Origin of the sequence: Haloarcula sp. CBA1122, assembly GCF_009741785.1 — an archaeon.
Lineage (GTDB): Archaea > Halobacteriota > Halobacteria > Halobacteriales > Haloarculaceae > Haloarcula > Haloarcula hispanica.
Genome location: NZ_WPCB01000021.1, coordinates 1 through 54783 on the forward strand (window position 1 = coordinate 1; position 54783 = coordinate 54783).

Annotated in this window: 60 protein-coding genes, 2 tRNA genes and 3 pseudogenes (1 of these 65 only partly in view); 37 read left to right on the forward strand and 28 right to left on the reverse strand. The window is 62.9% G+C overall.

What is annotated here, in order from left to right; genetic code table 11:
* The first annotated feature begins 569 nt into the window (after positions 1–569).
* Positions 570–887 carry a hypothetical protein gene (locus GJ630_RS10090; protein ID WP_050007978.1) on the forward strand — a complete coding sequence of 106 codons (318 nt, stop codon included), beginning with the start codon at positions 570–572 and terminating at the stop codon, positions 885–887.
* A 37-nt stretch (positions 888–924) separates the two neighbouring features.
* On the opposite strand, the gene GJ630_RS10095 is transcribed toward GJ630_RS10090, so the two are convergent.
* Entirely contained in the window at positions 925–1734 is an 810-nt protein-coding gene (locus tag GJ630_RS10095) for a TrmB family transcriptional regulator (protein WP_191449838.1), read from the reverse strand.
* A gap of 622 nt (positions 1735–2356) precedes the next feature.
* On the opposite strand from GJ630_RS10095, the gene GJ630_RS10100 reads away from it, so the two are divergent.
* Positions 2357–2665, forward strand: a complete 309-nt coding sequence (locus GJ630_RS10100) for a HalOD1 output domain-containing protein (protein WP_014039543.1) — start codon at positions 2357–2359, stop codon at positions 2663–2665.
* Between the two features lie 86 nt (positions 2666–2751).
* Here the strand turns inward: GJ630_RS10100 and GJ630_RS10105 are convergent, their stop codons facing one another.
* The gene (locus GJ630_RS10105) at positions 2752–3270 is read right to left on the reverse strand and encodes a hypothetical protein (protein WP_014039542.1); all 519 of its coding nucleotides are present in this window, start codon (positions 3268–3270) and stop codon (positions 2752–2754) included.
* 246 nt (positions 3271–3516) lie between these two features.
* On the opposite strand from GJ630_RS10105, the gene dnaJ reads away from it, so the two are divergent.
* On the forward strand, positions 3517–4671 hold the full coding sequence (gene dnaJ / locus GJ630_RS10110; protein WP_050037554.1) for a molecular chaperone DnaJ: 1155 nt from the start codon (positions 3517–3519) through the stop codon (positions 4669–4671).
* Here the strand turns inward: dnaJ and GJ630_RS10115 are convergent, their stop codons facing one another.
* A complete protein-coding gene (locus GJ630_RS10115) occupies positions 4672–5055 on the reverse strand; it encodes a MazG-like family protein (RefSeq protein ID WP_371727352.1) in 384 nt (127 codons plus the stop codon). It abuts the gene before it with no gap.
* On the opposite strand from GJ630_RS10115, the gene GJ630_RS10120 reads away from it, so the two are divergent.
* The gene (locus GJ630_RS10120; protein WP_191449849.1) at positions 5056–5805 is read left to right on the forward strand and encodes a hypothetical protein; all 750 of its coding nucleotides are present in this window, start codon (positions 5056–5058) and stop codon (positions 5803–5805) included.
* Positions 5806–5834: 29 nt separating this feature from the next.
* Here the strand turns inward: GJ630_RS10120 and GJ630_RS10125 are convergent, their stop codons facing one another.
* Both GJ630_RS10125 and GJ630_RS10130 read right to left on the reverse strand, forming a co-directional pair.
* Positions 5835–6017, reverse strand: coding sequence for a hypothetical protein (locus GJ630_RS10125; RefSeq protein ID WP_014039538.1), 183 nt, complete (start codon positions 6015–6017; stop codon positions 5835–5837).
* A 47-nt stretch (positions 6018–6064) separates the two neighbouring features.
* Entirely contained in the window at positions 6065–6814 is a 750-nt protein-coding gene (locus GJ630_RS10130) for a hypothetical protein (protein ID WP_014039537.1), read from the reverse strand.
* 127 nt (positions 6815–6941) lie between these two features.
* On the opposite strand from GJ630_RS10130, the gene GJ630_RS10135 reads away from it, so the two are divergent.
* A complete protein-coding gene (locus GJ630_RS10135) occupies positions 6942–7610 on the forward strand; it encodes a halocyanin domain-containing protein (RefSeq protein ID WP_014039536.1) in 669 nt (222 codons plus the stop codon).
* Positions 7611–7625: 15 nt separating this feature from the next.
* Here the strand turns inward: GJ630_RS10135 and GJ630_RS10140 are convergent.
* Positions 7626–8155: pseudogene (locus GJ630_RS10140) on the reverse strand (type II toxin-antitoxin system RatA family toxin).
* Positions 8156–8297: 142 nt separating this feature from the next.
* On the opposite strand from GJ630_RS10140, the gene GJ630_RS10145 reads away from it, so the two are divergent.
* Positions 8298–8573, forward strand: coding sequence for a helix-turn-helix domain-containing protein (locus GJ630_RS10145; protein ID WP_014039534.1), 276 nt, complete (start codon positions 8298–8300; stop codon positions 8571–8573).
* Positions 8574–8701: 128 nt separating this feature from the next.
* Positions 8702–9775: a tubulin/FtsZ family protein gene (locus GJ630_RS10150; protein WP_014039533.1), complete on the forward strand. Its 1074-nt coding sequence runs from the start codon at positions 8702–8704 to the stop codon at positions 9773–9775.
* A gap of 47 nt (positions 9776–9822) precedes the next feature.
* Here GJ630_RS10150 and GJ630_RS10155 read toward each other — a convergent pair whose 3' ends face one another.
* From GJ630_RS10155 to GJ630_RS10160, 3 genes are all read right to left on the reverse strand, one after another.
* Positions 9823–11166 carry an alkaline phosphatase family protein gene (locus GJ630_RS10155; RefSeq protein WP_014039532.1) on the reverse strand — a complete coding sequence of 448 codons (1344 nt, stop codon included), beginning with the start codon at positions 11164–11166 and terminating at the stop codon, positions 9823–9825.
* 86 nt (positions 11167–11252) lie between these two features.
* Positions 11253–11378, reverse strand: coding sequence for a hypothetical protein (locus GJ630_RS20330; RefSeq protein ID WP_004593838.1), 126 nt, complete (start codon positions 11376–11378; stop codon positions 11253–11255).
* A 131-nt stretch (positions 11379–11509) separates the two neighbouring features.
* Positions 11510–12043, reverse strand: coding sequence for an inorganic diphosphatase (locus GJ630_RS10160; protein ID WP_004593839.1), 534 nt, complete (start codon positions 12041–12043; stop codon positions 11510–11512).
* 297 nt (positions 12044–12340) lie between these two features.
* Here GJ630_RS10160 and GJ630_RS10165 point away from each other — a divergent pair, with 297 nt between their 5' ends.
* Positions 12341–12700, forward strand: coding sequence for a PadR family transcriptional regulator (locus GJ630_RS10165; protein WP_004518536.1), 360 nt, complete (start codon positions 12341–12343; stop codon positions 12698–12700).
* 84 nt (positions 12701–12784) lie between these two features.
* On the opposite strand, the gene GJ630_RS10170 is transcribed toward GJ630_RS10165, so the two are convergent.
* From GJ630_RS10170 to GJ630_RS10180, 3 genes are read right to left on the reverse strand one after another with little or no spacing between them, the layout of a single operon-like run.
* Entirely contained in the window at positions 12785–13339 is a 555-nt protein-coding gene (locus GJ630_RS10170) for a hypothetical protein (protein WP_014039530.1), read from the reverse strand.
* Complete coding sequence (gene rnhA / locus GJ630_RS10175) at positions 13332–13928, reverse strand: ribonuclease HI (protein ID WP_014039529.1); 597 nt, start codon at positions 13926–13928, stop codon at positions 13332–13334. Before rnhA ends, GJ630_RS10170 begins: the two co-directional genes overlap by 8 nt.
* Before the next feature lie 47 nt (positions 13929–13975).
* A complete protein-coding gene (locus tag GJ630_RS10180) occupies positions 13976–14371 on the reverse strand; it encodes a hypothetical protein (protein ID WP_008310867.1) in 396 nt (131 codons plus the stop codon).
* 100 nt (positions 14372–14471) lie between these two features.
* On the opposite strand from GJ630_RS10180, the gene nreA reads away from it, so the two are divergent.
* Positions 14472–15761, forward strand: coding sequence for a DNA repair protein NreA (gene nreA / locus GJ630_RS10185; RefSeq protein WP_146417944.1), 1290 nt, complete (start codon positions 14472–14474; stop codon positions 15759–15761).
* Positions 15762–15803: 42 nt separating this feature from the next.
* Here the strand turns inward: nreA and GJ630_RS10190 are convergent, their stop codons facing one another.
* Positions 15804–16670: a DUF4013 domain-containing protein gene (locus tag GJ630_RS10190; protein WP_191449840.1), complete on the reverse strand. Its 867-nt coding sequence runs from the start codon at positions 16668–16670 to the stop codon at positions 15804–15806.
* 457 nt (positions 16671–17127) lie between these two features.
* Between GJ630_RS10190 and GJ630_RS10195 the strand changes: the two genes are divergently transcribed.
* On the forward strand, positions 17128–17544 hold the full coding sequence (locus tag GJ630_RS10195; protein ID WP_129756027.1) for a low molecular weight phosphatase family protein: 417 nt from the start codon (positions 17128–17130) through the stop codon (positions 17542–17544).
* Here GJ630_RS10195 and GJ630_RS10200 read toward each other — a convergent pair whose 3' ends face one another.
* The 4 genes and pseudogenes from GJ630_RS10200 to GJ630_RS10215 all read right to left on the reverse strand — a co-directional run bounded on the left by GJ630_RS10200 (position 17545) and on the right by GJ630_RS10215 (position 20712).
* Positions 17545–18402, reverse strand: coding sequence for a hypothetical protein (locus tag GJ630_RS10200; RefSeq protein WP_191449841.1), 858 nt, complete (start codon positions 18400–18402; stop codon positions 17545–17547).
* Between the two features lie 250 nt (positions 18403–18652).
* Positions 18653–18726 (reverse strand) — tRNA-Ile (locus GJ630_RS10205).
* A gap of 81 nt (positions 18727–18807) precedes the next feature.
* On the reverse strand, positions 18808–19365 hold the full coding sequence (locus GJ630_RS10210) for an FxsA family protein (RefSeq protein WP_007189126.1): 558 nt from the start codon (positions 19363–19365) through the stop codon (positions 18808–18810).
* A 73-nt stretch (positions 19366–19438) separates the two neighbouring features.
* A pseudogene (locus GJ630_RS10215) lies at positions 19439–20712 on the reverse strand (cytochrome P450).
* Positions 20713–20895: 183 nt separating this feature from the next.
* On the opposite strand from GJ630_RS10215, the gene GJ630_RS10220 reads away from it, so the two are divergent.
* A complete protein-coding gene (locus GJ630_RS10220; RefSeq protein ID WP_146417953.1) occupies positions 20896–22509 on the forward strand; it encodes a DUF255 domain-containing protein in 1614 nt (537 codons plus the stop codon).
* A gap of 76 nt (positions 22510–22585) precedes the next feature.
* On the forward strand, positions 22586–23392 hold the full coding sequence (locus GJ630_RS10225; protein ID WP_008310877.1) for a TrmB family transcriptional regulator: 807 nt from the start codon (positions 22586–22588) through the stop codon (positions 23390–23392).
* A gap of 210 nt (positions 23393–23602) precedes the next feature.
* Here the strand turns inward: GJ630_RS10225 and mptA are convergent, their stop codons facing one another.
* The 3 genes from mptA to GJ630_RS10240 form a co-directional block, all read right to left on the reverse strand.
* Positions 23603–24541: a GTP cyclohydrolase MptA gene (gene mptA / locus GJ630_RS10230; protein ID WP_151147101.1), complete on the reverse strand. Its 939-nt coding sequence runs from the start codon at positions 24539–24541 to the stop codon at positions 23603–23605.
* 97 nt (positions 24542–24638) lie between these two features.
* Positions 24639–25238 carry a response regulator gene (locus GJ630_RS10235; protein WP_023843125.1) on the reverse strand — a complete coding sequence of 200 codons (600 nt, stop codon included), beginning with the start codon at positions 25236–25238 and terminating at the stop codon, positions 24639–24641.
* A 72-nt stretch (positions 25239–25310) separates the two neighbouring features.
* A complete protein-coding gene (locus tag GJ630_RS10240; RefSeq protein WP_014039519.1) occupies positions 25311–26348 on the reverse strand; it encodes an AsnC family transcriptional regulator in 1038 nt (345 codons plus the stop codon).
* Between the two features lie 109 nt (positions 26349–26457).
* On the opposite strand from GJ630_RS10240, the gene GJ630_RS10245 reads away from it, so the two are divergent.
* The 14 genes and pseudogenes from GJ630_RS10245 (at position 26458) to GJ630_RS10310 (ending at position 39950) form a co-directional block, all read left to right on the forward strand.
* Positions 26458–27543 (forward strand): anthranilate phosphoribosyltransferase, encoded by a 1086-nt coding sequence (locus GJ630_RS10245; protein WP_014039518.1) that lies wholly within the window; start codon positions 26458–26460, stop codon positions 27541–27543.
* Between the two features lie 57 nt (positions 27544–27600).
* On the forward strand, positions 27601–28533 hold the full coding sequence (locus GJ630_RS10250) for an alpha/beta fold hydrolase (protein WP_191449842.1): 933 nt from the start codon (positions 27601–27603) through the stop codon (positions 28531–28533).
* Between the two features lie 166 nt (positions 28534–28699).
* Positions 28700–29247, forward strand: a pseudogene (locus GJ630_RS10255) (peptidylprolyl isomerase).
* 39 nt (positions 29248–29286) lie between these two features.
* Entirely contained in the window at positions 29287–30072 is a 786-nt protein-coding gene (locus GJ630_RS10260; protein WP_014039515.1) for an MOSC domain-containing protein, read from the forward strand.
* Between the two features lie 57 nt (positions 30073–30129).
* Positions 30130–30471: a hypothetical protein gene (locus GJ630_RS10265; protein WP_014039514.1), complete on the forward strand. Its 342-nt coding sequence runs from the start codon at positions 30130–30132 to the stop codon at positions 30469–30471.
* Positions 30472–30739: 268 nt separating this feature from the next.
* Entirely contained in the window at positions 30740–32590 is a 1851-nt protein-coding gene (locus GJ630_RS10270) for an ABC transporter substrate-binding protein (protein WP_191449850.1), read from the forward strand.
* Positions 32591–32701: 111 nt separating this feature from the next.
* On the forward strand, positions 32702–33742 hold the full coding sequence (locus GJ630_RS10275; RefSeq protein ID WP_014039512.1) for an ABC transporter permease: 1041 nt from the start codon (positions 32702–32704) through the stop codon (positions 33740–33742).
* Positions 33742–35199, forward strand: a complete 1458-nt coding sequence (locus GJ630_RS10280) for an ABC transporter permease (protein ID WP_079891631.1) — start codon at positions 33742–33744, stop codon at positions 35197–35199. Before GJ630_RS10275 ends, GJ630_RS10280 begins: the two co-directional genes overlap by 1 nt.
* Positions 35196–36416 carry an ABC transporter ATP-binding protein gene (locus GJ630_RS10285; RefSeq protein WP_050037544.1) on the forward strand — a complete coding sequence of 407 codons (1221 nt, stop codon included), beginning with the start codon at positions 35196–35198 and terminating at the stop codon, positions 36414–36416. The genes GJ630_RS10280 and GJ630_RS10285 overlap by 4 nt, the downstream gene beginning before the upstream one ends.
* Positions 36409–37746, forward strand: coding sequence for an ABC transporter ATP-binding protein (locus GJ630_RS10290; protein ID WP_044951665.1), 1338 nt, complete (start codon positions 36409–36411; stop codon positions 37744–37746). Before GJ630_RS10285 ends, GJ630_RS10290 begins: the two co-directional genes overlap by 8 nt.
* Positions 37739–38146: a hypothetical protein gene (locus GJ630_RS10295; protein ID WP_014039508.1), complete on the forward strand. Its 408-nt coding sequence runs from the start codon at positions 37739–37741 to the stop codon at positions 38144–38146. The genes GJ630_RS10290 and GJ630_RS10295 overlap by 8 nt, the downstream gene beginning before the upstream one ends.
* 37 nt (positions 38147–38183) lie before the next feature.
* Positions 38184–38708: a hypothetical protein gene (locus GJ630_RS10300; RefSeq protein WP_050037542.1), complete on the forward strand. Its 525-nt coding sequence runs from the start codon at positions 38184–38186 to the stop codon at positions 38706–38708.
* Between the two features lie 148 nt (positions 38709–38856).
* Positions 38857–38941 (forward strand) — tRNA-Leu (locus GJ630_RS10305).
* A 496-nt stretch (positions 38942–39437) separates the two neighbouring features.
* Positions 39438–39950: a DUF5813 family protein gene (locus GJ630_RS10310; protein ID WP_191449843.1), complete on the forward strand. Its 513-nt coding sequence runs from the start codon at positions 39438–39440 to the stop codon at positions 39948–39950.
* A gap of 39 nt (positions 39951–39989) precedes the next feature.
* Here GJ630_RS10310 and GJ630_RS10315 read toward each other — a convergent pair whose 3' ends face one another.
* Both GJ630_RS10315 and GJ630_RS10320 read right to left on the reverse strand, forming a co-directional pair.
* Positions 39990–40220: an Lrp/AsnC family transcriptional regulator gene (locus GJ630_RS10315; protein WP_014039505.1), complete on the reverse strand. Its 231-nt coding sequence runs from the start codon at positions 40218–40220 to the stop codon at positions 39990–39992.
* Positions 40221–40222: 2 nt separating this feature from the next.
* The gene (locus GJ630_RS10320) at positions 40223–40909 is read right to left on the reverse strand and encodes a TrkA family potassium uptake protein (RefSeq protein WP_191449844.1); all 687 of its coding nucleotides are present in this window, start codon (positions 40907–40909) and stop codon (positions 40223–40225) included.
* Between the two features lie 140 nt (positions 40910–41049).
* Here GJ630_RS10320 and GJ630_RS10325 point away from each other — a divergent pair, with 140 nt between their 5' ends.
* The gene (locus GJ630_RS10325) at positions 41050–41280 is read left to right on the forward strand and encodes an Lrp/AsnC family transcriptional regulator (RefSeq protein WP_008310913.1); all 231 of its coding nucleotides are present in this window, start codon (positions 41050–41052) and stop codon (positions 41278–41280) included.
* Between the two features lie 52 nt (positions 41281–41332).
* Complete coding sequence (locus tag GJ630_RS10330) at positions 41333–41653, forward strand: hypothetical protein (RefSeq protein ID WP_014039503.1); 321 nt, start codon at positions 41333–41335, stop codon at positions 41651–41653.
* Here GJ630_RS10330 and tmk read toward each other — a convergent pair.
* Positions 41650–42237, reverse strand: coding sequence for a dTMP kinase (tmk, locus tag GJ630_RS10335; RefSeq protein ID WP_050037539.1), 588 nt, complete (start codon positions 42235–42237; stop codon positions 41650–41652). The genes GJ630_RS10330 and tmk overlap by 4 nt on opposite strands.
* Positions 42238–42376: 139 nt before the next feature.
* Here tmk and GJ630_RS10340 point away from each other — a divergent pair, with 139 nt between their 5' ends.
* The 5 genes from GJ630_RS10340 (at position 42377) to cofG (ending at position 47112) form a co-directional block, all read left to right on the forward strand.
* Positions 42377–43276 (forward strand): complex I NDUFA9 subunit family protein, encoded by a 900-nt coding sequence (locus GJ630_RS10340; RefSeq protein ID WP_050007445.1) that lies wholly within the window; start codon positions 42377–42379, stop codon positions 43274–43276.
* 137 nt (positions 43277–43413) lie between these two features.
* A complete protein-coding gene (locus GJ630_RS10345) occupies positions 43414–44595 on the forward strand; it encodes a tubulin/FtsZ family protein (RefSeq protein ID WP_005536054.1) in 1182 nt (393 codons plus the stop codon).
* Positions 44573–45349, forward strand: a complete 777-nt coding sequence (locus tag GJ630_RS10350) for a hypothetical protein (protein WP_050007444.1) — start codon at positions 44573–44575, stop codon at positions 45347–45349. Before GJ630_RS10345 ends, GJ630_RS10350 begins: the two co-directional genes overlap by 23 nt.
* Positions 45349–45972 (forward strand): 2-phospho-L-lactate guanylyltransferase, encoded by a 624-nt coding sequence (gene cofC, locus GJ630_RS10355; RefSeq protein WP_014039499.1) that lies wholly within the window; start codon positions 45349–45351, stop codon positions 45970–45972. Before GJ630_RS10350 ends, cofC begins: the two co-directional genes overlap by 1 nt.
* 33 nt (positions 45973–46005) lie before the next feature.
* Positions 46006–47112 carry a 7,8-didemethyl-8-hydroxy-5-deazariboflavin synthase subunit CofG gene (cofG, locus tag GJ630_RS10360; RefSeq protein ID WP_014039498.1) on the forward strand — a complete coding sequence of 369 codons (1107 nt, stop codon included), beginning with the start codon at positions 46006–46008 and terminating at the stop codon, positions 47110–47112.
* A 197-nt stretch (positions 47113–47309) separates the two neighbouring features.
* Here the strand turns inward: cofG and cofH are convergent, their stop codons facing one another.
* On the reverse strand, positions 47310–48662 hold the full coding sequence (cofH, locus tag GJ630_RS10365) for a 7,8-didemethyl-8-hydroxy-5-deazariboflavin synthase subunit CofH (protein ID WP_014039497.1): 1353 nt from the start codon (positions 48660–48662) through the stop codon (positions 47310–47312).
* Positions 48663–48774: 112 nt separating this feature from the next.
* The gene (locus GJ630_RS10370) at positions 48775–49791 is read right to left on the reverse strand and encodes a sodium:calcium antiporter (protein ID WP_050038269.1); all 1017 of its coding nucleotides are present in this window, start codon (positions 49789–49791) and stop codon (positions 48775–48777) included.
* Positions 49792–49942: 151 nt separating this feature from the next.
* Here GJ630_RS10370 and GJ630_RS10375 point away from each other — a divergent pair, with 151 nt between their 5' ends.
* Positions 49943–50977, forward strand: coding sequence for a phosphoribosylaminoimidazolesuccinocarboxamide synthase (locus tag GJ630_RS10375; protein ID WP_191449846.1), 1035 nt, complete (start codon positions 49943–49945; stop codon positions 50975–50977).
* Between the two features lie 24 nt (positions 50978–51001).
* Here GJ630_RS10375 and GJ630_RS10380 read toward each other — a convergent pair whose 3' ends face one another.
* The gene (locus tag GJ630_RS10380) at positions 51002–51985 is read right to left on the reverse strand and encodes a formyltetrahydrofolate deformylase (protein WP_014039494.1); all 984 of its coding nucleotides are present in this window, start codon (positions 51983–51985) and stop codon (positions 51002–51004) included.
* Positions 51986–52154: 169 nt separating this feature from the next.
* On the opposite strand from GJ630_RS10380, the gene GJ630_RS10385 reads away from it, so the two are divergent.
* The 3 genes from GJ630_RS10385 to purQ are packed head-to-tail and all read left to right on the forward strand — an operon-like array spanning position 52155 to position 53562.
* Positions 52155–52523, forward strand: coding sequence for a GAF domain-containing protein (locus GJ630_RS10385; protein WP_371727368.1), 369 nt, complete (start codon positions 52155–52157; stop codon positions 52521–52523).
* 51 nt (positions 52524–52574) lie between these two features.
* Positions 52575–52829, forward strand: a complete 255-nt coding sequence (gene purS / locus GJ630_RS10390) for a phosphoribosylformylglycinamidine synthase subunit PurS (RefSeq protein ID WP_014039492.1) — start codon at positions 52575–52577, stop codon at positions 52827–52829.
* 55 nt (positions 52830–52884) lie between these two features.
* On the forward strand, positions 52885–53562 hold the full coding sequence (purQ, locus tag GJ630_RS10395) for a phosphoribosylformylglycinamidine synthase I (RefSeq protein ID WP_064287552.1): 678 nt from the start codon (positions 52885–52887) through the stop codon (positions 53560–53562).
* 195 nt (positions 53563–53757) lie between these two features.
* Here the strand turns inward: purQ and GJ630_RS10400 are convergent, their stop codons facing one another.
* Positions 53758–54573, reverse strand: a complete 816-nt coding sequence (locus tag GJ630_RS10400; RefSeq protein WP_014039490.1) for a phosphate ABC transporter ATP-binding protein — start codon at positions 54571–54573, stop codon at positions 53758–53760.
* Positions 54570–54783, reverse strand: the 3' portion of a protein-coding gene (locus GJ630_RS10405; RefSeq protein WP_014039489.1) for an ABC transporter permease. The gene runs 491 nt beyond the window's last position; 214 of the gene's 705 nt are visible here — the last part of the coding sequence; its start codon lies beyond the right edge, outside the window — the gene reads right to left on this strand; its stop codon occupies positions 54570–54572. Before GJ630_RS10405 ends, GJ630_RS10400 begins: the two co-directional genes overlap by 4 nt.

Here is a 54783-nt window from a genome sequence, read left to right on the forward strand (position 1 = left end):
GGGCCGCCCGGCGGTGCTGCCGGTCCGGGCGGCGCAGCGGGCGGCGCGGCCGAGCAGGGCGAGGAGTACGTCGACGCCGACTTCGAAGACGTCGACGACGAGGACGAGGACTAACAGGACGGGGCCGAGTCGTCGGCTCGGAAGATGAGCGAAGCGATATCTTCCGGTGTTTCGAGACGTGAGCAGAGCGAACGTCTCGAAGACGATGACGAAGAATAAGTCGTTTTCACCAGCTCGTTAGACGTGTCTGGCGGGCTCGCAACGGTGAACGGCACATATTTTTTGAGTGCCGGAAGTGCTGAAGCTGAATCCACGGGTCTGGGGAGCGTTGTCGGATTCACGAAGCGGTCGGATTGGGTCAGTAGGAGTATCTGTTCAGTACATGGCTGCGTTCCATCATGTTGAGTTGACAATCGCTGTGAGCGGGCACATCGCTGTTCCGATCCTCCTAACCAAGGAATCGGAGTATTAGTAGGGATCGCCTAGCGCAGGTAACCCTGATAATCAAAACAGTATAAGATAATGAAAATAGTGCATATATATCAGATAGACGGGCGTATAGCCGCGCAGTGAGCAATCAGGAGCGAATCCAGCCACAGTGTCTGAGCGCCCAACTCGACGCGGTGCGACACGAGGACCGCCGTCAGATACTATTCGCGTTACGTGACGCGGAGCGGTGGCGGCCATCCGTCTCGGAGTTTGATGGCGGTCGGACACCAGTGGGCGAGCCAGCAATCCCGGCAGACTTCTATCATCGGCATCTCCCGAAGTTGGCGGAGATAGGGCTCATCGAATGGGACCGGGAGACCCACTGGGTAACACGCGGCCCGGAGTACGAGCAGGTCCGGCCGCTCCTTGCGTTCCTCTCCGAGAACTACGACGAGTGAGAGATAGGGAGCGCAAAATCCCGAACTGCGTTGTTCGCTAATCCTGTTCGAGTGGCGTCATTTCCACGACGCCCTGCGAGAGGAGGCGGCGCGCGATGACGATGAGTCCGTTTCTGAGTCCGGTCGCGAAGATGGCTTGTTCGTTGCCGGTCTGCGGGTCGATTGAGCTGACGAGCATCGCTGACCGGTCGACGAGCAGGAGCCGCCCGACAGCAGCATCCTCCTGCGGGGTTATCTCGCCGCGGAGCCAGTCCAGTTCCGACAGGAACGCGGTGGCGCGTGGGATCTCCCGTTCCACGCGGTCCCGTATCGATGCGGACCCGCTACCGACGATAAGATCGATATCCGAGTCGATGGAATTGAGTTGCTCGATCAGTGGCTCGGTGAGGACCGCGTCGGAACCGATGACGAGGACCACTTCGTCAGTGGTCTCCTCGATGATTGCCGCGGCACGGTTCTCGATAGCGTCGGGCCCGGAAAGCGACCAGACCTCCTGTAGCTCGGCCTCGTCGTCGTCGGACTCGATGCTTCCCATCTCGCGCAGCGCGGACTGGAGGCGTTCGACGCGCTCTTCGTACTGATCGCGGAGCGTTTCGGTGGCCTCGGAGAGCGGGACAGCCCGGAACTGCTGGGGGCTCGAATGCTGGACCTCGACCAGCCCCTTCGCTTCGAGAATCCGAACGGCGTCGTAGACGCGCGTTCTCGGAACCTCCGTTACCTCGCTCAATCCCTTCGCTGTACCGCTGGACATCCGAGAGAGTCCGACAAAACATTTCGCCTCGTACTCTTTCAGGCCCAACTCCTGGAGTAAACTTACTGCTTCTTCGTGTGTTGCATCAGATGTCATGTGTCCCAACCTTCATCTCGGTGGAAGCCGAGGATGTGTAGAGAGATGACGCCCACAGGTAAAAGACGTTGTTACTGTAACACTGTCGGCTCTCGTCCCAGTGAGCGGTGGTCGACGAACGATCCACGGTGTATCGTAACTGAATGGGCCTCTAGCCGTTGTAATCGGTGATGTGTGTCGACGTTGTTTCTACGCGACAGTTATATTTACTCAATTAATCACACAACTGTTATACATGGGTCCTGACTATGAGTAGTTGGCACGCAGCAATCTATGTGTCCCAACCACATCTGCTGCGTGCTACTTTCAAAAAGTCGGTCCGACAGGCTTTGAGCGATGTGTCCGGAACGTGATTCGGCCGAAGCGGATCGCTGTCAGATAGAACTCAGCAGTCATCTCGCTGCCCGTAACTTCACCGCCCGATGGAAACAGTTCACTCCGAAAAGCAAGTTCATCAGATAGCTATTGTATCAGCCTACGGTTATAAACTGTAACCAGTACTGTACATTCGCGGACACGTAACCGGTGTTCACTCGGGTATTAGGTAGACGTATTATACATCACATATCCAACTGATGAATTGACAGTAGAATTAATATGATAGATAGACATATTTCCAGTAATGAGTGGGTCCGACAGGCGGCCCGACCGGACATCTGACGACCCGGACACCCTCCACGCGGAGTTCGACTGGGACGTTGTCTCACCGTCAGTCGCGGTGATGCAAACGGTCGCGATCGCGGCTGACCGAGAGGCCATAGAGCTATCGCCCCTCATCGAAACGCTCGATCCGGACGCGCTTGACGAGCTATTTGTCCATGCATCAGGTCCGGACAGAGCCGTCTCGCTCTCGTTTCAGCTGGACGACTACGCAGTGACCGTGACCGGAGCCGGGGACGTGTATGTCCGCACCGGGCCCGTCCGTTCGTGACCGTTTGCAGGACAGGCACACCACCGATGGCGGCCGGTGACGCTTCCCGGAGACGCTATACGGACCCGCCCGTGAGGTGCAAACAGTCAGCCAGTCTCGTTACCGAGCGTCACTGTGTCGAGCGTCGTCGTCCGCTCGCCCGGCGCACCGAGTGGGCGGCCGGTCCAGCGAACCGCAATCGTATCGCCGCTGTCGAGGAAGAAGCCGACGGAGACGTCGCCGTCAAGGTAGTTACCGTCACCGTCTGAGTCCACGCGCGGGTCGTCAAGAACGATTGTATCGTCAGATTCGACGGGTAGCTGGTCCGCCTCAGCCCACGTCAGCGTGGTCGAGCGGTTCCGGTCGGCATCAGTGACGACGAGCGCCAGCGCGTGCGTGCTGGTGTCCGTGAGTCTGTCCCCGCCAGCGTGGGTAAGCGTGACCGCCCCTGCCTCGGCGTCGAACTGGCCGTCGATGGTGACCGACGGGGACGCCGTCCGCAGGTCCGCGCCGGGGCCGACGACGAGTGCGGCCAGCCCGACGACGGCCAGCGCCGCGAGCCCCCAGACTGCGACTCGCTCGACCGTGACGAGACCCCGGTGACCACGCGACGACTCAGGATTCATTGCCCGAATCCTCCCCCGGCACGGAAATAAGCGCCCCGGTACGGTCCGAACGCTGGAGTCGTTAGTTGAATGTTCGAGGACCCGTTCAATTGGACCACGGTAAAGAGCTATAGTAGCCATTGAACAGCAATGCACACCTGATCGCACGACAGCAGTGTGATCAGTGTGTAAGCAGTACAGTCAAACACTACTAGTCGGCAACCCGTTCTTTTGAAGTAGCTCAATCGTCTAAGCCTCGTACAACGAATGAGTCAGGATTTCTACGAGATACTCGGTGTCTCTCGGGACGCCTCCGAAGACGAGATCAAGGAGGCCTATCGAGAGAAAGCCCGGGAATACCACCCGGACGTGAGCGACGACCCCGACGCCGAGGAGAAGTTCAAGAAAGCCAAGAAAGCCAAGGAGGTCCTTACCGACGAGGAGAAGCGCCAGATGTACGACCAGATGGGCCACGAGCGCTTCGAGCAGGCCGAGAAGCGCGGCGGCGCTGGCGGTGGCGGCGGCCGCGGCGGCATGGGCGGGGACCCGTTCGGCGGCGGCGCTGGCGGCTTCGATATGCAGGATATCTTCGACCAGTTCTTCGGCGGCGGTGGCCGCGGTGGGCGCGGTGGCAGCCGACGGCGGCAGGGCCAGGACCTCCAGACGCGACTGGAAATCGACCTCGAAGAGGCGTACAACGGCGCGACAAAGCAGCTGAACGTCACCCGGCCGGAAGCCTGCGACGACTGTGACGGGGCCGGGCATCCGCCGGGGGCCGACTCGGAGACCTGCCCGGAGTGTAACGGGCAGGGCCAGACGACGCAGGTCCAGCAGACGCCGATGGGCCGGGTTCAGCAGCGGACGACTTGCCGCCGGTGTGACGGCGAGGGAACGCTGTACGACGAGACGTGTTCGACCTGTCGGGGCAACGGCGTCGTCCAGAACGACGCGAGCCTCGAAGTCGAGATCCCGGCCGGCATCGCCAACGGGCAGACGCTCCGGATGGAGCGCGAGGGCGCGCCCGGCGAGAACGGCGGCCCGAACGGCGACCTGCTCATCGAGGTGAGCGTGCGCGACCACCCGGACTTCGAGCGCGACGGCGACGACCTGCAACACCAGCAGGCCATCTCGTTCCCGCAGGCCGTCTTCGGCGACACCATCACTGTCCCGACGCTGGACGGCGAAGTCGAAGTCGACGTGCCCAGCGGGACCCAGAGCGGCGAGGTGTTCCGACTGGAGGGCAAAGGAATGCCGCGACTCCGCCGACGCGGCAAGGGTGACCTCTACGTACAGGTGCAGGTCGTCACGCCCGACAGCCTCAACGCCGAACAGAAGGAGGCCCTCGAACAGTTCGCGGAGGCCGGTGGCGAGGAGGTCGACGTCGAGGAAGGCTTCTTCGAGAAACTGAAGAACTCGCTGTAGTCAGTCGCCGCTCGCCGGCGTCCCGTCTGAGCCGGACTGACCCTCGTACTTCGCAAGCGCCGCCGAGAGCGCGGCATCGGCGTCGACATCGAGTTGTTCACATAGCGCGAGTAGTGCAAATAGAGCGTCGCCGAGTTCGTCTTCCCGTATCGATAGTGCCGTCAAATCGGTGCCGTAGCCGGTCGTTTCGTTGACCTGTGCCGCGATGTCGCCGAGTTCGGATACCACATCGAGCAGCCGGTAGGCTGGCGGCGTGTCGATGTCGTTGTGCCTGAGCACGTCGGCGACTTGTTGTTGCCTTTTCATTTCTAGAGCGTGGAGGGGGCCACTTATATCGGCTTTGTGGCCGCGCTGTTTTTCATCGGCGGGGCCGAACGACGACACATGCAGGTACTCGGTGACCTTGTCGCGCAGGCCCGCGACCGCGACGGCGTTCTCTTTCGCTCGCCGGAGCGGTCGACACCGTACAGCTACTCCGATTTCGCCACGAACGCCTGGAAAGGCGGGAATCTGCTGCGGCACTACGGCGTCCGGCACGGGACGCGGGTCGCCGTCGTCGTCGGCCCGAAAGAGCCGACTGACGAGGACCAGCTGGGCTACCTTCGGGACGGGCCGGACGCGCTGCTTGCCTTCCTCGCGGCCGCGCTCGATGGCGCGGTCGTCGATATGGACCCGCCGAATGCGGTCGATGCGACAGCACTGGTCGCACCAGCGGCGTGGCTCGACCGCTACACGCAGGGGCCGGGAACGAAAGGATTAGCATACGGCGGCCCAGTCGATGATCCCACCATCGCCCAGTTCGAGCGGGAGCTGTGGAGCGAGAACCCGCTCCAGCCGCCGGGCGAAGTCGCGCCCGAGGACGACGTGTTGGCGGCCGACAGAACGTACACGCACGGCGAGCTCATGGCCGAAAGCGGTCGTGTCGTCGCAGACTACGATATCGGCGCGGAGACGACTGTCGCGCTCCGGGCACCGATGACGACGGCGGGGGCAATCGTCGCCGGACTGCTTGCGCCGATGCGGGCCGGCGCGACGGTGGTGTTCGGTGGCGACGAGACTGGGGATATCGCTGTTGCTGACGGGGATGCGCCGGAAGAAACCGTTGTTCGGCCAGACGACACGACGCCGTCGTAGCTCCTTTTAATCGTCCGCTACGGGGCCGTTTAGCGAGTCGCGCGGTACTCGCCGTGTTTGACGCCGAGCGCTAGAATTAGCGCGAAGACGACTATCTGCCCGACACTGACGGGAAGTGCGATACTCGAAGGCATTCCCATGAACGAGCCACTCACCATTACCCCGACAAGGACGAGAAAGGCGATTGCAGTCTTTGTCGTATCGAATTCCATAACAGCCGATCATTGGAGCCCGGGTCGTCTAAACGTTGGCTTTGCGGTTACTCTGTCGGGCGGACGAAGTCCGCAAGCGTCACCAGTAGGCCGAGCACCCACCCCAGCGGGATAGAGATGCCGAGCCAGATGATGACGTAGGCGATACCTTCCCGGTCGAAGTTCTCGATAAAGAACTCAGCGACGCCGACGGAGGCCAGCACCTCGTAGAGGAACCACCGCGACAGCGAGTCGCTCGCTGGAATGACGACCGAGGCGACGGTCGTCGAGTACAGCGCTGCGACGACCGGCGGCAGGAAAATGGCCGTCATAGCGAACGGATATGCCAGCGCGACCGTCGTCCCACGGCCGCCGACCCGCCGGAACGTGACCGCGAGCGCGCTCGATAGCGTCGCAACGCCGCCGGCGACAACCACGGCGGTGAACCCACCCGACACGAGGTCGATACTCCCCGGTTCGAGTCGCGCGAGAGCCGCCAGGCCACCCCAGGCGACGACGGAGAGTAGAACGACGCCGACGACGCCCAGGCGGGTCGCCGTGCCGTCGATGCGACGGGTCTGGTAGCGCAGGACGACGCCACACAGTACCAGCGGATACACCAGCGCGATGACTGGGACCCCGAGCGCAGACCAGAGGCGATAGAGGGCCAACCCGACCGAGGAGTCCGGCGTCCACGTCCCGAGGACGGTGTCGTTAGCGTTTCGCTGACGTGGATACACGAGTTCCATCCACGTTTCGTGTAATCTATTGAGGTCGATACGGATCCCGCCGACGACCCCGTGGCTTCCGGTAGACATACCGGTGGTTTCGTTCTACCGGCGTTAAATGTTTCACGGCAGCCGTGGCAGTTGTGATATGCTGTGAAGAGTACTGCCCCGATTCGAAACCGACATATTCAGGACGGGGAGTCACAAACGGTCAGGTATGACAGACGGTAGAGCGGACGTGTCCCGTCGGGGCTTCCTGCGGACGGCGGCAGGGGCCACGGCTGCGTCGGCCGCAGCAGGCACCGCGACCGCACAGGAAGGCACCGAGGGCGGCGACGGCGGTGGAGGCGGCGGCGAGCCGGACTACGGCGGTTTCCTGGACCAGGTAGGGAACTTCGACGGGTCGACCGTCGACGCAACCGGACAGGACACAGCGACGGTGGAGGTCGGCGTGCAGGCCAACGGCGGAGCCTTCGGCTTCGGCCCGCCCGCAATTCACGTCGACAACGGCGCGACCGTCCAGTTCGAGTGGACAGGTAACGGCGGCGGCCACAACGTCGTCTCGGACGGCGACGGGCCGCTGGACTCCGGTAGCGCTGTCTCAAGCGCCGGCGTCAACTACGAGCACACCTTCGAGGAGGACGGCATCTACCCCTACGTCTGCGTGCCACACGAGAGCCTCGGCATGAAGGGGGCCGTCGTCGTCGGGACGGACTACCCAGCGAAGTCCTCCGGCGGCGGTGGTGGTAGTGGGAGCTCCGGCCCGCCGGAAGTGCCAAACAGCGCGAAAACGCTCGGCGTCGCAACCTCGTTCGTGATGGTCGCGACGCTCGGACTCGCGTACTTCTTCATCCGGTACGGCGGCGACTACGAGACGCCCGAGTAACGCTCCGTCGCCGCGTTACACCGAATCCGGACCGGCGTGAATCTCCAGATCGACGTCCCGTTCCTGCCCTTCGAGGTCCTCGACGACACGTTCGACGATTTTGGTCGCCTCTTTGCGGATGAGCGGCTTGACTTTCTCGATGACCCAGTCCATCGAAACGAGTCTGGGGAGGTCGACGGCATTGTCCGAGGCCGACCCGGGGTCGAACGCAACGTGAAACCGCACCCGTGACGCCGTCTCCACGTCCGCCGGGACGCCGTCCGGGTCAGGCTCGACTGCCCAGTACCCTTCGGCGTCGATGTCCTTGACGATCCGCCAGTCGATGCGCGTCGCGGTGAAACGTCAGTCACCGCCGACCGAGCGGTGTAGGAGAGCTTCCACCACGAGAACACGAGGTCGTAGTTCGTCCCCGGCGAGCCGTCGCCGTCCTGTACCACGCGATCGAGATACTCCGAGTATCGCGCGTAGCCCGGAAAGTCCAACAGAAACTCGTAGACCTCTTCGGGTGGGACGTACACGACCGTGCTGACCTCGACTTCGTCCACGTCTGTGACACCGGATGTACTGAAGGTAAACTTTCGGGCATCGAACCCCGGCCGTGGCCGCGCTTTTTGCCGAAACATTTCCACAGAGCATAATTACGAACAGAAAATATTATCACTCTGTATTGGATATGGTGACAGTACCATGAGTGCATCCGATATCCAGTCCGCTGATACCGACAGCGAGCACGAGACCAGCGGGTGGGACGCCGTCCGCGATCTCCCGCCGAGCGCGAAACTCGTCGCGAAAGTCCTGGAGTACAACGAGACTCTGACTCAGAGCCAACTCGCCGAGGAGACGCTGCTGCCACCGCGGACGGTCCGGTACGCACTCTCCCGCCTCGAAGATGTCGGCGTTATCGACTCCCGGTTTTCCTTCGCCGACGCGCGAAAACGGATCTACACGCTGCAGGTCGAGTAGCCACCCGACACGACTCACGTCGAGTAATCGAACCCTGTATTCCGCGCCAAGAACCGTTTTACCGCTCCTTGTCGCCCGTTGACAGTGTGAGGACAACGTTGATTAGTCAGCCTCACAAGACATCTGGTATGAAAGTCGTCCTGATTGGTGTCGGGCAGGCTGGCGGGAAAGTAACCCAGTCGCTTGCCCAGTTCGATTACGACATGGGGTTCGACGCTGTCCGGGGGGCCCTCGCCGTTAATACGGCGCGAGCCGACCTCCAGGACCTCGATATCGACACGGCCCTCATCGGACAGGACCGCGTGAAAGGTCACGGCGTCGGCGGTGACAACGAACTCGGGGCCCAGATTATGCAGGAGAACGCCACCGAGGTGCTCGACGAACTCGACGGGCGCATCACGACCGAGGCCGAGGCCATCGTCGTCGTCGCCGGACTCGGCGGTGGCACTGGCTCCGGCGGCGCACCGATGCTCGCCCGCGAACTCAAGCGCATCTACGAGAAGCCGGTGTACGTCCTCGGCATCCTCCCCGGCCGGGACGAAGGCGGTCTGTACCAGGCAAACGCCGGTCGCTCGCTCAAGACCGCCGCCCGCGAGGCCGATTCCCTCCTCCTCGTCGACAACGACGCCTGGCGGGGCAGCGGCGACAGCGTCGCTGCCGGGTTCGAACGCGTCAACGACGCTATCTCCCAGCGGGTCGGCCTGCTGTTTGCCTCCGGCGAGGCTGTCGAGGGAGTCGGTGAGAGCGTCGTCGACTCCTCAGAGATCATCAACACGCTCAGGGGCGGCGGCATCGCCTCCATCGGCTACGCCAGCGCCGAGGCCAGCGAGGACGCCGGCGAGAACGTCAACACCATCACCAGCGTCACCCGGAAAGCCCTCCTCACGAGCATGAGCCTGCCCAACGCGGTCAAGGCCGACTCGGCCCTCCTCGTCGTCGCGGGCGACCCCGAACGCCTCTCGCGGAAGGGCGTCGAACGAGCGCGCCGCTGGGTGGAAGACCAGACCGGGAGCATGGAGGTCCGGGGCGGGGACTTCCCGCTCGGCTCCGACAAAATCGCGTCACTCATCGTCCTTTCGGGCGTCGAACGGTCCGAACGGGTCGACGAGTTCATGAAGCGCGCCCGCGAGGCGGCTGACTCCCAGGGCGGGACGACCGACCCGGACGAGTTCACAAACGACAAACTGGACGGACTGTTCTAAGCTGTTTTCGGCGCAGATACCGGAATCACTCGACTGAGACGGCAGCCTCAGGCGAGGCTGCTACCGTCGAACTTCGCGCGGTCGAAGTCGTGGTCGAGCAGGTCGAGAACGGTCGGCGCGATGTCGTAGAGGTCGGCGTCTTCGATGCGAACGTCCGGGTCATCAACCAGGAGCGTCGCGTTGTCGAAGCTGTGCATGCCGTTTCGCGGCCCGACACCGAAGACGTCATCGGAGCCCTTGAATCCGGCCTTCAGGTCGAACCCGTGGTTCGGGACGACGGTGAGATCCGGCGCGATGTCGTCGTGGTCGCCGCGGAAGGCGTCTTCCTTGGTCACGACACGGTCGGCGACCTTCTTGCCGTCCGGGCCTTCCAGCGATTCGAGTTTCTCCTTGAGGTCCGCACGGACGGACTCGTACTCGGATTCGGGAACGCTGCCGTTCGGTTCGCGGCCCTCCAGATTAATGTAGAAGCGACCGGGGATGAGCGAGTAGGCTTTCGTGTCCTCGCTGATGTCGCCGAGTTCGGAATGGTCGTCGGTCGCATAGTCGAGCCACCCCTCCTGCTGGAGCCACTCGTTGAAGTGAACCTCGTAGTCGAGGGAGGTGAAGCCGTGGTCCGAGGCGACGACCATCGTCACGTCGTCGGGGAGTCGGTCGCGTAGGTCACCGAGATAGGCATCGACCTGCTTGTAGAACTCGAAGAACGCCTCCTGGTTCTCGCCGTCGCGCTCGTAGTCTTTGAACAGGAAGTGGTTGACCCGGTCAGTGGTCATGAACACCCCGAAAAACAGGTCCCAGTCGTCCTGCTCGACGTAGTGTTTGAACGCTTCGTAGCGTTTTTCTAGCGTCTTGTGGGCGTCCTCGACGAAATCGCTCTTGTCGTCGTCGTGGCCGAGTTTGGCGTTGACGTCGATCCGGTAGTCGCTGTCCTGAAGGTGATCTCGGAGTTCGTCCGGGTAGGCGGCCTTGTCCACGCCCGGTGAGAGGAAGCCCGACACCATCCGCTGGACGTTCCGCTGTGGCGGGAAGGTAACCGGCACGTTCAGAACCGTGGCATTGCGGCCATCGTCGGTGACGCGGTCCCAGAGGCGCGTCGCCTGCACGTCACGCCCCATCGGGACGTAGGTGTCGTATGACCCGACCTCGCGGTCCTGAAAGCCGTAGACACCCGTTTGTCCGGGGTTAACGCCAGTCGTCAGAGCCGGCCAGCAGGCGCTAGACTCGGGCGGGACGATGCTGTCAATGGGGCCGGCGCTTCCGTCCGATGCCATCTCCGTGAGGTTCGGGAACACGTCGGGGTGTTCGTCGATGAGGCTGAACGGTACGCCGTCAATGCCGAAGAAGGCAACACGCGGTGCGTCGTCTCCCTTCAATCGGTCGAATAATCCCATACGACCCGTTAGTCAGGTCAGGAACAAGAAACTTCTTTTCGGAGCCGCGTCACCGAAAGCGGCAAAACCATCGATACAGCCCACGCTCAGGACGACTGGTCCGCGTTCTCCGGAACCACGGTCAGATGTGCGATTCCGGGTGTCGACCGCCGCTCGACTCGCGGAACGACAGTCGTGTGGTCCAGCGCCGCGTCGGTGTCATCAGTAGCCATACACATATCGATAGTAGTTACACGGACAAAAAATTACCCATGCTCATACATAATCGGAGACACCTGCCGGTATTACTTCTGGAAATACGGCGGCGGTGGAACAAAACCGCAAAAATGTGGTCCCGGAAGCGTCAGTTGAACTCTTCGTCGTACAGTTCCTGGGCGTGGACAATAGCGTCCTTTGCGGCTTCTTTGTCCTCCCAGCCCAGCGTTTCGACTTCTTTGCCTTCTTCGAGGTTCTTGTAGGTCGAGAAGAACTCGTCGATCTCGTCGAGGGTCTGCTGCGGGATGTCGTCGAGGTCCTCAATGTGATCGTAGCGCGGGTCCTCGATCGGAACTGCGATGACCTTATCGTCTTGCTCGCCGTCGTCGTCCATCTTCATCAGGGCCACGGGACGGGCCTCGATGACACAGCCGGGGAACGTCTGGTCTTCGACGAGGACTAACACGTCGAACGGGTCCTCGTCGTCGTAGTACGACTGCGGGATGAAACCGTAGTCAGACGGGTAGTGAACGTTCGAGTGGAGAACACGGTCGAGGACGACACCAGGGATGTCCTTCTCGTATTCGTACTTGTTACGCTCGCCTTTCAGGCACTCGACGACAGCGTAGATCTCTTCGGGCGGGTTCGGTCCAGTTTCCAGGTCTTCCCAGAGGTTCGTCATCACCGGCGACTGCGCGACGCCGTCAAAAAATCCTTTCGTAATAGCCACAGCTATTCGGTATTATGCGCTATATAACCCAATAATATCTAACTATAGATATATTCTTAGATTACACTTACTACCTGTAAACGACAATCTGAAAGCAGATTAATCGGAAACTCAATTTAACTGAACCCATATAATATAATTTTCTCGATATTATTGTACCTGCTAGTTGTGTGGTGGTTAATGCCCCACAGCAGGCGTTGTGCGCCAGAGTTAACAAGTGTTAAATAGCTTGCTGACATTTACTCAACTATGTCAGAGGCACAAACAGTTACTGACAGTCCGGGCATCGCAAAAGAGCTTACCGCTTTTCAGCAGAATATCCTGGTAATACTCGCTGAAGAGCCACGGTATGGTCTCGCTATCAAGCGCGAACTGGAAGAATACTACGACGACGAAGTCAACCACGGTCGCCTGTACCCGAACCTCGACGACCTCGTCGAGATGGGGCTCGTCGAGAAGAGCGAACTCGACAAGCGAACGAACCAGTACTCCCTGACCGAGTCGGGCAAGGACGCAGTCCTCGACCAGCTCGGATGGGTGTTCGGGAAGTTCATCTCCGATGACGGTCGAGCCGACGAACTCCGTGACCTGATCGCGGCGCAGCAGTAGACTCGCATCTGGGCACCTGCGAACTACTGTTAATCAATTCTTAATGCGAACCAAACGCTGACTACCGGCGGGTATACCGAACGGTTACGCGTCGGGGACGCGGCCACCGGCTTCTTCCACAGTGAGACGGATCGACTGGTCGAGGGCCGACTGTTGTTCCGCAGTTGGCCACGCGTTCCGCCGGACGTAGTCGTCCCGAAACTCCTGGATTTCGTCCGGTGTCGCCTCCGAGATGGGCTTCGCGTAGTGGTTACCCATGAAATCGGCGAGCAGCTCCGCGTTGGCGCCGTGTGTCTCACCGTGTGTTTCGGTCACAGCTTCGACGACGGCTCGGTTTGCAGCGTCGATTTCCGCCCACTCGTCCGGGTCGCCGGGGCCCGAAAGCCGTATCTCGACGCCACGGTCGATGTCGTCGACCCGCTCCGGACGGATGACGCCGTCATCGACCCATTCGACGGGATGGCAGACGAGTACGTCACCCGTCTCGTCGTTTCTGATACGGGCAGTGTAGTCGTACTCCGCGAGGATTTCGTCGCGTTCAGTCCTGTAGGCGTCGGCCTCGGCATCATCAACTACTTCGCGAGCGAGCCTGGTCAGCCGTTCGGCCTGTTCGGTCACATCTGTCGGCAGGTCAGTCATCGTCGAGTGCGTCGTTAGCTAGTTCGTCTGCACGGTCGTTTATTTCCCGCGGAACATGCTCGATCTGCCAGTCGTCGAAGTCGGTCAGCAGTTCGCGCACGCGGACACGGCTTTCGCGCAGGTCTGGGTCGTTCGTATCCCACTCGCCACGAACCTGTTTGACGATAAGCTCTGAGTCACCCCGGATATGGACATCGTCGAATCCGTAATCGCGTGCGACTTCAACCGCGCGGATGAGCGCCTTGTACTCCGCCTGGTTGTTTGTCGCCGTTCCTATCGTTTCTCCACCCTCCGTGACAATCCCGCTGTCGTCAACCAGCACGTAGCCGACTGAGGCCGGTCCCGGGTTTCCCCGCGATGCGCCATCAAAATATGCATGGACGCGCCCGCCGTCAGTGCCGCGCAGCAGGGCCTCAAGTCGTGCAGTCCCCTCACCCTGTACGACGACTTTTCCGTCGTAGGCGACCGCCGTCGCGCCGCCGTATTCGACGCGCCAGCGCTCGTGGTCGGTGTTTCCCGCGTCAATGTCGAGTCCCGCATCCGCCAGACGCTCGCGGGCCGTCGTCTCGTCGCATTCGATGACCGGCATTGTCCGAGGGTGGCTGACCCGTCGGTATAGACGTTGTGGTCGGCCCGTCAGTTTCCGGCGTTTCTGCTGATTCGCTCGGCACCGGTCTGTCGACCCTCTTCACCGCCGAGTACCCGACCGAGAACACCGACCAGCCCGCCGACGGTGACAACGGCTCCGGCGGCGAACATTATCGACAGGATTGGGTCGACAGGCTCGATGAGGATGGGTGAGAGAAACAGGACAATCCCGGACAGAATGGCTATCGCCGCTGCAACGGGGCTTACCTGTTTCCCCGACGAGACGCGGTAGGTGGAGTGTGCGAGCGTGAGGGCCGCGAGTTCTCCGACGAGAAGGTTGACCAGCGCCTGCTGGTACGCGACGGGAATGACGGCAGAGACGAATACGACGACCATGCTGACCAGCGTCGCGCCGAGGAGGAACCACTTCGTTGTATCTACCATGATTTATATCACCTGTTGTTACTCAATCCAACCCTGTAAGAGTTGCTCTCCCACGGACCGCCGGAAAGGTTCTTATCGGGGAGGACCGAAGGCGTGACAGATGCAACTCGACGAGTTCATCGAGGGGTTCGAGGAGGACGAAGCCGCACAGCGGCGCCGCCTCGCGGCGGAGAAGTCCTACGCCATCACGGACCACCTCGAAGACGTCGAGCGGCAGTTCGAGGCCGCAGTGCAGGGCGATTCGCTGTTCGGATCGACAGCCCCGGAGATATTCGTCGGCCGGTCGGGGTATCCCAATGTCTCGACGGGCCTGCTCTCCCCGGTCGATACCGACGCCGCCGCTGCCGGGTTCGCGACCAGCGGCGACTGGTACCAGGAGGGACTTGGTATCGAGGACGTCCTCCAGCGCCGGACCGGCATGGTGAACTCCACCCAGACGACATCAGTCGATTCCGTCAGCGCCGGCGGCGGGCGGGGCGGTGGCGGGGTTCACGACGTCTGGAACGGCTTCGTCGGCGTCCAGCGAGAAGTCGCTATCGCGGACCATCCCGTCGATGTGGAGGTGGGTCTCGACGGCACTCCCGAGATGGATGTGAACTTCGACGACGTCGGGACGCCGACGGGGCCGCGCGCCCACGCGACTGGTGCCGATCTGGCGGAGAACCCCCACGTTCCCCGACCCGTCGAAAAGACGCTGTCGGACGACGACTGGCGCGCGGAGGGTGCGATGGCGTATCTGTACCGCCGTGGGTTCGACGTGTACGACATCAACACCATCCTCTCGGCGGGTGCGCTCGGGCAGGCCAGCGAGCGGTCGCTAGTGCCGACGCGGTGGTCGATCACCGCCGTCGACGACACGGTCGGGCAGTACGTCCGCGGGACGCTCCGCAACGCCGACACCATCGATAAGCCGGAGTTGTGGTACAACGAGTACATGGGAAACCGCTACTGGGTGGTGCTTGCGCCCGGCCGCTGGGAGTTCGAACTCGTCGAGATGAAAGCCCCCCAGAGCGTCTGGAACCCCCGTCCCGAGACGGGCTACTACATGTCTAGCGCTCACGAGGGCTACGAGGGACGGACCGCCTATGTCGAGGAGACTGCGGGAGCGTACTACGCGGCACGCCTCGGTGTCCTCGAACACCTGCAGGAGCGCGACAAACAGGCGAAGTGTCTGGTGCTGCGGGAGATCACCGACGACTACTGGGCCCCGGTCGGCGTCTGGCAGGTACGCGAGGGTGTCCGCAACGCGTTCGACGGCGAACCCGGGACCGCCCAGTCCTTCAAGGAGACGCTGACGGCCATCGCCGACCAACTCCCCGTCACCCTCGGGCAATTACGGCGCAAGTCCGAACTGGTCGCCGGGCTCCAGTCGCAGTTAAGCGATTTCTAACAGCGCTTCGCGTTGCGGTAAACGACCCGTATCCAGCAACCGTTATCGGCGTCGCCCGCTGTCACCGTCACCGGCGTCGTCCCAGGCTGAAGTGCCGAATCCGCTCTCGTCGGTGTCGTCGCTCCAACTCGGTTGGTCAGTATCGCTGTCTCCTATCGGTTCATCCACGCTCGGAGTGGTCCCTGTCGTGGCTGGCCCGGACCCGTGTGTCCCGCCGGTCGCAGTCGTGGGTGCGAGCGGCGGTTCGCCGTACTCCTCCTCGTATGCGTCCGCGAAGCCACGCCCCCAGACGTACATGATGGCCGACTGGCCAACGAACGCGAGGAACGGAACCGCGAGGTAGCCGACGATGGTGAATCCCAGAATGGTCGCTCCAACGGAGACGATGACGTTGACCGCAAACGCCATCACCACAGCCATCAGCATTGTTCGGCTCGTCCCGACAGACGAGAGAACATCCCGGTCAAAACCCGCAGCGATACTATCAGCCCGGACGAAGTTCCCTGTCGCGACGGGCAGTATCACTGCCATTGCGAGAACGCCAATAAAGTAGAGCAAGGCAGCAATGAGAAAGCCAAGGAGCAGCAGCCCCCCTGAGTCGCCGATTCCACCGCCGATAATCAGCAGGACCGGGAGAGCGAGCACGAGGGTGAGCAAGAGACCGTACCCCATAACGATGACCGCGTGCCGGACTCCGTCGACAGTTATGTCGACCAGATCCAGTTCGTCCCAGGCGGGTGGAGCGTCAGTCTCGTCCCTGAGGACCCGGCGCATCACTTCGAGCATATATCCCTGGAACGTGAACAGCGGAACGAGCAAAAAGCCGAAAAACAGTACGACGCCACCGAGGGCGACGCGTTTGACCCAGTCATCGCCCTGTGTCTGGTAGCGAAGTGCGTCTTCTATCATGTTCAGTCAGTCTTAAGATAGGTTCAAATAAGTTGTGTAATCAGTGAAAGCTGCGATCCAGACCTCGCAGCTCTCGGACCAATTCAGTGCGGGCAACGGCGTGGCTCAGGTACGATCGGTGCTGTGTGGCGAAACCTCGACGAACGCCGGGGTATCGACTGGCCCGGCACAGACTGGGCATCCAACAACCAACAGGCGCTCTCGAACGCCACCGTCGACCGTTGCACACGCATCACAGTTCGGGCACGTGAAGCGGTACTCCGGCATGTACTCAGGCACGGACTGGGATAGCCGAAGGAACTGCCCCCTCAATGTGGAGGGACTATACGTACGTGGGGGCGTTCCACCCACGGTCGGCCCGCCAGCCGCTGCTACCGGCCGGTGGAGAGTCTCGGATATATAGACCACAATAGCGGTCTTAGGAAGGGTTATTCCGCTCGCTCGGAACTATTACGCGATGACTGATACGCCCCTGAAGTTCGGATTCGTCTGTGTCCAGAACGCGGGCCGAAGTCAGATGTCCACAGCGTTTGCCAAGCGAGAACGCACCCGACGCGGACTCGAAGACGAGGTCGAAATCCTGACCGGCGGCACAGACCCCGCGGACGAAGTGCATCCGGAAGTCGTCGAAGCCATGCAAGAACTGGGCATCGATCTGTCTGACCGGGCCCCACGACCGGTCTCGGACGACGAACTCAACAGTTGCACCGTCGTTGCGACGATGGGGTGTTCGACGCTCGAACTCGACGCCGACGTCGCAGTGCGTGATTGGGCGCTAGAGGACCCGCACGGGCAGTCGGTCGAGCGGGTGCGGGAAATCCGCGACGAGATAGAGAAGCGTGTCGCCGACCTGTTCGACGAGTACACCGGATAGCTACCACTCGACGTACGTGAGATACTCGCCCTGTTCGTAGGCCAGAAGCCACGTCCCGTAGCTATCCGTGACCTCGATTCCCTCGTGCTCCCGAATGCGGTCAGTGACCGATTGGAAGGCTTCGTTGTCCTCGAAGTATCCGCCGTCGATGGCCTCCTCGACGACCTCTCGTTCGGCGTCGGAAAGGCCTGAGAGGGTGAACAAGTACTGGTCTCGAATCTGGTCAGCAAACGAGGCGACACCCGACGCGACTTCCGTCGCCTCGTACCGGTATTCGGTCTCTGTTGTCGTTCGTGTACTGACCGTAACCCGATAGCGGTCGCCGTCGTGGACGATAATATCGTACTGGCGCTCCGGAACGAACACCGACCCGTCGCCGACTTCCTCGGCGGTTCCGTACCCGACACCCACGTCGTACCCGTCCCCGGTGGGTGGGTTGTCATCCGAGATGATCGGGTCAAGGCGCTGGCGGTCCGCCGTCGGCAGCTCTTCGTAGGCGATTTCGCCGATTTCAGCCGTCGAATTAGCCGGATCGAAGTCGATCCGTACCTCGTACACCGTCACGTCGCTGCTTTCGAGTGCCGTCTCCGAAACTTCGTAGAAGGCATCGTCGATCCGGACGGTATCGGTCTGGTCGAACAGTTCGTATCGCCCCCGGCGCGTCGCAGAGCCGTTTTCGATGGCCTCCGAGGCGACCGTGTACTCCGCCGACTCGGGACCGGGCGACATCGAAACTTCGTCGGCGATGTCGGCCGCTGTCGCGTCGTCCATGTCAAGCACGACAGAGGGATGACCGCAGCCGGCGACAGCGACCGAGAGGAGGGCTGTTCCGCTCGCGAGGAACTGACGTCGTCGCATGCGCTTACTGACAGGCAGTCAAAAGGAAAGTTTTCCGGGTGTTTTTTTCCGGTCGGAATCGTGCAGACACGCCTCACTCGTGAGAACAGCCTGAGCCGTAGTAAACGCCAGACGGCGGCAGGGTCCGCAAGGTTCCCTTGCGAGTTGACAGAGAATTCCTTCAACGGCACTTTTCAATTCCGCCGAAATCAGCGAACTACAGCGCTGTAGCTCCGGTTTCGGTAAAGCCAACAACGGGAAGAACTCGGTATGGGCCAACGCGGATTTGAACCGCGAACCTCCCGGTTATCAGCCGAGCGCTCAACCTGATTGAGCTATTGGCCCAACGCATTCTTTTGTACCCGAGGGGTATTGAAAAGGGTAACGTTTCGCGGCCGGTTAGGGATGTGAAACCGCGTCAGGGCTTCAGTTTTCGTCGCTATCGTCGAAGTCGACGTCAGTGGCTTCGGTGGGGTCGAAGGAGGTGCCGGAGCCGGAACCGGACCCCGAACTGGGGCCGCCATCTGGACCGGTCGCACCGGGGCCGGCCGGGCCGTTCTCGTCGTTAGGGAACCCGCCGACGTACACCTGGCCGCTGGCGAAACCGCTGGTCTTGGCGTCGATGTAGGGCCGGACGACCCAGCGGCGCGTGGCAGCGCGGACGGGGTACCGGGTGAACGGCACCGCGAGCAGGAGGCCAACGAAGTCCGTCACTAGGCCGGGGGTGAGGAAGAACGCGCCAGCGGCGATAAGGAGGCCGCCGTCGATGAGTTCGTCGGTCGGGAGTTCGCCGACCGCGAGCCGCTGCTGGATCTTCCGAAGCGTCGCACGGCCTTCGGCGCGGACCAGCAGCATGCCAACCAGCGCCGTCAGAACGACGAGGGCGACCGTCACGAGCGAGCCGAGGAACGGTATCGCAACCGTCACCAGCAACACGATGTCGAACAGCGGGATGAGCAGCAACAGCCCGATGACCCGGAGCATACCACTGCTTGCAGGCCCGCCCCCAAACGCCTTTCGAGAGCGGGACCGGGCTGTCGGCCGCCGCGGTAGCGGGTCAGCGGTCTCGCAGTCGGACTTCGACTGGCTCTGTGGGGCTCAGCGTAATCTGCATCGCCAGCGACAGCGGGGGTTCGGTGACCGCCTCGACAGCGTACTGCTGGGCAATGGTCGCCAGCGCGAGTTTGGCCTCCATCCGGGCGAAGCGCATGCCGATACAATGGCGCGGGCCGCCACCGAAGGGGTAGTAGGCATAGTCCGGGAGCGACGCTTCGAGGTCGTCGTCCCACCGCTCGGGACGGAACGCGTCGGGCGCGTCGTACCAGCGCTCGTCCCTGTGGACGAGCACTGCGGGAGGGTGAGCTGTGCGTCCGTCGAGAGTTCGTACCCGCCGAGCGTCACCGGCTCCGTCGGCTGGCGAAACACCGTGAACGCGGGCGGATACAGCCGCAGAGCCTCGTTCAGCACGGCATCGAGATACGGCAGTTCGAACAGGTCTTCGGGCGTCGGCTGGCTGTTCCCCAGCGTCGCGTCGAGTTCCTCGTGCAGGCGCTGCTGGCACTCGGGGTTGTTCGCCAGCAGGAACCAGGCGTACGTGAGCGTCAGCGCCGTCGTGTCGTGGCCGGCGACGAGGAAGGTCAAGAGCTGGTGACCCAGTCGCTCGCGGTCCATCGTCTCGTCGTCGAGCGAGAGCAGCAGGGAGAGCACGTCGTCGCGCGCCTCGCGGGCGTGCTCGGCCTCGCGTTGGCGGGCGGCGATAACGTCGTCGAGCGTGGCCTGAAACTCGGCCAGCGAGCGATTGACGGCGCGGTTCGTTCCCGTCGGGACCCACAGCGGGAGGTACGCCGACAGCGACCGCGGGTCCAGCCGCTTGCGTAGCGCGTCGAGTAGGGGTTCCAGCGCGTCAGCGGTGGTCTCGATGTCTACGTCTAACAGCGTCTTGCCGAGAATGTTCAGCGTCAGCGACTGCATGTGCGGGAGTACATCGATGCGCTGGCCGTCGCTCCAGCCCGCCGCCGTTCGGTCAGCGAACTCAGTCATCGTGTCGCCGTAGGCGGCGATGCGCTCCCGGTAGAACGCCGGCTGGAGCGCCGTTCGCTGGCGTTGCCACTCCTCGCCCTCCAGCAGGAACAACCCCTCGCCGATGAACTGCCCGAGCGTATCCTGAAGGAGTTGTCCCTTCTCGTAGGCGTCAGCATCGGTTACCAGCACCTGCTCGACGAGGTCGGGATGGCAGACGAAACAGCCCGTCGTCCCGGCGACGCTGTACCCCACCATGTCGGCCTCGTGGGCGCCGGCGCGGTCATAGAACCCCAGTGGGTCACGCAACATCGCGGCGGTGTTGTCGACGAACGGGACGCGGCCGAGACGGGGTGGCCGGTCGCCCGGTGTGACCGGTTCCGGCGTTTCGCGAATCGCCTGCTGGGTATCCATCGCCCACGCTTGGACCGCGCCGCCAATCGGTCTTTCGCCGGGAGTGAGAGGGCCTTTGTACGCCCACCGCCCAGACCTGGTATGGACGAATACGCACGCGACACCAAGGTCGAGTGGCGCGAGTGGGGCACAGCCCCGTTCGAGGACGCCGCCGAGTCGGGGAAGCCAGTGCTGCTGGCGCTGACGGTCCCGTGGAGCGCCGAGTGCCGAGCGATGGATCGGGGCACGTACGGCGAGCCGCGCATCGCGGCCAACATCAACGATGGATTCATTCCGGTTCGTGTCGACGCCGACCGCAATCCGCGCGTCCGCGAGCGGTACACGATGGGTGGGTTCCCGTCGACGGTGTTTCTGACTCCTGACGGCGAGGTTATCACCGGCGCGACGTTCCTCGGGCCGGACGGGTTCCGCGGCATTCTGGACTCCGTGCGAGAATCGTGGGACGCACAGGGTGCGGCAGCGGGCTCTGTCCCCCGGCAGTTACAGGACGAATCGCCGCCGGCCGGCGAGCTCCGCCCGCGCATCGAGGAGCACATGGTCGAGCAACTGCTTGGCGCGTTCGACGACGAGTTCGGCGGCTGGGGAACCGACGTGAAGTTCCCGCTGCCACGGACCGTCGAGTTCGCTCTCGTCCGGGCGCGAGACCAGGCCACCCGAACACTCGAAGCGATTCGCACGCACCTGCTCGATACCTACGACGGCGGCTTCTTCCGATACTCGACGGAGCGCAACTGGGGGAACCCACGGCGCGAGAAACTGCTGGACGAGAACGCCGCCCTAGTCCGGGCGTTCGCTCACGGCTACCGGTACACCGGGACTGAGGCGTACCGGGACGCCGCCCAGCGGACCGTCGACTACCTCACGACGACGCTGTGGGCCGACGACGCGTTCGCCGCGAGCCAAGCCGGGTCGGACGAGTACTACCGACTGGAACCGACTGAACGCGAGGGAACGGTGTCGCCAAACGTCGACGAGACGGTGTTCGCCGACCGCAACGGGCTCGCCATCGATGCCCTGCTGTGGGTCGCTGCCTACACTGACGACGAGCGCGCCCAGCAGTACGCCAGTCGCGCCCGGGACGCTGTCTGTGAGTCGCTGGTCGACGGCGGCGAAGTCGCCCACTACGACGGCGCGGACAGCGATACCGGCCTGTTGCTGGACCAGGCGCAGCTCCTACAAGGCCTGACGACGAGCTGGCAGGTCCTCGGTGAGCCGGGGCCGGCCAGAGCTGTCGCCGACTGGACCATCGAGAACCGTCAACAGGACGGCGGCGCGTTCCGCGACGGTCCCGCCAGCGGGGCGGGGCTCTGTAACCGCTCGCTCCATCCGCTCGACGCGACAGTGGAACTGGCTGACGCCCTTGTCGACCTCGCGGCACTCACCGGCGAGGACCGATACCGCAACGCGGCGCTTTCAGCCGTCGAGTCCTTCGCCGGCGCAGCAGAACGGATGGGCGTCGAGGTGGCCGGCTACGCCGGCGTCGCGGCCCGCCTTCAGCAACCCCAGACGCTCACCGTCGGGGCCGAAGCGGGAACGGACCTCCACCGCGCGGCACTTCGGCTGGCCGACCACGAGACCACCGTCGTCCCGGAGCCGGACGGCGACGGCACGGCGCGACTCCTCGACGGGGACGCTATCGTCGCCGAGGGGACGACGCCGACCGACCTCGAAGCCTCGATAACTGGCGAACGCTGACACGAACAACGGCAGCAAACGTGGACAAACGGTAAACCCCCGATAAGTTTTTGCACACGTACCCTGATGTATGGGTATGTCCAGTCTCAGAGATCTCGGCCTCTCCGAGTACGAAGCTAGAGCATACCGGTCGCTACTGGAAACGGGACCGACAACGGCCAAGGAACTGTCGCGGGCCAGCGACGTCCCGATGGGCCGCATCTACGACGTGCTCAACAGCCTCGAAACGTACAATCTCGTCCGCAGCCAGACCGCCAGCCGACCCAAGAAATACGTCGCCGTCGAGCCGGACACCGCCCTCGACCGCCTGCTCGAAGACAAGAAGCGCGAACTCCAAGAGAAGGTCGGCCAGTACGAGGAAATCGTCGACGACCTCTCGTCACAACTGGAGTCGGCAGACCCCGTCGAGGAGCCATTCTGGACGGCCGCCGTTGGCCCCAACGACTCGCTTGACCTGTTGCTCGAACGGCTGGCTGCCGCCGACGACGAGATCATCATGGTCGGCTCGGCACCCGCTCGACAGGTCGATATCCTCTCCGGCACCGAGCGGATCGTCGATGAACTCGAGGCGGCGCTGGAACGAGGCGTCGAGGTGTCCCTGCTCGTCCGACCGGATCTGTTCGAGAGCCTTCCCGAGGAGGCCAACCGCGAGTACTACGAGCGCCTCTTCCACTACGACAACTACAGCGCCCGCGCTAGCCCGAACATCAGGACCACGTTCGAGCTACTCGACGGCGTCGAGGTCTGTATCGAGGTCCCACACCCCCTCGGCCGCGAGGAAACCTTCGGTGTCATCGACATGAAGGACTCCGATTTCACTGCCGATATCAGCCAGGCCTTTGAAGAACACTGGGCCGAAGCGAAGCCGGTCGGCCCGCCGTAGCTGGGTCAGCAGAGAGTTAGAAACAGCGTCACAGACAGCGACCGCAATCTCGCGAGTCGCTACGCCTACGGCTTCGCCGTTCGTAACCGAGACGTGTTGCGTCTCGCGCTCCTCGCTCAACGTCCTGATGACTTCGCTGTGCTCAAAAACTACCGCTGTCTCGCGGGTCGCTATGCTCCCCGCTCCGACGTTCCGAGTACTTCGCTGCGCTCAGTCCTCGCTGTCCTCGCTAACTTCCTGCCGCAGATCGCCCAACTGCGCCACACGCTCGGCGTGGGCGTTGTGCTGGTGAATGGACTCGTCGTTGGACTGTTTCATCGTCACGACGGCGTCGTCCGGCAGGTCCGGGAACGTCTCGACGACGCCCTCGGCAAGCGCGCGAACGCAGTCCTCGACGAACTTGGCGTCCTTGTGGGCCTCGTAGGTCATGTGGTCCTCGTCGGGCCGCTTTGCGAGGTTGTAGATGCGGGCGCTCATCGAGTCGCGGGCGACTTCGATGAGTTCGTTCAGGTCGACTTCGGGCGCGCCGTCGCTCTGGACTGTGAGCGTGGCGTGGCCGCGCTGTGAGTGGCCGGCCTGGGGAATTGTTTCGAGGAACTCCTCGATGACGTCGTCGTCGACGTCGAGTTGCTGGAGCGTCTCGCGGGCACGGGAGGCTGACATCCCCTGGGAGCACGGACAGACAGTCATCCCGGTGACGCGAGCGCCGATCTCCTCGCTCGTCCCGTCTTCGGTCGCCGTCGCCGAGGCGATGATATCGGCGGTCGACTGCGTCGGCATCCCGGAGGCCGGCGTGGACTCGTGGGTGACGTACTCCGCTTCCATCCGGACCTCCGCCTTCGTCGTGTAGTCGTGTTTCTCCAGCAGAAGTTCGGCGGCGTCGCCACAGACATCCTCGACCCGATAGGCTTCCTCGGACACGGCGGTTTCCAGCGTCTCGTCGATGACCTCCATATTGCGGGACATATCGGCCCCCTTGCGCCAAGACGGCAGATCCACGAACACTTCGAACTCCGCCATGAGTACGATGGGGTCGCGGTCACGACGCCCCAGTTTGACGAGTTTCTCGACGCCCGTCACACCGACGCGATTGAGACCGACCGTTACGTCCGGACTCGACGCCTGCACGTCCGGGAGTTGCTGACTCATTGCCCTTCCTATGGAAGAGAATCGGTTAGTGCTTTCGAAAGGGTGGGCGGGTCGCCGTGAGCATCGCCACCGTAGAAACGACCCGCTCCGAACCGGGTCAGAGCTGTGTGTTGTCCGGCATCGATTCGCCTGTCTCGAAGTCCCGGAACAGCAACTCGAAGTCAGTGGCGTCGAAGGAATCGGTGATATCGTCAAGCTCCGCCCGGACCTCCGCGAGTTCGGCCTTCAGTTCGGAGAACTCCTCGCTCTCATCGAGGACGGCCTGTGGTTTCGACGATTCCAGTGCCGCGTATTTCGCCGTGAGCGAGTAGCACTCACGCAGGCGTTCCTCGTAATCGGCGTACAGGAGCAACTGTTCGATTGTCCCGAAGAGGTCCTCCTTCGACACCGGTTTGAGGACGTAGTCATCGAAAGGCATCTCGATGATGTCGAAGTCGGGGTCTACCGCGGTCACCATGGCTACGCGCGTATCGTAGCGTTTCTCACGGATCGCCGACAGCACCTCGTCGCCGGAAAGGTCCGGCATCCGCCGATCTAACAAGACAACGTCGACTGCGGAATCAAGCTTCGAAAGGGCGGCCTCACCGCTGTATACCGTCTCGACTGTGTACCGGTCCCGCAACTGTTCCGCGTACACGTCGGCCACGGCTGGTTCGTCGTCAACGACGAGGATTGTCGCTTGCCGACCCATTGTCATTAGCTAGCATGTTTAGGACAGAATTGCAAAAGGATTCCGGCTGTCCCAACTGGCTGCCTTATTATCCAGGCCCTACTGGCCGACGATATCGTCGTACCGCGCTCCGGTCTGTTTGAGCGTCGCCGTCGAGTAGAGCCGGTCGTGTTCGTAGGGGAGGTGTTCGGTGGCGAGTTCGTTTATCTTCTGGTCGACCACGCTCGCTTCGCGCCCGTGAATCATGGTAAAGAGGTTGTACTGCCAGTCCTGCTCCGGGCGGCGTGGCCGGTGATAACAGAGCGTGACGTAGGGGAGTTCCCCGACTGCCTGTCCCCGCTCGTCGAGGGCGTCGTCCGGCACGTTCCAGACGACCATACAGTTGTTGTCGAACCCGGTAACGATGTGGTTCACGACACAGCCGATGCGCTTGATACAGCCGGTCCGCTGGAGTTGCTTGATAGCCGAGAGTACTTCGGACACGTCGGCATCGACAGCGTCCGCCACGTCCCGGTAGGGCGTCGCGACGAGCGGGAACCCACTCTGGATTTCGAGCAATAATCGCCGGTCCAGTTCTGAGAGGTCGACGGCGGCGTCCTCGCTTATTCGCGTTGCACTGGCGTCAGTTGTCTCCAGACTCTCCCGGGCGAACCGGTCCCCATTGACGACCGGGAACTCCAGATCGATGTAGTAGTCTGTCAGCATCGGCAGGACGAGCACCGAGCAGCCGGTTTGCTCCTCGATCTCGGCCAGAATCTCGTCGCGTCGCTTTCGGGACCCTGCAGTGACGACGAACCACATGTTCCACTCGTGGTCGCGAGCGTAGTTGTGGTTCACCTGCCGGTACTCGTTGATTATTTCGGCGACCTCGTCGAACCGATCCTCCGGGGCACTGACAGCAGCAAGCGTCGAAGAGCCGATGACCGGCGGGTTCAGAACCGGGCCGAAGCGGCGGAAGATGCCGTCATCACGGAGCGTTTTGACCCGGTCAAGTGCTGTCCCTGCTGAGACCCCCAGCGCTTCACCGACAGCCTCGAAGGGACGTTCCTGAATCGGGAAGTCACTCTGGAACTCGTCGATGAGCGCAGCGTCTACCTCATCGATCTGCTCGCGCCACTCGCCCGACTGGAGACTCATTGTATTCGGTTAGGAGTGTAGTCGTGTATCCCTTTCGGGACCGCAGCCAGTTCCCGCAAATTGAGAACGAAACGCAGGGGCTTTTGAACTCTGGCCCGAACACGTTTCCATGGCGCAAGCGACCCGGGAGTACGGCGAATGGCCGCTCAAACGACTCATGACGGAAGTCGTCGGCTCCGGTCACAAATCGGCCGACGATATGTCCCGCACGCAGGCCCGGGAGGCGTTCCGACGCATCCTCGGCGACGAACCCGACCACACGACGCTCGGCGCGTTCTGGCTCGCCAACCGCTGGAAGCGCAACACCCCAGAGGAACTGGCTGCCTATGTCGACGTGATGTCCGAGGAATCGGTCGAGACAGCCGCTCCGGACGCCGACCCGGTCGACTGCGGGGCCAACTACGACGGCAAAGGTCGGTCCGCGATTCTTGGCGTCGCCGCGGGCGTCGTCGCCGCCGCCGCGGGCACGCCCGTTGTCGTTCACTCCGGCGACCGCGTCCCCACGCAGAAACAGGACGCCTACAAGCACGTTCTGGACGAACTGGGCGTCCGAACGGAGATTGAACCGAGCGAAAGCGCCGATATGGTCGACGAGGTCGGCTTCGGCTTCTACTACCAGCCGGCGTTCAATCCCGGCATCGACGCCCTGTTCGAGCGCCGCGACAACATGGGCGTCCGGACCTTCGTCAACACCGTCGAGACGCTCGCGAACCCGGCCAACGCCAGCGTACATCTCGGCAGCTTCTACCATCTGGCCTTCGCGAAGAAGATGGTCCGAACGCTCGCACGATCTGAAACCAGCAGCGTCGAGCGTGCCCTGTTCTTCCAGGGAATGGAAGGCTACGACGACGTTCGCCCCGGCGAGACGGTCGTGGCCGAATGGCCCGTCACCGGCGAGGAGTCCGACGACGAGGACATCGCGGACTTCGAAATCCGTACCGGCGAGTACGGAATGGACATCGAAAGCGAGGACCTGCAGGTCGACGACATAGCCGAAGAGTCGGCGGCGATAACCGAGGCCGTGCTGGCCGGCGAGCGCGAGGACGGCTTCGCCGACGCTGTCGCGCTCAACGCCGCCCTCCGCATTTACGCCCGCGAGGACGCCAACAGTATTCAGGACGGCCTCGAACAGGCCCGTGAAGCGATTGCCGACGGCAGCGCAGCGGAGATACTCGACGACCTCCGGGCCTTCTAATCCGGCGACGGGGTACGGAGCGGAACCCACTTCTACCGAGCGGGCGAAGTGATTCTAATGGGACAACACGCCAGCGCTCGCGACAGCACTGCGTGGACAGTACCCGCATCAGAAACACCCGGCGTCCACGAGCTGGTCGACACCAACGGTATCAGGCTCCACACCGTGACCGCTGGGCCGCCGGACGGCGACCTCGTCGTCTTGTTGCACGGCTTTCCGGAGTTCTGGTACGCATGGAAACACCAGATCCCGGCGCTCGCGGACGCCGGCTACCGCGTGGTCGCGCCGGACCTCCGGGGGTACAATCACTCCGACAAACCCGACGGCGTCGCCGCGTATCACATCGACGAACTGGTCGCCGACGTCGCGGGCCTCGTTTCGGCGTTCGACCACGAACAGGCCCACGTTGTTGGGCACGACTGGGGCGGCGTCATCGCCTGGCAGACCGCCATCGACCGTCCCGATATCGTCGACCAGCTAGCGGTCCTGAATGCACCCCACCCGTCGGCGTACGAGCGAGAGATCCGCCGCTCGTTCGACCAGCTCCTCCGGTCCTGGTACGTGTTGTTCTTTCAGCTTCCCGTGCTTCCGGAGGCCAGCCTCCGCTGGAAGGATTGCACCGTGCTGGAGCGCATCCTCGCTGACGGGCCGACCCGCCCCGACGCCTTCACCGATACCGACGTGACGCGGTACAAGCGGGCGCTCGGGCAGCCGGGCGCGCGCACGGCCGCAGTCAACTACTATCGGGCGCTCGTCCGGCGGAACGCAAAGCTGACGCTCACGGCGGGCGGCGTTGGCAACCGTCCGGTGACAGCGCCGACGCTGCTTATCTGGGGTGTTCAGGACGATGCGCTCTCGCTCGCCCTGACTGAGGACCTCGACGAGTGGGTCCCGGACTGTCGAGTCGAGCGGCTCCCGGCGGCGAGCCACTGGGTGCAGTTCGACGCCCCCGAGCAGGTGTCGAAGCTGCTACTGTCACACCTGCCGTAGCCCGGAATAGCGAACAGCCGACACTCCCGCTCGCGTGGCGACGTGTCGGGCTCCCGCGACCCGCCACGCGACGGCTACTCAGATAATGGCGGCGATGGCCTCGTATCGGTACTTGAACTCTCGGTCAGTGGGCAAGCTTTTCTGCCGGGCTTCCCTCCGACCGAGTATGAGTGACCTGACTGCGACCCTCCACACGACAGAGGGCGAGATCGAAGTCGAACTGTACGACGAGCGCGTGCCGACTACCGTCGAGAACTTCGTCGGCCTGGCCGAGGGTGCCGACGACTACGACGGGACCGAAGTCGGTCCGGGGACCGGTGCGTGGGAAGACCCCGAATCCGGCGAGAAGCGCATCGACCCACTGTACACCGACATCGACATCCACCGCATCATCGAGGACTTCATGATCCAGATGGGCGACCCGACCGGCACCGGCCGCGGCGGCCCTGGTTACTCCTTCGACGACGAGTTCCACGACGAACTCAGTCACGACGGCCCGGGCGTCCTCAGCATGGCCAACAGCGGCCCGAACACCAACGGCTCGCAGTTCTTCATCACGCTCGACGCCCAGCCCCACCTCGACGGCAAACACGCCGTCTTCGGGAAAGTCATCGACGGGATGGAGGTCGTCGAATCCATCGGCAGCGTCGACACCGACCGCAACGACGCGCGACCGAGGAGATGCTGCTCGAATCCGTCGAGATTCACCGGTAACCACACAACGTTTTCGTTGTTCCGAGCGAGCAACCGATAGTGGCACACGTCGAGCGACTCACCGTCTACCCCGTCAAGGCACTGGACGGCATGGACTGCGACTCTGTATCGATCCGCCCGGGCGGGACGCTGGCGCACGACCGCGAGTTCGCCATGTTCGACGCCGACGGCGACGTGGTCAACGGGAAGCGGACCGACCGCGTCCACGACATCGACACCAGCTACGACACCGGAACGGGAACGCTGTCGGTCACCACTGACGGCGATAGCGTGTCGTTCGAACTCCGGGATGCGGATGACCGCGCCCGAGCAGCCGAATGGCTCAGCGCGTTTTTCGACGTGGACCTGACCGTCGAGCGCGACGAGACGCTCGGATACGTCGACCGGCGGGAGATGGGCCCGTCGGTCATCAGCACTGCGACGCTTGAGACCGTGGCATCGTGGTTCGACGACGTGACCGTCGAAGGGCTGCGACGGCGGCTCCGCGCGAACGTCGAAATCGGCGGCGTTCCGGCGTTCTGGGAGGACCGCTTCGTCGGTACGGACGCTCCTGCCTTCCGGGCCGGCGGCGTCCGCTTCGAAGGGGTGACACCTTGCGGTCGCTGTGTCGTCCCCCAGCGGGACCCTGACACCGGTAGGGAAACCCCGGAGTTCCGGGAGCGGTTCATCGAACGCCGGCGAGAGACGTTTCCGGAGTGGGCTGACCGGGACGCCTTCGATCACTTCTACACCCTGATGCTCATCGCCCGCGTTCCCGAGGGCGACCGCGGTGCGGACCTCGCCGTCGGGGACCTCGTCGAGGTCGTGTCGACGGATGAGACGTAGCGGGCGAACGCGGCCGAGACCGACAATCGAAAGGCGGTCCGCCTCGAACGGGGCGTAATGGCAGACGCGGACGACCACGTCGACCCGAGCGAGTTCGGCGAACAGGACGGTCCCCCGGTCGAGGAGAAGCCCTACAAGATCATCTTCGAGGCCAACAAGTGCTTCGGCGCGGGCAAGTGCGCCGAGAAGTCGCGCAACTGGACACTCGACCTCGACACCGGCATCGCCAAGCCCGAGACTTACTTCATCGACGAGGAGGACCTCGATCACAATGTCGCGGCCGCGGAGGCCTGCCCGGCGAAGAAAGACCGGGGCATCATCCACGTCATCGACCGGCGAACGAACGAAGAGATCGCCCCAGACCCGAACGGCGACGGGTCACTCTCCGTCGACTGGTAGCGCAGTTTCTGATAGCGACAGCCGTTACTGCCACCTATCAGTCCACGGTGGTCTCCCGTGCGCGCGGTCAGAGACACCGAAAACTCGGTTCTGCGGGGGTGAATCTCCGCCCCCAGAAAACAGCCACCACAGGATATATCATGTAAGATTACTATAGATAATAAACTGAATTTCTTGATGCAAGCAGTTTAATATTTCAAGCTACTGTATGACATAACTTCTATTTATGGGGGGCAATTTGGGTATCAATATGCCACGTTCAAGTAGCATGGAGCGTCGATCGTTTCTGAAAGCGACGGGCAGTGCTGCGGCGGCCGCAGCACTGGCAGGATGTTCAAGTGATAGTGACAGTGACGGAACTGAGGACGAGGCGGGGACCGGAGACGGTATGGACTCGACGGACAGCAGTGGGGGCGATGTCGGGACCGACCTGAAAGGGGACGGTGACCTCTGGCGAGTCAATACGGGGACGATGACGACGATGGACCCGATTGAGGCGACCGACACCCAGTCAGGGATCGTCATCCAGCAGATGTTCGATCCGCTGATGAACTATCCCAACAGCCAGCCCGCTGTAGAGGGGCTTATGGCTGCGGATTACGAGGTATCCGACGACTTCACCACTTATACGTTCCAGTTGAAGGACGCGACCTTCCACAACGGAGACACCGTAACCGCCAGTGACTTCGCCTACGCGTTCGAGCGGCTGACTGCATCTGACAACTCCAGTCGTGCCTACTTCGTTCTGGACTCGCTGGGCGTCACACACGAAACGACGACCGAGACGGTCGACGGCGAAGAACAGGAAGTGTACAAGCCCGGGACACTCGGCGTCACGGCCGTTGACGAAACAACGCTCGAGATCCAGCTAGACGCGCCGTTCGCCTCCACGCTGGAGATGCTCGCGTACTCCTCCTTCTCACCGGTTCCCGAGGGCCTGGTTGGCGACATCGAAGGGTACGACGGCGAGATGACCCAGGCCGAGTTCTCCAGTTCGAACCCCATCGGGAACGGCCCCTTCGAGTTCGATACGTGGGACTCCGGAACTGAAGCCAGAGTCGGCGCATACGACGACTACTACGGCGAGAGCCCGAGCGTCGACGGCGTCCACTTTGCGGTCATCGAGAGCGATTCGGCCAATTACAACTACGCGATGAACCGCAATGCCGACATCTTCGAGTTGCCCACGGCGCAGTACGACCCCGGGAAGGTATCCGTTGAGGAAGAAGACGACCAGGGTCGTCAGATCGGGACCTACGGCGAGTTGCGTAACGGCGCGACGGCCAACTACTCCGGTGTGTCGACCATCGGTGTGTTCTACCTCGGATTTAACATGGCCAACGTGCCCAAGCCCGTCCGTCAGGCGGTCGCGTACGCGATGAACCAGCACACCGTTGTCGAGCAGGTCTTCAAGCAGCGCGGCGAGCCCGCGTACAATTTCACGCCGAAGTCCATCTTCCCCGGCGGTGCCCAGAACTACAACGACCGCGCCGAAAACGAGTACCCGTACGGCTACGACGACAGCCAGCTCGGCCAGGCCCGTTCGGTGATGGAAGAGGCCGGCTACGGCGAAAACGAGCGTGTCGCCATCGAGCTGACGATCTACGAGTCCGGTGTCTGGAGCGAAACGGCAAGCATCCTCCGGGACCAGCTTCAGAGCGTCTACATCGACCTCGAAGTCAATCAGGCGCCGTTCAACACGCTGCTCGAACGTGGCCGCAACGGCGAGCTAGAGATGTACTCGCTTGGCTGGGTCGCCGACTGGCCCGCCCCGGACAACTTCCTCCAGCTGCTGAACCCGCCACAGACCGATACGAGCCTCGACTTCCCGATTTCCTACGTCAACTGGCAGCCGGAGAACGGCGACGCCGCACAGCAGGCAGAGGAGGCATACCAGTCGCTCAGCGATAACCCGGCACCGACAGAAGAAGACCAGGCCGCCCGGAACGACGCGTACATCAAACTGGAGAACGCGAACTGGGAAGACGTCGCAATGCTGCCGGTGTATCACGAACTGAGGGAGCTGTTCTGGTACGACCACGTCGACTTTACCCCGCCGGCTGGGATGGGGCCGAGCCGCCAGAAGATGAACACTGTGTCTCTCGGAGAGAGAGAGTAGTCCCGCTCCCGCTAGCGTTTCGTTTCCGTCATACCCGGTGACGGTACCAAGTTCGCAGCCCTCAAAGATTATGAACTCACAAATACCCGTACAACCGAGACAAGACAAGCCATGAGCCGCTTCACATACCTGTTCAAGCGTGTGGCTCTGTCAATCCCCGTTATCATTTTCGGGACGACAGTAACGTTTGCAATCATCCGGCTGGGGCCGCTTAGCCCCGCGGCAGCGATCCTCGGACCGCAAGGCGATGCGCGTGCGATTCGACAGATCGAGCAACGATTGGGATTGAACGAGCCCCTCTGGGAGCAGTACTTCGATTTCATGGGTAATCTGTTCCTGTTTGATCTGGGCCAATCGTGGGTCGTCAACTCCGGAACGCCGGCCATCGACCTCATCATCAGCTATGCCCCACGGACGATCTGGCTCGGGTTCTGGGCGGTCCTGATCGCCCTCGGAATCGGAATTCCACTCGGCTTCTACGCCGGCCTGAATCCCAATACGTTCTCTGACTACTTCGCCTCCTTCGGTGGAATTGTCTGGCGAGCGATGCCGAACTTCTGGCTTGCGGTGATTCTGGTTACGGTGCTTTCACAGACAGAGCAGCTGTTCGGGTTCAGCTGGACCAGCTTCATCGTGGAGACCAATGTCGTGACCTCTCCGAACCTCGCCGTGCTCAGGAGCCCGACGAGATTGATAACTGATCCCGGGCAGGCATGGACCAATCTGGCGAAAGCGACAAAACAGATACTGCCGCCCGCACTGGTGCTCGGGTCCGCGTCGATGGGCACAGAGATGCGTATCGGCCGAACCGCCGTCCTTGAGACAATCAACTCGAAGTACGTCGAAACGGCCAAGGCCAAAGGCGTCTCACCGCGAGTGCTGGTGTGGAAGCACATCTTCCGGAACGCCCTGATTCCGCTCGTGCCGGTCATCACTGCGGAAGCGTTCATCCTGATCGGCGGATCAGTGCTCGTCGAGACTGTCTTCTCTATCAACGGTATCGGCCTGCTGTTCGTCAAGGCGGCAAAGCAGGGTGACCTCCCGCTTGTCGGGACGCTGATGTACCTGTTCATCCTGCTTATTGTCGGCCTGAATATCGTACAGGACTTCGCGTACACGATTATCGACCCGCGTGTGGGGTACGACGGATGATGGAAACAGAACTCACCGATGACATCGATCAGCCGTTGAAGGACCGACTCAGGGCACACCCCAGACCGGCACTACTGTGGGGAGCAGGACTCTGTATCCTGTTGCTGCTTGAAGGACCGACATACCTCGATGGGCTGCTTGGCGCGATAGGCGCCGGACTCGGGTTGCTCCCGGGAGCACCCGGCGCCGAGGCGTTCGCCAGTGCGTCAGCCTTCTTCAGCGAACTGCCGCATCTGTTGAGCCGGGAACTGGTACCCAACCGAGGGTATTACGACGGGAGCGCCTGGCAGGGGACCTTCCTCGGCCTTGAGCCGAAATACGCGTGGCTCATCCGCTTCCTGCTTGTGTATGCATACGTTGCAGCGTTGCTAGGCTGGCTGTGGTACGGCTACGTCCTTTTCCGTCGGCACTACCGCGCTGCTGACTGGACGCCGACTGACGACGTCATCGACCGACTCCGAAGCCACTACTGGGGCCTGTTCGGGCTCACTGTCGTCGTCTTCTTCGTCACGATGGCCGCGTTCGCGCCCGTTGTCGGCCCAACCACGGCCGAAGAGAATATCGAGGGACCGTACTCCCACGATATGAAGTACTACGACGAGGACACGGAGACGGTCGAAACGATTACCATCGGTGAAGCGAACCTCGGTTCCGCTTCCCGCGGTAGCGGGGACAGCAACGTCGGAGTCTGGAGTTACGACGACTTCGGGCGGTTCCACCCTGTCGGAACGCTCGTCAGCGGCAAGGACCTGTTCACCTTCCTCGCGTTCGGCGCACGGGTGTCACTGTTCATCGGGCTCGGGTCGATGGCGATTGCGGGCTTTATCGCAACGACGCTGGCATTAGTTACCGCCTACTACAAGGGGGTGACTGACCTCATCGTGGTGCTGACCAGCGACTCCGTCCAGGCAATGCCAGCATTGCTGCTGGTGATTCTTGCGACGGTGGTGTTCAGGAACCACTGGATAGCAGAGCTATACAGCGGGGCCATGCTGTTCATCCTCCTGTTCGCGTTGATACGCTGGCCGGGGCTGTGGCGAGCGGTCCGTGGCCCTGCACTACAGGTCGGTGAACAGGAGTGGGTCGACGCGGCAAAGAGTTACGGCCAGCGACCCACTGTGATTATGCGGAAACATATGGCACCGTATATCCTCGGTTATCTCCTGGTTTACGCCTCCCTGACGCTCGGTGGCGTGATTATTTCCGTCTCTGCACTCTCGTTCCTCGGACTCGGGATCACCGCCCCGACTCCTGAGTGGGGGCGGGCGATCAACATCGGACAACAGTACATCGCCAGTCAGTCCTGGCACATCTCGCTCATCCCGGGTATCCTGATTACGCTGGTTGTCACCGGCTTCAACGCATTCAGCGACGGGATTCGTGACGCTATCGACCCACAGAGCGAGGGTGCCGAAGGCGGTGCGACTGGCGCGGCCGCCGGAGGTGGTGGCGGATGAGCCACACCGACGACGGCGAGCCGCTGCTGGCCGTTGACAACCTCCGAACCGTGTTCCACAGCGACCGAGAGGAGATCCGCGCTGTCGACGGCGTTTCGTTCGACATCGAACGCGGCGAGACGCTCGGTATCGTCGGCGAATCCGGCTCTGGCAAGAGCGTCACCGCACGCTCGATAATGGGACTGGTCGACAGTCCGGGCGAAATCCGCGAGGAGTCGTCTATCCGATTAGACGGGAGAGAGCTGACGACGCTTTCCGAAAAGCAGTATCGGTCAGTTCGTGGCGGGGACATCGCGATGGTGTTTCAGGACCCGCTGAGCTCGCTCAACCCGGTGTACACTGTCGGGAACCAGATCATCGAGGCGCTGGAGCTCCACCGCGGTATGGAAGGCACCGAAGCCAAGTCGGAAGCCATCGAACTGTTGCGTGCAGTCGGCATCCCCGACGCGGCACGGCGTGTGGACGAGTTCCCCCACGAGTTCTCCGGCGGGATGCGCCAGCGAGCCGTCATCGCGATGGCACTAGCCTGTGACCCCGACCTGCTCATCTGTGATGAGCCGACGACAGCACTCGATGTCACCATTCAGGCCCAGATTCTGGACCTGCTACAGGAAATTCAGACGGAGCGTGACATCGGTATCATGTTCATTACGCACGACATGGGCGTCATCGCGGAGGTTGCCGACCGCGTCGCCGTGATGTACGCCGGCGAAGTCGTCGAGAAAGCACCCGTAGAGGAACTGTTCGCGAACCCACACCACCCATACACGCAGGGACTACTGCAGAGTATTCCCGGTCGGAACCCCAGTACGGATCGGCTGCCCACTATCGAAGGGGACGTGCCGACGCCACACGAATCGGCGTCGTACTGCCGGTTCGTCAGCCGATGTCCGAAGGGCTTCGACGAGTGTGAGCGGGTCCATCCCGCCCATGTGGAGGTCGGCGAATCAGCAGACCACACCGCCGCCTGTCTCCTGTATCCCGAAGATATGCCTACCGACGACACTGTGACACACCACGAAGAGAACGCAGACCAGACGGGCGCCGAGGCAAGCGAAGCGCTGTCGGCGGACGACTGGCCGGCTGAGCGCCGAAAAGCCGGTGAGGATACCGGCCCGGCCGGGTCCGAAGACAGCGATGCCCGGGCTGACGGTGGCCACGGCCACAGTGCCGGAGACACCGGCGGACAGCTGGAGGGAGGTGACACAGATGAGTGAGTCAATCGTCGATACTGTGTCACACCAGACCGGCGAGACGTTACTCGATGTGCAGGACCTGAAGACGTACTACGAAGGCGGTGGGCTGTTCGGTGGGGACCCGGTGAAAGCCGTCGACGGCGTGAACTTCGAGATCGCGCGCGGCGAGACGTTCGGGCTGGTCGGTGAATCCGGTTGTGGCAAGACGACTCTCGGTCGGACGCTCATCCAACTGGAGACGGCCACGTCCGGGACGGTCTCCTTCGATGGAACCGATATAACCGAACTCAGCGGCGGCGACCTCAAGCAGTGGCGCCGCAACGCCCAGATGGTGTTTCAGGACCCCGAATCGAGCCTCAACGACCGGATGACTGTCGGCGAGATCATCCGCGAGCCGCTGGACGTCCACGAACAGGGGACGGCCCGCGAGCGTCGGGAGAAGGTACGGACACTGCTCGACGAGGTCGGGCTCATGCCGGAGCACTACTACCGGTATCCCCACCAGTTCTCCGGCGGGCAGCGACAGCGTATCGGAATCGCTCGGGCACTCGCGCTCGAACCGGAGTTCGTCGTCCTCGACGAACCCGTGTCGGCACTCGACGTGTCCGTCCAGGCCCAGATACTCAATCTGCTGGAGGAACTTCAGGAGGAGTTCGGTCTCACGTACCTCTTCATCGCGCACGACCTGAGCGTGGTCCGGCACATCTGTGACCGCGTCGGGGTGATGTATCTCGGGAACCTCATGGAGGTCGGGCCGACGGAACAGCTGTTCCAGAACCCGGAAAACCCCTACACGCGCGCACTGCTGTCCGCGATTCCGGAACCGGACCCGACGGCCCAGGCGGACCGGATTACCCTGCCTGGCTCACCGCCGAGTCCACGAGACCCGCCAGAGGGGTGTCCCTTCGCAACGCGGTGTCCCGTCCGGATTCGGCCCGAAGACATAGACGCTAGCGACGAAGTGTGGGACCGTATCCGGGAGTTCCGTGACGTCATTCGCGAGCGGTCCCGCGCGGAACAGTCGATCGGTGAGCGGCTCAAGGAACGGCTCGGGTTCGATACCGCGTTGGCCGACGGGGATGAGATCGTCGAGGAGGAGTTCAGCGATGTGGACCTCCCGCCGGACGTGCGGGAGCACGTCGAACAGGCTGTGACGTATCTCAGTGATGGAGACCCCGACGCTGCACGGGCCTACCTCAAGGAAGCGTTCGGCAGTCGGTGTGACACCGAAACGCCGCAGTACTACGATGTCGACGACAGACGGACGAGCTTCTGTCACCGGCACGCGACGGACCACGACGCTCCCGGCGAAGAACTGCGTCGCCGTGGCTACGACACGCACGATGGATAACCTGGCGGGGAAGGTACTCGATCTGCTGTGGTACGCCCTCGGCGTCACACTCACAGCAACGCTTATCGGTGGCGTGCTCTCGCCGCTCCGTGGCGGTGGCTGGCTGACGGTGAAGTTCGTGCTGTTTTTTATCGGCTTCGCGCTGTTCGGCTACGCATCGATCACCCTGTGGCGCGCGCCGTCCCTCGATTCCGACGAGTCTGATGAGTCCGGCGTGTCGTTCGGCGTGTCAGCGCGGGAGCGGACGCCGTTCGAGTCGGTGTTGGCCCGCGTCGTGCCGCCACTCGACTCGCTCGCCCCGCCCGAAGACCGGCTCTCACCGCCGGTGAAGCTATTCGTAGCGAGTCTGTTCGTCCTCGGGCTTTCACTGAGCATGGAGGTTGTCTTCGGCGTCCAGTGACACCACCATTTACCTCCCGCGGGCGTAACGACAGGATATGGTTAAGACAGGTGGCGAAGGGACAGACGACCTCGAACGGCTTGCCGCCGGTTCGGACGACCGCAAAGCATCGTGGAAACAGACGCTGGAAGAGACACAGGCGCTGGCTGACCAGCGGCGCGCTAACGGCCGCGAGGCCGTCGTCGTCCCGGCCGGGGACGCGGGCCTGCAGACAGTCGACGACGGTGACGGACTCGAACTCGTGTTCGTTATTCCGGGTAACAAGGCCGAGGAAGTGACGCGGCTGGTCGAATCGAACCCACTCGAAGCGTACGACGTGTACCGGCGGACGGTCGGGGAGCAGGTGTTTCTGGCCGTCGAGTACTTCGATCCGGACGCCGCCTCGCTGTTCATCGCTGGCGCGTACAAACTCCAGGATGCCGGGAACACGGTTACCGCCGCGAACGACGGTGCGACGTTCCAGACGTTGCTCAGGAAACTGGACGGGACGCCGGTCGCAACGTTCGACCACGCCGACCGGACGAAGTTCCTTCCGACCGACAGGCTCCCGGTCGAGGAGTAGACGGGCGTCAGAGGAGAAGTGACAGCTGAACCAGTGTGTCACGGCCGCTATCGAGTTCCGCCGACCTGACTGTGGTGGGACGCGATAGGACACCTCGCAGTCCGAGACCGAAAGGACCATTCACTAGCCCCCGCAGAGTTCAATCTGCGCGAGGGTAGCCGAGCTTGGCCAAAGGCGGTGGGCTTAAGACCCGCTCCCGTAGGGGTCCGTGGGTTCGAATCCCATCCCTCGCATTCTGTTGCGAACAATCCGTGAGCAACGAATGTCATCGTGGGATTCGAATCACGGAAATTCGAACGAAGTGAGGATTTGCATCGGGTTCGAATCCCATCCCTCGCATGAATCCGCTCGAACAATGTGAGAGCGTGTGAACCGTTTTGATGGCGATTCGAACTACGGAAACGCGAGCAACGCGAGCGTTTGCATTCGAGTTCGAATCCCATCCCTCGCATCCTGCGACGAGTGGACACGAGGAGCGGTGCGAGCGGGGTGCAAATTGCCACCGGACGCTGTGCGCCTGCGATAGCCGCCACAGTAGTCCACAAGAGACAACTTTGGCCGCGTATATGTGACACACTTGACAATCTGACTTGGCTCAGGTGTGGCACAGCTGCGTCGGTCACAGATTCGGGTGTGACGCTCAGACGGTAGCGTCGGGTGGCTAGCAATTCGAACGGAGACGAACCGGACACGACGCGTTTTTGCACGTCTGTGGCCTATACCGGCGTAATGACTGATGTGCCAGATGACGTTGCCGAAGCGTTCGACCGACACGATGCGCTCGTCTCGGCCGGGGATAGCTACGCTGTCGAGACGACGAACTTCGACGGCCGCGTGACTGCAACTGAGGGCGAAAAGTGGCGGACGAACTACGAGGTGACGGTCAGAGCGCCGTCGCTACAGGCCGCGACAAGCGACGAGGTCGGTGACGCCGTCATCGACGGCTGGTTCGAGACGCTGGAGCGGCGGCTCGAGGACGCGCCGAAAGCGACCCGGACATCTGTCGAACTGGACGATTACAGCGTCGTCGAGGACGGCGAACAGGTCGTCGTCACGTTCGAGTACACGATGGGCGGCGAACGGCAAGCCGCAGACGTTGCCAAGACCTTCGTCGAGTACGTCGAAGGGACGTACGTCGAGGGCGTCATTCCCGGCTACGACTACGTTGGCGTCGTGGCTGACCTGCTCGATTCGGCGAGTACCGGCGGGAGCGAAGGCACCCGCGGCGGGACGCCGCTGTAGCTATACGGTTCCGAGCGCCGAAAACCGTGGCCGCGTCGTTTAGTCCATCGCGATGTAGGTCTGTGTCGTTTCGACGCCCTGGATTTCCTGGATATGTGTCGCTGCGACGTCCTTGACTTCGGCGGGCGTCTCCACGTTCACTTTTGCGATGAAGTCGACGTCACCGGCGACGATGTGGGCTTCGACAACGCCGTCGACGGCTTCGATATCACTTTTCAGACGATCCGCATCACCGGTGTGGGCTTTGACCATCACGTACGCAATAACCATGTTCAGGCACCTCCAAGCGCGGTCGCGGGCTCTGATTCACCGACAACGATACTACGAACGTCGGAGAGCGTCTCGAAGTCGGCCAGTATCACGACCCGGTCACCGGCCTCCAGTGTTTCGTCCGGGTCGGGAATGGCGAGCGGGGCTTCGCCTTTCCCGTGCGCCATCAGTCGGGAATTCGACGGAAGCTCCAACTCCGACAGTGAGTACCCCTCCATCGGCGATTGCTTCTGGATGGTGAACTCCACGAGCTGGAGGTTCTGTGCGATGTCGGCGACTGCGCGGATGTTCCCGCCCAGCAGCGCGTTCTTCGCGGCGATAGCGCCCAGCCGTTCGGGGTAGATGACCTCGTCGACGTCGGAGGCGTAGCGTCGGTAGATCTCCTCGCGGTAGTCCTCGTCGATGCGCATAACGGTTCGACAGCCGTGTTCCTTGGCGATCATACAGGCGACGAAGTTGTCGTTCAAGTCGCCGGTGAGCGCGCCGAGCGCGTCGGCGGCTTCGAGGTCGGCGCCACCGAGTATCTCCTCGATAGCGCCGTCACCCGCGATCACCTCGAAGCCAGCCGTCCGCGCGCGCTCGACCGCGTTCTCATCGCGCTCGATGAGGACAACTTCGTGGCCACTCTCTTGCAGGACGCGAGCCGTCCGCAGTCCGACACGACCTGCACCCACGATAACGAATCGCATACACGCTCCTATGGGACGGGGGTGAATAAAAGTACCCACCCGGTGGAACCACCGGACGCCTTGACCACGATATCAAACAACAAAGCCGTTGTTGTCCCCTGACGGAAGCTTTTTCGTGCTATGACACGACACACCACAACATGGTTAGCGCGTTCATTATGATCAAGACCGCTGCCGGGAAATCCGAAGAACTCCTTGCGGCAGTTCGCGACGCCGAGGGCATCACCGAAGCACACATCGTCGCCGGGCAGTACGATATCATCGCCGAAGCGACCGGGACGGAGGTGTACGATATCATGCAGTCGGTCGCAGGTCACGTCCGTGATCTCAACGGCGTCGCTGACACGCGCACGTACATCTGCTTAGAGTGAGCGAGTCACGTTGTTCCGACACGGCAAAGGGACTTGCCGCCCTACGTCGAACATGGTCAGTGTCGCCGGTATTATCGGCCTGCTCGTCATCGTGCTGGTCAACAGTGCTGTGACGGCGCTCATGACGCGCTTTTTCCGCGTCCGTTTGCACACGCGGTGGGGAAGTATCGTCTACTCGCTGCTCCTCTGTCCGGTAGTCATGGTCGTCATCCTCATCGTATTGAGCGGTGTATTCAAACTCGGTGCGGATCTCGGGAGTCAGACGGCTGTCATCCTCATGACGGTCGTTATTCCGCTCGCTATCGGGATCACGTTCGATTACTTTTGGATGCCTGCCCCCGACGAGGTCGAACTGCCGGCGTCGATGGACTAATCGAGAACCGCCGCTCGGACGCGTTCGTACACGGTGTCCGGGTCAGCGGTCGCGTCGACGCGTACGAACCGCTCCGGGTCGGCGTCGATGAGTCGCTCGTAGTTGTCACGAACCGTCGAAAGATAGTCAGCAGTTTCGAACTTGTTCGTCGCACCGCTGCGCTGTGCGGCGGTTTCGGGATCGAGGTCGAGATACACGGTCCGGTCCGGCGGACGGGTCCAGGGGGCGTGGACCTCCCGGACGTACGACAGCGGGTCGTCGAACGTCTCACTAGCTTCGAGTGTCGCACCCTGATACGCGTACCGCGAGTCGCTGTAGCGGTCGGAGACGACAAGTCGGTCCTCGTTGAGCGCCGGTCGGACCGTGTTCGAGAGATGTGCGGCGTGGTCGGCCGTGTAGAGGAACAGTTCGGCCAGCGAGTCCGCGTCGTCGTCGTCGATAGAGCGCTGAACGGCGTCCCCGTACCAGGTGTCGGTCGGTTCGCGCGTGAACACAGCCTCGCTGGGGACAGTGTCGTCGCTCTGGAGCCGTTCCCACACAGTCGTCTTGCCGCTCCCGTCCAATCCTTCGAGCGTGACGAGCATACCTCACAATCCGTGTGGGGGGACGTAAGCGCCCCGACCGGACAGTGCATCCGTAGGCTGACACAAGTGGCCGGACTGCGGACCGGTCAGCCGAACAAACACGCCCACCTTTACGGTTCTACCGACCGTACTGGAGTCTATGAATGTACTTGTCGTCGGCGGGACTGGATTCATCGGGCAACACCTGTGCCGCGAACTCGACGACCAGGGACACACCGTCACTGCGTTGTCCCGGTCACCGGAAGATGCGACGCTTCCCAGCGGTGTCGAAACTGTTGCCGGGGATGTCACGGAGTACGACAGCATCGAGAGCGCGTTCGAGGGCCAGGACGCGGTGTATTTCCTGGTCGCACTGTCGCCCCTGTTCAAGCCGGACGGCGGCGACGAGATGCACGAACGCATCCACCTCGGCGGGACCGAAAACAGCGTGCAAGCCGCCGAAGAACACGACGTCGACCGGTTCGTCCAGTTGAGTGCGCTGGGTGCGGACCCCAATGGCGACACGCATTACATCCGGTCGAAGGGTCGGGCCGAGCAGGTCGTTACGGAGTCTTCGCTGGACTGGACCATCTTCCGGCCGTCGGTCGTCTTCGGCGAGGGCGGAGAGTTCGTCTCCTTCACGAAGCGCCTCAAGGGGATGTTCGCGCCGGGCGTCCCGCTGTACCCGCTCCCCGGCGGCGGAAAGCAAACCAAGTTCCAGCCCATCTGGGTCGGTGACCTCGTGCCGATGCTCGTCAACAGTATCGAATCCGAAGAACACGTCGGCGAGACCTACGAAATCGGTGGGCCGGAAGTGCTGACGCTCAGAGACGTGACCAATCAGGTGTATGATGCCGACGGGTCGTCGGTAAGCATCGTCCCGCTCCCGATGCCGCTGGCGAAGGTCGGTCTCTCTGTGCTGGGGAGCGTCGGGTTCCCGATGGGTGCCGACCAGTACCGCTCACTCAAATTCGATAACACTCCGACAACGAACGAAATCGACGCGTTCGGAGTCAGTAGTGACTCTCTAACGACACTCAGCGGATACCTCAGCGGATAAGCGCCGGCAGTAGCCATCCCCTAAAGAGTGTTGTGTTGGATAGTATTGATTTTCAATCCTGGCTTTCAGGGCTGAGATCCGGGCAAAACACTTATACTCGCTATCGCTCTTTGACCCTTTAAGCGGAGAACTATATAATGAAACTGGCGATGATCGGCTTCGGGCAGGCCGGGGGCAAAATTGTGGACAAATTCCTCGAGTACGACAAGGAGACCGGCTCGGGAATCGTCCGCTCGGCTGTTGCGGTCAATACAGCGAAAGCAGACCTGCTTGGGCTAGAACACATTCCGGAAGAGAATCGAGTGCTCATCGGCCAGGCCCGCGTTAAGGGCCACGGCGTGGGCGCAGACAACGAACTCGGCGCGGAAATCGCCGAAGAGGATATCGACGAGGTACAGGGCGCTATCGACAACATCCCTGTTCACGAAGTCGACGCCTTCCTCATCGTCGCCGGTCTCGGCGGCGGGACGGGGTCGGGCGGGTCGCCGGTCGTCGCGAAACACCTCAAGCGCATCTACACCGAACCGGTGTACGGCCTGGGCGTCCTGCCGGGCAGCGACGAGGGTGGCATCTACACCCTCAACGCCGCTCGGTCGTTCCAGACGTTCGTGCGCGAGGTGGACAATCTGATGGTGTTCGACAACGACGCCTGGCGACAGACCGGCGAGTCCGTCGAGGGCGGCTACGACCACATCAACGAGGAGATCGTCCGGCGCTTCGGCGTGCTGTTCGGTGCCGGCGAGATCGAGGCCGGCGACAACGTCGCCGAGAGCGTCGTCGACTCCTCCGAGATCATCAACACGCTCGACGGCGGCGGCGTGTCCACCGTCGGCTACGCCTCCGAAGACGTCGAGGTATCCTCCGGCGGCGGCGGCCTGCTCTCGCGGTTCAAGGGCGACGACTCGTCTGACGACGGGATGGACACGGCGAACACGACGAACCGTATCACGTCGCTCGTCCGGAAAGCCGCGCTCGGCAGGCTGACGCTCCCCTGCGAGATCGAAGGTGCGGAGCGTGCTCTGCTCGTGATGGCAGGGCCGCCAGAGCACCTGAATCGAAAGGGAATAGAGCGCGGCCGGAAGTGGCTCGAGGAGCAGACCGGTTCGATGGAGGTCCGCGGTGGCGACTATCCGACCAACGCCCCGAAAGTGGCCGCGTCCATCCTGCTGGCCGGCGTCCACAACGTTCCCCGCATCAAGGAACTCCAGCAGGTCGCCATCGAGGCCCAAGACAATATCGACGATATCCGTAACCAAAGCGAAGATAACTTAGAGGACTTAGTCGAAGACGACGAAGATGAACTTGATCCGCTGTTCTAACAAGACCGCCGCACTCCTCTGTGTTGTCGCGCTGCTCGCGACCGCCGGCACAGCGAGTGCGTTCTCTGTCTCTGCCGAGGGAGTCCCGAGCGAGACAGCCGTCGAGGAAGAGGTGTCGGTGACGTACACGATTGACGACCCGTTCACCGACGCACCGAACGAGTGGACGCTCGCCGGCTCGACCGAACTCCAGGACGTTAGCTGGACGGTCACTGTGTTGCGTGCGGGTAGCCAGGTGAGCCAGGAAACCTACGGCGACCAGTCCTTCGAGCAGGACCTGGAGATCGACAATAACGGGGACCAGGTTCGCGTCGAGCTCGTCGGCACGACGCCGGCCATCTCGAACTACACGTACGACCCGGCACAGAACTATCAGGTCGCCTCTCTCAGTCGTATCAGCGGGAGCAACGAGGACGAGTTCCGCAACGACACCGCCCGCCACTACACTGAAGAGAGCCAGTCAGCGAGACAGGCAATCGACGACGCGCAGGCCGCAATCGACGAAGCCGGTGGGAACGAAGACGCCGAGGATCTAGTCAGTAGCGCTATCTCCTCCTACGAGAACGGGAACTTCCAGAACGCCCAGGACCTCGCCGAGGAGGCCGAAAGTCAGGCACAGCAGGCCCAGCAGAGCGCTCAGACCCAGCGAACGCTCCTGCTGGTCGGCGGCGGACTCATCGTCCTCCTGTTGCTGGTCGGTGGCGGCTACTACGCGTACACCCAGATGAGTGAGGACGAGTACTCCAAGCTGTAATGCGTCTCGTCGTCCCCGTCTCGGGGTCTGACCCCAAAACGCGACTTGCGTCCGTTCTTTCTCCCGACGAGCGCCGTGATTTTACCGAAGCGATGCTTGCAGATGTCGTCGACGCAGTGACAGCGGCGGGCCACGAACCCGACGTTATCTCGACGGCACCGCTCGACTGTGCCGCACCGCTCACTGTCGACGACCGCGGGCTCGACCCGCTCGTCAACGACCTGCTCGCGTCGATAGTGACTGACGGCGATGGCGCACTTGCCGTCGTGATGGCGGATTTGCCGCTCGTAACGCCGAAAAGTATCGAGCGACTGCTCGCCCCCGACGCCGACGTCGTGCTGGCCCCGGGTCTGGGCGGCGGGACGAACGCCTTCGTCTGTCGCCACCCCGAGTTCAGGGTCGACTACCACGGCGCGTCGATACGTGACCACCGGCAGATTGCCCGGGACGTGGGAGCCAGCGTTACCGAAGTTGACTCTCGGCGGCTCGCGACCGACATCGACGAACCGGGCGACCTCGCTGAAGTGCTGCTACACAGCGACGGCGCGGCCGCGGACTGGCTCATTGACGCCGGTTTCAGTCTGTCGCTCACAGACGGCCGTGTCACCGTGAGCCGCGAGTGAAGGTTTTTGTTCGTGGGGTGCACACCCCGGGACGTGATACCCGGCACGGACGCGCACGATATCGACATCGAGATCCCGGACGCCGACATCGAGCGACTGCTGTCGGTGATGCCCGGGGACGTCGAGGCCGCGTCGGCGCTGTCCTACTGCCGGAACGTGTTCCTGCCGCTGACGACCGCCTGCCGATACACCTGCACCTACTGCACGTACTACGACCCGCCGGGGCAGGCGGAGCTGATGGACCGCGAGGAGATCCGCGAGACCTGTCGCCGCGGGGCCGACGCCGGCTGTACCGAGGCCCTGTTCACCTTCGGCGACGACCCGGACGACCGCTACACCGCCGTCCACGACCAGCTCGCCGAGTGGGGCCACGACTCCATCCACGAGTACCTCCGGGAGGCCTGCGAAATCGCCCTGGAAGAGGGGTTGCTCCCGCACGCGAATCCGGGCGACCAGACGCGCGAACAGATGGCCCACGTCGCCGACCTGAACGCCTCGATGGGCGTCATGCTGGAGACGACCACTGAGGTGCAGGCTCACGGCGGTCCGCGGGCGAAAAACCCCGGCCAGCGGCTGAACACCCTCCGCGTGGCCGGCGAACTCGGTGTGCCGTTCACGACGGGCATCCTCGTCGGCATCGGCGAGGACTGGCACCACCGCGCCGAGAGCCTGCTCGCCATCCGTGAACTGCACGAGCGCTACGACCACATCCAGGAGGTCATCGTCCAGCCCGTCGTCGAGAACGAGCGCTGGCAGGGCGGCTCTCCCGACCTGGCGACGATGCGCCGGGTAACGGCGATGGCTCGCGCAGCGCTTCCCGAGGAGGTGTCGGTACAGGTTCCGCCGAACCTCGCGCCCGCCCGGGACCTGACCGACTGCGGTATCGACGACCTGGGCGGCGTCTCCCCAGTGACTGTGGACCACATCAACCCCGAGTACGAGTGGCCCGCGCTGCAGGAACTGACGGCCGTCGCCGACGCCGCCGAGGTGCCCCTGACAGAGCGGTTGCCGGTCTACGACCGCTTCGTCGACGACGGCTGGCTCTCGGAGCCCATCGAGGCGGCTATCGAGGCTGAGGACGACGACGGCGAACGGTTCCGGTCGATACTGGACCGCGGCGTGAATCCGGCGAGCGTGTGATCCCGTGGCCTCTGCGCATGAACAGCCGTCACGGTCAGAACGGATCCTGGACACTACTCACCTAGTCGACTAGGCCGTAGCTACACATGTACTGGCACACCAATACATATCATGCCTGGACGTGCCTCTGACAGCAGTGCCAGGCAGAATACTCTACCACGTCGACCACGGCCAGTGCCCAGCCGTGGTCCACTACTTCAGTCGAGCAACGGCGTTCCGTCAGCCTGTGGCCCGAGTTGCGGGCCGAGCACGTCGGCGTCGGGGTCGATGACGCGGCGCTGTTCGTAGTCCGTCGACCGCTCGACCGGTGTCCGGCCGATGGCGGTGATCATGTCGGCGTACTCCTGGAACGACCGGAACTCGCCGTAGTCGCCGCCGGCGCGCTTGGTGATCTCCTCGGAGAGGATGGTTCCCATGAAATCGTCCGCGCCGCAGGTGAGCATCTTCAGCCCTTGCGTGTCGCCGTATTTGACCCACGAGGACTGGATGTGGTCGACGTTGTCGAGGAAGAGCCGTGAGACGGCGATCAGCAGTTCGTCCTCGTCGATGGACGCGCCGCCGTCGACCATCCCGCGCTCGTACAGCGGCGTCTCCTCGTGGACAAAGGACAGCGGGACGAACTCCGTGATCGCGCCGGTCCGGTCCTGCAGGTCGCGGATGCGCTGCAGGTGCAGCGCGCGGTGGCGCTCGTTCTCGACGTGGCCGTACATCATCGTCGAGGTCATGTCGAGGCCGACCGACGCGGCCGCCTCCATCGCTTCGAGCCACTCGTCGGTCCCGATCTTGCCCGGACAGATGACGTCCCGGACCTCGTCAACGAGAATCTCGGCGGCGGTACCGGGCACGCTGTCGAGGCCAGCGTCTTGGAGGCGACCGTACACCTCCTCGTAGGACCAGTCGGTGCCGCGGCGGGCGTGATAGGCTTCCTCCGGCGTCATCGAGTGGAGGTGGACGTCGCCGACGTTCATCGCCCGAATCTGTTCACAGTAGGTGGCCGGGTCTTTCTCGTACTCGTCGGGCGATCGGTAGTTCAGGTCGCCGCGGTCGCTCGTCTCCAGTATCTCCCGGTGCTCGTCGTCCAGCGCGAGCGCGGGATGGAGCCCCGATACCGAACAGACCTCGTAGATGCCGCGGTCGAGGGCGTCCCGTACGATTTCGCGGGATTCACTCGGCGTCTTCGTGAAGCCGCCGTGGTCCTCCTGGTAGTCGCTGCGGAACTGCTCGGAGCGGTCCTTGAAGTTACAGAACAGACAGCCGGTGTTACAGGCCGTCGTGACGTTGTTGTTGAGGTTCGCGACGAAGGTGACCTCGTCGCCGACGACCTCCGCCCGGCGTCGGTCAGCCGCTTCGAGTACCTGCTCTTTCCGGTAGTGGTCGATGCCGTCCCGGTCGGTGCCCGTCGTGAGGAGTTCGACTGCGTCGTCGACTGTCAGTCGCGTCCCGTTTCTCGCCTTGGCGAGCGCGTTCTCGAACGACTGGGCAGTCGTCGGACGGTGCTCGAACTCGACGGAGCCGTCCGGCGTACCGACGGTCTCTGGGACGTCCGGCATTGCTGGACAGGAGGGAAAGAACGGTCAAAAACGTATGGGTACGCACATGGTCCACAAGGTCGACAGGTCCCCGTGTTTCGGGACGCAAGCGGCTGCAGTTCCGGAAGAGAGATCAGGTCGGCAATACGCCGCCGACCCAGCCCGCAGTCTCGATGACGATCCAGGCGACGAATACCGCGTAGGCGCCGAGCAGCGCATAGGATTCGAGTTCGCTCAACACGAGGTCGGTCCGGAGGGCGGTGAACAGGAGAATCGTCGCCCCGGTCAGGACACCGAACATCGGCACGGCCATCGCGAAATCGACGGTCCACGCGCCGGCGATGAAGACGCCGAGCGGGATGGCGACGAGCAGGTCGAACGTGTTCGAGCCGAGGACGTTCGCGAGCGACGTGACTCCGCGGTCGTCGCGGGCCGCTCTGACACTGACGAGCGTGTCGGGGAGACTCGTCGCCGCCGCCAGAATCGTCACGCCGAGCAGAAACTCTTGCACGCCGGCGGCCCGGCCGATGACTTTGACGGAGTGGACCAAGCTCTCCACCGCCACGAGAATGACCGCGAGGCCGAGCAAGAGAAAGAGCCACTGCCGCCCGACAGAGATACCGGCGGTCCAGTCTTCCCCCGGGTCGTGGTCGGCCGTGTCCTGGTACTGGATGAAGACGTACAGGCCGTAGAGCGCGAGCGGAATCGCCGCCAGCGGCCGCGTGATGACGCCCGTGAGCGTCGCCTCGCCGGGATAGTAGATGACCGCGAGCGCCATCGTGATGAGCAGGACTGAGACGGCGAGCATGTAGAACTGCGCCTCCTTGTAGACGAGCGTCCGACTCGATTCGAGTTCGTCGTCCGTGGCGATGCCCGCGACTGCGGGGATGATGAGAATATTGAAAATCGCCGAGCCGACGATTGCGCCCACACCGAGAGACATCGACCCGTCCAGCGCCGAGAGCACGACCGCTGCGACCTCCGGGAAGCTCGACCCGACGGCGACGATGATTGCGCCCTGAACGACTTCCGGGAGGCCGTAGTACGTCGCGAGCCGTTCGCTCGCGGATTCGAGCCAGTCGCTCCCTTTCCAGATCGCTGCCGTCGCGGCGACGATGATCGCAGCCTCGACCAACAGACTGGTAGCCATCAGGAGGTCAGTCGACAGCCCGACGGAAAACGTTGCCTTCCGAGCGCGAGTGATACTGTCTGTGACGAATTTCGCCACCGCGAACATCTCACAATAGTTACAGCCGACAGTATGAGAAACGTCTTTGTCCCCGGCCCGAAAGGCGGGCACAATGACGAGCGTCAAGGAATTCCGCGTGGACGAACCGGCGACGGCCGAAGACCTCGGCCGCGGCGCGTTCGTGTTCACGGACGACTACTCCGTGTTCGACTGGGGCAAGATGCCGGACCGGATCCCCGACAAGGGCGCGTCGCTGTGTACGATGGGCGCGTACAACTTCCAACTGCTGGAGGAGAACCACGTCCCGACACACTACGAGGGCGTCAGGCTCCCCGACAGCGACGAGGTGCTGGACCTCGGCGAGGCGCTGTCGGCCGACGCCGCCCCCGAGGAGATGGTCATCGAACTCACGCAGGTCCCGGACCTCCCCTTCGAGGACGGGCGCTACGACTACGACGCATACCACGGGGCTGCCGACGAGAACTACCTCATTCCCCTGGAGATCGTCTTCCGGAACCGCGTCGGCGTCGGGTCGTCGCTACGGTCCCGGACCGAGCCCGCCGACCACGGGCTCGACTACGACACCTGGCCCGAAGAGGTCGTCGACCTCGACGAGCCCATCGTGGAGTTCTCGACGAAATACGAAGAGCAGGACCGGTATCTCGACCGGGAGGCAGCCGACCGGATCGCCGGCACGGCCAGCATCGACCGCCTCGAAGAACTGGCTCGGGCGGTCAACCACATCGTCACCCAGCAGGCCGCCGAGGCCGATCTGGTCCACGAGGACGGGAAGATCGAGTGCCTGTACTACGACGGGGAAATCCGCGTGGCCGACGTGGTCGGCACGTTCGACGAGAACCGCTTCTCCTACGGGGGCCAGCAGGTCTCGAAGGAGGTCATCCGACAGTACCACAAGCGCACCCAGCCCGAGTGGGTCGAAGCCGTGAGCGAGGCCAAAGAGCAGGCCGACGCGGAGAGCATCGCCGACTGGAAATCGCTCTGTGCGGAGTCGCCAGAACCGCTCGATGAGGACGTAATCCAGGTCGCTCGCGACCTCTACTGTGCCGGCACGAACGCCTACATTGGTGGCGACGTGTTCGACGCGCCGTCGCTCGACGAAGCCGTTAGCGCCGCTGGCGAACTCTGAGCTGTTTGAAAGTACAGCGCGTTTTCAGTCGTCAGCCTCGATCTCACCGTCGTCCTCGGCGACGAACTCGCCGAGGCCGTCGATGGGACGGTCGGGGTTCAGCTGGTCGAGTTTCTCCGGCGCACCGAGCTGGGCCGAGGTCTCTTCGGGGTCCCGCAGTTTCGTCCGGCCACGGTGGACGTTCACCTCGTCGTTGAGGTGGAGTTTGATGGCCTCGATGAGCGCTTCGGCTTCCAGCGGCTGGCCGATCTGCTGGAGTTCCTCTTCGGTGGCGTCGTCGGGGACGTTGAACGCGCGCTGGGTGATGATCGGCCCTTGGTCCAGGTCCGTCGTCACGTAATGGGCGGTGACGCCGGCGATGCGGACGCCCTCCTCGATGGCCTGCATGTACGCCGACGCGCCGGGGAAGGCGGGCAGCAGGCTCGGGTGGACGTTGATGATGCGGCTCTCGTAGCGGAAGACGACGTCCGGCGAGAGGATGCGCATATACCGGGCCAGCGCGATGAGGTCGGCGTCGTACTGCGCGAGCAGGTCGAGCAGTTGGTCCTCGTCCGGCGTCCCCTTCTCGTCGCCGATGTCGTGGAACGGGACGTCGTACTTGGCCGCCAGCGGTTCGAGGTCGTCGTGGTTCCCGATGACCACCTCGATGTCGGCCCCGAGGTCGCCGTTGGCCCAGGCCTCGAATAGCGCCTCTAGACAGTGGGACTCCTTCGTCACGAGGACGGCGATGGTCTGGGTCTCGCGGTCGGACGGGAACCGGACCTGCACGTCGACGCCGAGTTCGTCGCCGAGTTCGGTGAGGTCCTCGCGGAGCTTCTCCTCCGTCGTCACCATCTCGGACGTGTCGACGCGCATGGTCATCCGGAAGACGCCCTCCCGAACGGCCTGGTCGAGGTCCTCGATGTTGATGCTGCGCTCGAACAGGAGCGAGGTCACTTCGGCGATGAGGCCCGTATCGTCCTCGCCGACGACCGTAATCTCGGTCAGACCGCGCGTCACGATTCCCACCTCCGGACAGCGTCGTGATTCATTTGACCCAGAGTCGGCAGTCCCTCGGCAAAAGCCTTCGTTTTCCACCTAGCGTGGACACCAACGCTTTGTGTGTCGCTCCGTGTATATATGGCCGTGATGAGTGATTCGCCGACCGTACTCTGTGCCCAGCCGGATTCCGACGAGTGTGTGGAGACGGCCGACGCGCTCCCGCGAGGACTCCATCTGCACCCACACGATTCTCTCGGGCGAGGCGATGGTCGCCGAGGCCACCCACGAGGACCCTCGCTTCGCCGAAGTTGACGCACTGAAACGGCTCGACAGCAGGTCTTACGCCGGCGTGCGAATCACGGACAAGGAGGGGCGGGCTATCGGCGCAGTGTACTGTACCGACGGCGAGCCGCGGCGCTACACTCGGACCGATCTCGACGTACGCCAGCGGCTACACGCGAGTCCCCACCGGTATCTGCACGCTGACGCGGGCGACCTCGACATCCGGGTCAAAGGGCTGACCGACCAGCCGTCCGATTGGACGCCGGTCAGCGCCGGGACGTGACCTGCCGGGAGAACACAAGCGTTTTCTCCGCTGCCCGCTCGCTTGCCAGTAATGACTGCCTTTACCGCGACCGTCACCGTCCGGCTCAAGCGGGGCGTCCTCGACCCCGAAGCCGAGACGACACAGCGCTCCCTAGAACGCCTTGGTTTCGACCTGAACGACCTCCGCTCGGCGGACGTGTTCGAGCTGGACCTCGACGCCGACAGCGCCGAGGACGCGGCCGAGCGCGCCGAGGAGATGGCCGAGCGGCTCCTGGCGAACCCCACCATCCACGACTACGACATCGAGGTGGCACAGGCAGAATGACCATCGCCTCGAAACTGACGGCAATGGTCAGTGCTGTCTCACGGAGGGGGCCCGCGTGACCATCGCCGTCATCCAGTTCGGCGGCTCGAACTGCGACCGCGACTCCGTCCAGGCTCTGGAGTCGCTCGGCTTCGACGCTGAACTCGTCTGGCACGAGGACGGCCTCCCCGAGGATGTCGACGGCGTCGTCCTCCCCGGCGGTTTCTCCTACGGCGATTACCTCCGTGCCGGTGCGATGGCCGCCCGCTCGCCCATCATGGCCGAAGTTCGTGAGGCAGCGAGCGAAGGCACGCCAGTGCTTGGCATCTGTAACGGCGCACAGATCGGCTGTGAGTCGTCGCTGACCCCCGGCGCGTTCACGACCAACGAGAGCGCCCGGTTCCAGTGTGAACACGTCCACCTGCGCGTCGAGAACGCCGACACACCCTGGACCAGCCAGTACGAGGACGGCGAGGTCGTCGAACTCCCCATCGCCCACGGTGAGGGCCGCTATGAAATCTCCGACGACCGCTTGGACGAACTCGAAGCCGAAGACCGTATCCTGTTCAAGTACTGCGACGAGGACGGCAATGTGTCCCCCGAGGCGAACCCGAACGGCTCGAAACACAGTGTGGCCGGCGTCACCGGTGAGGACGACCACGTCGCCGTCATGATGCCCCATCCCGAGCGGGCGACGCTTTCGGACCTGGGCCGGACCGATGGCCAGGGCGTGCTCACGGGCTTCGCCGAGTAACACCGGCAGCTTCGGCTTTCATTGCGGTGGTTTCACAGAAGATCTGAACCGGACGCGTAGTCGCACCGCTACGGAGATCGTTTCAAAGGGGAAGGGACCAGCGGAGCGTGTGACATAGTCCGGCGGTCCCTAGTCCAGCTTTGTGGGTCAAGCCGTATAAGCGCACGCTTACCGGAGTGTAAGTGAAATCGCCAGTTATGGGTCCGCTGTCGGCGGCTGCGGTACACGCGACCCTTCCCGGTCACCGACGAGCAGTTCGCCGTCGAGGAACCGTGCCGTCCGGGCGTCGGTGGGGTCCTCGAACAACTGCTCGGGCGGGCCGGTCTCGACCAGTTCGCCGTCGTGAAGGAAGGCCATGTGGTCCGAGATGCGTTTCGCCTGGTGCATGTCGTGGGTGGCGACGACGACGCCGACGCCGCGGTCCCGCGCCCGCTCGATGGCGTTTTCCAGCAGCGCCGTGTTGTACGGGTCAAGGTTCGATGTGGGTTCGTCCAGCAGCATGACCGCCGGGTCAACGGCGAGTGCCCGCGCGAACGCGACACGCTGGGCCTCGCCGCCGGACAGCGAGAGCGCGTTCTGGTCGACCGATTCCGCAAGTCCGACCGTTTCGAGCGCGGCCATAACGGTATCGGCGGGCCGTGACGAGCCGACGAGTTCGCCGAGACTCCGGCGAACTCGGGCTCGCCAGGGTTCTCTGACGCGCAGGCCGTAGGAGACGTTCCGATGGACGGGCGCGTTGAAGAGGCTCGGCTCCTGAAACACCATACTCACCTGCCGGCGGATACTCAATCGTTCGTCGTCGGCCATCGCCCAGATATCGTCGCCGTCCCATGCGACCGTTCCATCGTCGGGTCGGCGAAAGGTCGCAAGCAGGCGCAGCAGCGTCGTCTTGCCGGTGCCGGAGGGACCGACGACGGTGACGACTTCCCCCGGTTCGACCGCCAGCGAGACGTTCTGGAAGACGGTCGAGCCGCCGAACCCAGCATTTACCTCGGTCACGGAGAGCGTCATACCGAGCGCTCACCCCGGCCCTGATTCCTGAGCCACGATCCCAGTCCGTTGACGGCCAGCACGAGCGCGAGGAGTATTACGCCGAGAACCAGACCGACCTCGTAGCGCCCCTGCCGTGCCTCGACTGTTATCGCCGTCGTCAGTGTCCGAGTGTAGGACTGTCCGTCGCTGTAGACGATGTTGCCGCCGACGATGAGTATCGATCCGACC

Excerpts from the sequence above, each read along its gene's own strand:
- GJ630_RS10095 (WP_191449838.1), bottom strand. The coding sequence starts at position 1,734 with ATGACATCTGATGCAACACACGAAGAAGCAGTAAGTTTACTCCAGGAG.
- GJ630_RS10100 (WP_014039543.1), top strand. The coding sequence starts at position 2,357 with ATGAGTGGGTCCGACAGGCGGCCCGACCGGACATCTGACGACCCGGAC.
- GJ630_RS10105 (WP_014039542.1), bottom strand. The coding sequence starts at position 3,270 with ATGAATCCTGAGTCGTCGCGTGGTCACCGGGGTCTCGTCACGGTCGAG.
- dnaJ (WP_050037554.1), top strand. The coding sequence starts at position 3,517 with ATGAGTCAGGATTTCTACGAGATACTCGGTGTCTCTCGGGACGCCTCC.
- GJ630_RS10120 (WP_191449849.1), top strand. The coding sequence starts at position 5,056 with ATGCAGGTACTCGGTGACCTTGTCGCGCAGGCCCGCGACCGCGACGGC.
- GJ630_RS10125 (WP_014039538.1), bottom strand. The coding sequence starts at position 6,017 with ATGGAATTCGATACGACAAAGACTGCAATCGCCTTTCTCGTCCTTGTC.
- GJ630_RS10130 (WP_014039537.1), bottom strand. The coding sequence starts at position 6,814 with ATGTCTACCGGAAGCCACGGGGTCGTCGGCGGGATCCGTATCGACCTC.
- GJ630_RS10135 (WP_014039536.1), top strand. The coding sequence starts at position 6,942 with ATGACAGACGGTAGAGCGGACGTGTCCCGTCGGGGCTTCCTGCGGACG.
- GJ630_RS10145 (WP_014039534.1), top strand. The coding sequence starts at position 8,298 with ATGAGTGCATCCGATATCCAGTCCGCTGATACCGACAGCGAGCACGAG.
- GJ630_RS10150 (WP_014039533.1), top strand. The coding sequence starts at position 8,702 with ATGAAAGTCGTCCTGATTGGTGTCGGGCAGGCTGGCGGGAAAGTAACC.
- GJ630_RS10155 (WP_014039532.1), bottom strand. The coding sequence starts at position 11,166 with ATGGGATTATTCGACCGATTGAAGGGAGACGACGCACCGCGTGTTGCC.
- GJ630_RS20330 (WP_004593838.1), bottom strand. The coding sequence starts at position 11,378 with ATGGCTACTGATGACACCGACGCGGCGCTGGACCACACGACTGTCGTT.
- GJ630_RS10160 (WP_004593839.1), bottom strand. The coding sequence starts at position 12,043 with ATGACGAACCTCTGGGAAGACCTGGAAACTGGACCGAACCCGCCCGAA.
- GJ630_RS10165 (WP_004518536.1), top strand. The coding sequence starts at position 12,341 with ATGTCAGAGGCACAAACAGTTACTGACAGTCCGGGCATCGCAAAAGAG.
- GJ630_RS10170 (WP_014039530.1), bottom strand. The coding sequence starts at position 13,339 with ATGACTGACCTGCCGACAGATGTGACCGAACAGGCCGAACGGCTGACC.
- rnhA (WP_014039529.1), bottom strand. The coding sequence starts at position 13,928 with ATGCCGGTCATCGAATGCGACGAGACGACGGCCCGCGAGCGTCTGGCG.
- GJ630_RS10180 (WP_008310867.1), bottom strand. The coding sequence starts at position 14,371 with ATGGTAGATACAACGAAGTGGTTCCTCCTCGGCGCGACGCTGGTCAGC.
- nreA (WP_146417944.1), top strand. The coding sequence starts at position 14,472 with ATGCAACTCGACGAGTTCATCGAGGGGTTCGAGGAGGACGAAGCCGCA.
- GJ630_RS10190 (WP_191449840.1), bottom strand. The coding sequence starts at position 16,670 with ATGATAGAAGACGCACTTCGCTACCAGACACAGGGCGATGACTGGGTC.
- GJ630_RS10195 (WP_129756027.1), top strand. The coding sequence starts at position 17,128 with ATGACTGATACGCCCCTGAAGTTCGGATTCGTCTGTGTCCAGAACGCG.
- GJ630_RS10200 (WP_191449841.1), bottom strand. The coding sequence starts at position 18,402 with ATGCGACGACGTCAGTTCCTCGCGAGCGGAACAGCCCTCCTCTCGGTC.
- GJ630_RS10210 (WP_007189126.1), bottom strand. The coding sequence starts at position 19,365 with ATGCTCCGGGTCATCGGGCTGTTGCTGCTCATCCCGCTGTTCGACATC.
- GJ630_RS10220 (WP_146417953.1), top strand. The coding sequence starts at position 20,896 with ATGGACGAATACGCACGCGACACCAAGGTCGAGTGGCGCGAGTGGGGC.
- GJ630_RS10225 (WP_008310877.1), top strand. The coding sequence starts at position 22,586 with ATGTCCAGTCTCAGAGATCTCGGCCTCTCCGAGTACGAAGCTAGAGCA.
- mptA (WP_151147101.1), bottom strand. The coding sequence starts at position 24,541 with ATGAGTCAGCAACTCCCGGACGTGCAGGCGTCGAGTCCGGACGTAACG.
- GJ630_RS10235 (WP_023843125.1), bottom strand. The coding sequence starts at position 25,238 with ATGACAATGGGTCGGCAAGCGACAATCCTCGTCGTTGACGACGAACCA.
- GJ630_RS10240 (WP_014039519.1), bottom strand. The coding sequence starts at position 26,348 with ATGAGTCTCCAGTCGGGCGAGTGGCGCGAGCAGATCGATGAGGTAGAC.
- GJ630_RS10245 (WP_014039518.1), top strand. The coding sequence starts at position 26,458 with ATGGCGCAAGCGACCCGGGAGTACGGCGAATGGCCGCTCAAACGACTC.
- GJ630_RS10250 (WP_191449842.1), top strand. The coding sequence starts at position 27,601 with ATGGGACAACACGCCAGCGCTCGCGACAGCACTGCGTGGACAGTACCC.
- GJ630_RS10265 (WP_014039514.1), top strand. The coding sequence starts at position 30,130 with ATGGCAGACGCGGACGACCACGTCGACCCGAGCGAGTTCGGCGAACAG.
- GJ630_RS10270 (WP_191449850.1), top strand. The coding sequence starts at position 30,740 with ATGGAGCGTCGATCGTTTCTGAAAGCGACGGGCAGTGCTGCGGCGGCC.
- GJ630_RS10275 (WP_014039512.1), top strand. The coding sequence starts at position 32,702 with ATGAGCCGCTTCACATACCTGTTCAAGCGTGTGGCTCTGTCAATCCCC.
- GJ630_RS10280 (WP_079891631.1), top strand. The coding sequence starts at position 33,742 with ATGGAAACAGAACTCACCGATGACATCGATCAGCCGTTGAAGGACCGA.
- GJ630_RS10285 (WP_050037544.1), top strand. The coding sequence starts at position 35,196 with ATGAGCCACACCGACGACGGCGAGCCGCTGCTGGCCGTTGACAACCTC.
- GJ630_RS10290 (WP_044951665.1), top strand. The coding sequence starts at position 36,409 with ATGAGTGAGTCAATCGTCGATACTGTGTCACACCAGACCGGCGAGACG.
- GJ630_RS10295 (WP_014039508.1), top strand. The coding sequence starts at position 37,739 with ATGGATAACCTGGCGGGGAAGGTACTCGATCTGCTGTGGTACGCCCTC.
- GJ630_RS10300 (WP_050037542.1), top strand. The coding sequence starts at position 38,184 with ATGGTTAAGACAGGTGGCGAAGGGACAGACGACCTCGAACGGCTTGCC.
- GJ630_RS10310 (WP_191449843.1), top strand. The coding sequence starts at position 39,438 with ATGACTGATGTGCCAGATGACGTTGCCGAAGCGTTCGACCGACACGAT.
- GJ630_RS10315 (WP_014039505.1), bottom strand. The coding sequence starts at position 40,220 with ATGGTTATTGCGTACGTGATGGTCAAAGCCCACACCGGTGATGCGGAT.
- GJ630_RS10320 (WP_191449844.1), bottom strand. The coding sequence starts at position 40,909 with ATGCGATTCGTTATCGTGGGTGCAGGTCGTGTCGGACTGCGGACGGCT.
- GJ630_RS10325 (WP_008310913.1), top strand. The coding sequence starts at position 41,050 with ATGGTTAGCGCGTTCATTATGATCAAGACCGCTGCCGGGAAATCCGAA.
- GJ630_RS10330 (WP_014039503.1), top strand. The coding sequence starts at position 41,333 with ATGGTCAGTGTCGCCGGTATTATCGGCCTGCTCGTCATCGTGCTGGTC.
- tmk (WP_050037539.1), bottom strand. The coding sequence starts at position 42,237 with ATGCTCGTCACGCTCGAAGGATTGGACGGGAGCGGCAAGACGACTGTG.
- GJ630_RS10340 (WP_050007445.1), top strand. The coding sequence starts at position 42,377 with ATGAATGTACTTGTCGTCGGCGGGACTGGATTCATCGGGCAACACCTG.
- GJ630_RS10345 (WP_005536054.1), top strand. The coding sequence starts at position 43,414 with ATGAAACTGGCGATGATCGGCTTCGGGCAGGCCGGGGGCAAAATTGTG.
- GJ630_RS10350 (WP_050007444.1), top strand. The coding sequence starts at position 44,573 with ATGAACTTGATCCGCTGTTCTAACAAGACCGCCGCACTCCTCTGTGTT.
- cofC (WP_014039499.1), top strand. The coding sequence starts at position 45,349 with ATGCGTCTCGTCGTCCCCGTCTCGGGGTCTGACCCCAAAACGCGACTT.
- cofH (WP_014039497.1), bottom strand. The coding sequence starts at position 48,662 with ATGCCGGACGTCCCAGAGACCGTCGGTACGCCGGACGGCTCCGTCGAG.
- GJ630_RS10370 (WP_050038269.1), bottom strand. The coding sequence starts at position 49,791 with ATGGCTACCAGTCTGTTGGTCGAGGCTGCGATCATCGTCGCCGCGACG.
- GJ630_RS10375 (WP_191449846.1), top strand. The coding sequence starts at position 49,943 with ATGACGAGCGTCAAGGAATTCCGCGTGGACGAACCGGCGACGGCCGAA.
- purS (WP_014039492.1), top strand. The coding sequence starts at position 52,575 with ATGACTGCCTTTACCGCGACCGTCACCGTCCGGCTCAAGCGGGGCGTC.
- GJ630_RS10400 (WP_014039490.1), bottom strand. The coding sequence starts at position 54,573 with ATGACGCTCTCCGTGACCGAGGTAAATGCTGGGTTCGGCGGCTCGACC.